The sequence below is a fragment of the Intrasporangium sp. genome (assembly GCF_039812505.1).
In the GTDB taxonomy this organism is placed as follows: Bacteria; Actinomycetota; Actinomycetes; order Actinomycetales; family Dermatophilaceae; genus Intrasporangium_A.
Genome location: NZ_JBDIAQ010000004.1, coordinates 1 through 57024, shown reverse-complemented (window position 1 = coordinate 57024; position 57024 = coordinate 1). Strand labels below are relative to the sequence as shown.

Sequence of the window (57024 nt, the reverse complement as noted above, 5' to 3'; positions counted from 1 at the left end):
CCCTCGCCGCGGCCGAGCGGCTCGGCGCGCGTCGCGTGGTCTTCATGGTCCGGGCGCGACCCCGCCCCGAGACGCTGCGACATGCCGACGCCGCCGGCCTCGAGGTGGCGGTGACACCGATGGGGACCTGGGTGGCCGCCGACGTGATCGTCAGCACCGTCCCGCCGGAGTCGCTGTCCGGGCTCACCGGTCTTGGGGACAGCCCGGCGACCGTCCTCGACGTCGTCTACGGCTCCGGGGCCACCGCCCTGCAGCAGGCGGCGCGCGAGCGGGGCTGGACCGTCGTGGCGGGCACCGAGCTGCTGCTGCACCAGGCCGCCGAGCAGGTCCGGCTCATGACCGGGCATCCCGCGCCGGTCGGCGCGATGCGCCGCGCGCTGGCCGACGCGCTGGCCGCGCGCCGATGAGCGAGGCGGCGACGGGCCGGGCGTGGTGAACGCACTGGCCGGCGGGCCGGCGCCGGCCGGGGTCGTGCTGTGGCTGGCGACGGCGGCCGGCGTCGCCGGTCTCGGCACCGGACACCTGCTCGGGACGCGGCTGCAGACCTACGGCTACCGGCTCGACGAGGAGCAGTCCCGGCCCCGCAGGCTGCCCGGGTGGGTGGCCACCGCGATCCTCGGGCCGCTCTGGGCCGCCCTCGCGTGGCGGTTCGCGACCTCGTCCGGGTGGCCGCTGCTGCCCGCCCTGCTCACCTTCGCGACGCTGGGGACCGCCCTGACGTGGGTGGACCTCGACGTGCACCGTCTACCCGAAGGGCTGACGCTGCCCGGCTTCCCGGTCCTGCTGGGCCAGCTCGCGTTCGCGGCCTGGGCGGCCGGCGACTTGGGCCCGATCGTGCGGGCGCTCGTCAGTGCCGCGGTACTGGGAGTCCTCGGACTGGTCCTCGCCCTGCTGGCAGCCGTGCTCCGCAGCGGCTTCGGGCTCGGCGACGTGGTCCTGCTCGGGCTGGTCGGCCTGGTCACCGGCTCGGTCGGGTGGGCCGCTCCGGTCGTCGCCCTGTATGCCGCGTTCCTGCTGGGCGGGGCGTACGCCGTGGTCCACGTCGTCGTGCGGCGGCGCTCCCGGCACGACGCCGTGCCGTTCGGGCCGTTCCTGGTGGCGGGGGCGATCGTGGCGCTCCTCGTCGAGGTGCCCCCGCTGTTCTGACGGTAGGACGCGCCGCCCTGACGCCGGGATGGGCGCGCCGGGCGACGGGCCCCCGGTCTGGGGATGCAGGCGCGCGTGACAGGATCGGCCCCATGCTGCGTTGGTTGACCTCCGGAGAGTCCCACGGTCCTGCCCTGGTCGCCGTGCTCGAGGGCCTGCCCGCGGGGGTCGAGGTCCGGGCCGACGACCTGCGGCGGGCGCTGGCCCGGCGGCGGCTGGGCCACGGCCGCGGAGCGCGGATGAAGTTCGAGCAGGACGAGGTCGAGTTCCTCGGCGGGGTACGGCACGGCGTCACCCTCGGCAGCCCGGTCGCGCTGCGGATCGGCAACACCGAGTGGCCCAAGTGGCAGACCGTGATGAGCCCCGAGCCGGTGTCGGCCACGGCGTACGCCGCAGCCGACGACGTCAACGCCGAGAAGGAGCTGGCTCGCAACAAGCCGCTGACCCGGCCACGCCCCGGCCACGCTGACCTCGTCGGCATGCAGAAGTACGGCCACGCCGACGCGCGGCCCGTCCTGGAGCGTGCCTCGGCCCGCGAGACCGCCGCCCGGGTCGCGCTCGGCGAGGTCGCGGCCCGGTTCCTGCAACAGGCCTACGGCATCCGGCTGCTGTCCCACACCGTCGCGATCGGCACGGCGGCCACCACACCCGGTGCGTCCCTGCCGACCCCCGACGACGTGCCGGCCATCGATGCCGACCCCGTCCGGGCGTTCGAGGCCACCGGGTCGGCCGCCATGGTGGCCGAGGTCGACGCGGCCAAGAAGGACGGCGACACCCTCGGCGGCGTGGTCGAGGTGCTCGCCTACGGCCTGCCTCCGGGGCTCGGCTCGCACGTGCACTGGGACCGCAGGCTCGACGGCCGGTTGGCCCAGGCGCTGATGAGCATCCAGGCGATCAAGGGGGTCGCCCTGGGCGACGGCTTCGAGACCGCGCGGCGGCGCGGGTCACAGGCGCACGACGAGATGGAGGTCGTCGGCGGCACGATCCACCGCCGCACCGGCCGCGCCGGAGGCACCGAGGGCGGCATGTCGACCGGTGACGTGCTGCGGGTGCGCGCCGCGATGAAGCCGATCAGCACCGTGCCGCGCGCGCTGTCCACGGTCGACGTCGCGACCGGGCAGGAGGCGACCGCGATCCACCAGCGCTCCGACGTCTGCGCGGTCCCCGCGGCGGGCGTGGTCGCCGAGGCCATGGTCGCGCTCGTGCTGGCCGACGCGTGCCTCGAGAAGTTCGGCGGCGACTCCGTCGCCGAGACGCGGCGCAACCATGCGGCATACCTCGCGGCCGTCCCGGAGGGGATGCGCACATGGTGACCGGCTCCACCCGCCCGGTCGCCGTCCTCGTCGGGCCGCCGGGATCGGGCAAGACGACCGTCGGGCTCGCGCTGGCCCGGCTGCTGCACGCCGACCTGCACGACACCGACGCCGCCGTCGAGGCGGCCACCGGCAGGACGATCCCCGACATCTTCATCGAGGACGGCGAGCCCGCCTTCCGCGAGCTCGAGCGCGCCGAAGTGGCCCGCTCCCTGACCGGGGCGACCGGGGTGCTCGCCCTCGGCGGTGGAGCGGTCATGGACCCGGCGACCCGGGTACTGCTCGTCGGACACACGGTCGTCTTCCTCGACGTCGGCATCGCCGACGCGAGCAGACGGATCGGCTTCGACCGGTCGCGGCCGCTGCTCGCGGTGAACCCCCGCGCCACGTGGGTCGCGTTGATGAAGAAGCGCCGGCCGGTGTACGAGGGCGTGGCCACCTACCGGGTCGACACGGCCGGGCGGACCCCGGACGAGATCGCCCGCGAGATCGCGGGCCTGTTGACCGGAGGGCCCGCGTGAGACCAGTGAGCGAACCGACCCGGATCCGGGTCGGCGGCGACTACGAGGTCGTGGTCGGGCGCGGCCTGCTCGACCAGGTCGGCGCGGTGCTCGGCGACGCCGTCGAGCAGGTGCTCGTCGTGCACTCGGTCGCCCTGGGCGCGATCGCCGGGTCCGTCGCGGGCGCCCTGTCGCGCCACGGGTATGCCGTCCACCTCGCGCCGGTGCCCGACGCCGAGGCCGCCAAGACGGCGCAGGTCGCCGCCGGGCTCTGGGCGCGGCTGGGGCAGGCCGGTTTCACCCGTACCGACGCCGTCGTCGGCGTCGGCGGTGGTGCCGTGACCGACCTGGCCGGGTTCGTCGCGGCGACCTGGCTGCGCGGAGTGCCTGTCGCGCACGTGCCGACCACACTGCTCGGCATGGTCGACGCGGCCGTCGGCGGCAAGACCGGGATCAACACGGCCGAGGGCAAGAACCTCGTCGGGTCCTTCCACCCGCCCACGGGCGTGCTGTGCGACCTCGATGTGCTGCGCACGCTTCCCGAGGCGGACTTCGCGGCCGGGCTCGCCGAGGTCATCAAGGCCGGTTTCATCGCCGATCCGGCGATCCTCGGGCTGGTCGAGGCAGACCCGCTCGCCGCTCGCCGGGCCGACAACCCGCGCCTGCGCGAGCTGGTCGAGCGGGCGGTCCGGGTCAAGGCCGACGTGGTCGCGGCCGACCTGCGAGAAGCCGCGCTGCGCGAGATCCTCAACTACGGGCACACCTTCGGCCACGCGGTCGAACAGGTCGAGCATTTCACCTGGCGTCACGGCGAGGCGGTCAGCGTCGGCATGGTCTACGCCGCCGAGCTGGCTCGGCTGGCCGGGCATCTGGACGACGGGCTGGTGACCCGCCACCGCGACCTGCTCGGCTCGGTCGGGCTGCCGACGAGCTACCGCGGCGACCGCTGGGAGGAGCTGATCGTGGCGATGCACCGGGACAAGAAGTCGCGCGGCTCGACGTTGCGGTTCGTCGTCCTCGACGCTCTCGCGCGGCCGACCCGCCTCGCCGGCCCGAGCGAGGCGGTGCTGCGTGAGGCGTACGCTCGCACCGCCGCGCATCCCGGCGCCTGAGCACGGTGCCGGGAGCGCTGCGTAGGATCGCGCCATGACGCCCACGGTCTTCGTCCTGTCCGGGCCCAACCTGAACCGGCTCGGCACGCGAGAGCCGGAGATCTACGGCTCTGACAGCCTCGATGACGTCCACGACGCCGTGCGTCGCGAGGCCGAGCAGCTCGGCCTGCTCGCCGACTGCCGGCAGACCAACCACGAGGGCGTGCTGGTCGACTGGCTGCACGAGGCGGTCGACGCGGGCGCCGACGTCGTGCTGAACCCGGGCGCGTTCACCCACTACTCGTACGCCGTGCGCGACGCCTGCGCCATCGTCACGACGAGCGGGCGCTCCCTGGTCGAGGTCCACCTGTCCAACCCGGCGGCGCGCGAAGGCTTCCGGCACGTCTCCGTGGTCGCCCCCGTCGCAACCGGGACCGTGGCCGGGTTCGGTCTGCAGAGCTACCTGCTGGCCCTGCATGCGTTGGTCTGAGGCGTGACCCGAGGCATCGTCCGGGCGCCGAGATCCTCGGCCGATAGACTGTCGCGGCACACTCCCCACGCCCGCGACCGCGCCGTGTCCGCGCGAGCCGGCGACAACGGCATACGAAAGAGATCCATCCGTGGCAACGACGAACGACCTGAAGAACGGCACCGTGCTCAACATCGACGGTCAGCTCTGGTCCGTCGTGGAGTTCCAGCACGTCAAGCCGGGCAAGGGCCCGGCCTTCGTGCGGACCAAGCTGAAGAACGTCGTGTCGGGCAAGACCGTCGACCGGACGTTCAACGCCGGCGTCAAGGTCGAGACCAGCAACGTCGACAAGCGCACGATGCAGTACCTGTACAAGGACGGCGCGGACTTCGTCTTCATGGACACCGACACCTACGACCAGCTCACGGTCCCCGAGGCGACCCTCGGCGACGCGGCCAGCTACCTGCTGGAGAACCAGAACGCCATCGTCGCCACCCACGAGGGCACCCCGCTGTACGTCGAGCTGCCCGCCTCGGTCGTGCTCGAGATCACCCACACCGACCCCGGCCTGCAGGGCGACCGCTCCACCGGCGGCACCAAGCCGGCGACCCTCGAGACCGGCGCGCAGATCCAGGTGCCGCTCTTCCTCGAGACCGGCACCAAGGTCAAGGTCGACACCCGCGACGGGTCCTACCTCGGCCGCGTCAACGACTGAATGGCCGCTCGCAGCAAGGCCCGGGCCCGGGCCCTCGACATCCTCTTCGAGGCCGACCAGCGCGGGCTCAACGCGCTCACCCTGCTCGAGGCGCGCCTCACCGACAGCGAGTCGCGGGCCGGCAACAACCCCTACACGGCGCAGGCCGTCCGGGGGGTCGTCGAGCGGTGGACCGATGTCAACGCGGCGCTGACCGACTACAGCCAGGGCTGGACGCTCGAGCGGATGCCCGCGGTCGACCGCGCGATCCTGCGGCTCGGCGCGTGGGAGGTGCTCTTCAACGACGAGATCCCCGACCCGGTCGCGATCTCCGAGGCGGTCGCGCTGGCGACGCAGCTGTCGACCGACGAGTCGCCCGCCTTCGTCAACGGCCTGCTCGCCCGGCTCGCCGAGGTCAAGGACACCATCGTCTGAGGGTCCGGCGGCCCGTCGGGTGCGGCTCTCCCGCCTCGGCCCCTTGCCCCGCGGGGGACCGGCCCGCTCCAATGGGGGGTATGCCGCTGGCCCCCCTGCCCGACGAGGACGTCCCCTTCGTGCTCGTCGCCCGCCGCTGGTGCACGCCCGTCGTCGCCGAGCTCACCCTCGACCCGGTCGGCGACCAGGTCGGCTTCGTCGCGGGCCAGTACGTGCTGGCCCAGGACGCCGGGCGCACGGTACCGGTGCGCTCCTACTCGGTCGCGAACGCGCCCCGGCCCGACGGGCGCCTGACCCTGCTCGTCACGGCCGTGCCCGACGGGCCGACGAGCACCTGGCTCGCGCGCGGGTCACGCGTCGGTGACCGGCTGCTCGTCTCTGGGCCGTACGGCACGTTCGTGGCCGACCCCGGCCACCACGGCCCGACCCTCTACCTCGCGGGCGGGTCGGGGCTGGCTCCGGTGCGCGCCCTGCTGCAGGCGGCCGTGGCCCGGCTGGAGGCGGGCGACGCCGACGCGGCCGAGCGGCACACGGTCCTGTTCTCGGGGCGGACCCCGGCCGACGTCATCGACGAGGCGCAGCTGGCCGAGCTGGCCGGCAGCCACCCCTGGCTCGACTACCTGCGCACCCTGACCCGGGTGGCCCCCGGGTCGGCCCCGCCCCCGCTGGGGAGGGTGCCCGAGGTGCTGCCCGGGCTGCTGCCCGACCTCGGCCCGCATGCGGTGTACATCGCCGGCTCGCCGGGCTTCGTGGACGCGTGCACCCGCACCGCGCAGCGGCTCGGTGTCCATGCCGGGCGGCTGCACACCGAGGAGTTCTACGCCGAGCCCGTACCGTGGCACGGTGCCGGTGTCGCCGTGACCCCGGCGATCGAGGTGGAGGAGCCCTGATGAGCAGCAACGCGTCCCGCATCTACACCAAGACCGGCGACGACGGCACCACCGGTCGCCTGTTCGGCGGCCGGGTCGGCAAGGACGACGCGCTCGTGGAGGCCTGCGGCGACATCGACGAGGCCGTCGGGGCGCTCGGCGTGGCCCGGGCCGAGCTGCTGCTCGACCCGGCGGCGGCCGAGCTGGCCGCCCTGGTCCTGACCACCCAGCGGCAGCTGTTCGTGCTGGCCGCCGACCTGATGGCCAACCCGCACGCCCGCGACCGGCTCGAGCCCGGCATCTCGCTGGCCACCGCGCAGCTGACCACCGACGTCGAGCAGGCGATCGACGAGCTGACCGAGCGGCATCCGCTGCGCCCGGTGTTCATCGTGCCCGGGGCCTCGCGGGCCTCGGCGGCGCTGGACCTGGCCCGCGGCGTGGTGCGCCGGGCCGAGCGCCACGCGGTCGCCGCCGCCCGCGCCGGGCACGACGTCTCCGACCCGGTGCTGCTGACCCTGAACCGGATGAGCGACCTGTTCTACGTGCTGGCCCGCGCCGCGGCCGGAGTGGCCGAGACCCCGAGCCACGACTGACCGGTCGGGAGGGTTCGCTCGCCGGTCGCCGTCCGTGGGCGGCAACACACCGAGCAGCGGCGAAGGTCGCTGGTTGCAACCGTCCGAGCTGGCAGCTGTTCGGCGTGTCGGCCGGGCGGCGGGTCGGCGTGTCGGCCGGGCGGCGGGTCGGGGCCGGGTGAGCAGTCTGCTCAGGGCAGCAGGCCGGCCGCCCGCATCAGGTCCTGGCCGAGTGGCCCGGGGTTGTGCGCCACCTCCCAGCGGTAGCCGTCCGGGTCGGCGAAGTAGCCGGACCGGCCGCCCCAGTCGCGGTCCTGCGCCGGTGCGACGAGCCGGGCGCCCGCGGCCACCGCGGCGGCGAGCACCGCGTCGACCTGCTCGGGTGCCGGGACGTTGTGCGACAGGGTGACCGGGGCGGTGCCCGGCACCCGGTTGAGCGGCCCGGCCTCGGCCTCGAAGTCGTCGGCTCGCCACAGTGACAGCACGATCGTCGGTGCCATCCGGAAGAAGACGACCTCTCCGGGTGCCTCGAAGGCCGGCTCCCAGCCCAGTCCGTCCGCGTAGAACTGCCGTGACGCCGTCGGGTCTGCGACGGCGAGCGTGATGAAGTTGAGTCGTTGCTCCACGCCACGACGTTAGCCTGATGCCGCCCACCCGGCTCCCGTCGCGGCGCCACCGCGGGGCCGGGGCCCGGCCGGGCGGCAGACGGCATAGGTTGGGGCGGTGAGCGCACACCTGCTCGTGGTCCACCACACGCCCTCGCCCGCGGTGCAGGAGATCCTCGAGGCGGTGCTCGCCGGGACCCACGCCGAGGGGATCGAGGGCGTCGAGGTGCAGGTGCGGCCCGCGCTGTCGACCAGCGCGAGCGACCTGCTCGCGGCGGACGGCGTGCTGCTCGGCACCCCGGCGAACATCGGCTACATGTCCGGGGCACTCAAGCACTTCTTCGACACGGTCTACTACCCGACCCTGCAGGCGAAGACCGGGATGCCGTACGGCTACTGGGTGCACGGCAACAACGACACCGAGGGCGCCCGCCGCGCCATCGAGTCGATCGCGGGCGCGCTCGGCTGGGTCAAGGCGGCCGAGCCGCTGCTGGTGACCGGCCCGGTCGACAAGGGCGTGCGCGAGGCGGCCTTCGAGCTGGGCGGGACGCTGGCGGCGACACTCATGGAGGGGTGACCCGCCCCGCCCCACCCCCACATCGAGAGTGCAGCAATCGGGTTCGAGAGTCCACCAATCCCGTTCGAGAGTGCAGCAATCCCGTTCGAGTGTGCACGAGTCCGGTTCGAGTGGCCCACCCGAGTGCACTGTCGATGGCGAAAGGTGCACCGTCGATGGCGAAAGGTGCACTGTCGATCGGGATCTGGCGGGCGCGATGTGGACGCCGTCGGGGGTGCGCTACCCGGGCAGGTACACTCGCTCGCGATCGACATCCTTTAACCACCGTCCCGTGAGGCGGGGAAGGAGGTCAGGCCGCCGTGACCTGCCCTGAGCCAACCGCACCGGCCACCGTTGCGCAGATCCCTCCGGATGCGCGCGACGTCATGAGCGCCGAGGACATCTCCCGGGCGCTGCGGCGCATCGGCCACGAGATCCTCGAGCGCAACAAGGGCGCGGCCGACCTCGTCGTGCTCGGTATACCCACGCGTGGCGTCGCCCTCGCCGACCGGCTCGCGGCCGCCATCGGCGCGGTCGAGGGCGTGCCGGTGCCCGTCGGCCGGCTCGACGTGACGCTCTACCGCGACGACCTGCGCCGCCAGCCGGTGCGACCCGCCGGCCGCACGAGCATCCCGGCCGGGGGGATCGACGAGAAGGTCGTGGTCCTCGTCGACGACGTGCTCTACTCCGGCCGCACCATCCGGGCTGCCCTCGACTCGCTCGCCGAGCTCGGCCGGCCCCGCGCGGTGCGGCTCGCGGTGCTCGTCGACCGCGGCCACCGCGAGCTGCCGATCCGCGCCGACCACGTGGGCAAGAACCTGCCGACCGCCCGCAACGAGCGGGTCCACGTGCGGGTCCGGGAGGTCGACGGCATCGACGTGGTGCGGATCAGCGGCGGTGACCGCCGGTGAGCCGCCACCTCGTCTCGGCCGCCGACCTGACCCGACCGGACGTCGAGGCGATCCTGGCCACCGCCGAGTCGATGCACGACGTGCAGCGCCGCGAGGTCAAGAAGGTCCCGACCCTGCGCGGCCGGACCGTCGTGAACTTCTTCTTCGAGGACTCGACCCGCACCCGGTCCTCCTTCGAGATCGCCGGCAAGTGGATGTCGGCAGACACCATCAACCTGTCGGCCAAGGGGTCCTCCACCTCGAAGGGCGAGAGCCTGCGCGACACCGCGCTGACCGTCGACGCGATGGCGGTCGACGCCCTCGTCATCCGGCACAACGCCTCCGGCGCGGCCCGGCAGGTCTCCGAGTGGGTCCGCTGCAGTGTGGTCAACGCCGGCGACGGCACCCACGAGCACCCGACCCAGGCCCTGCTCGACGCCTACACACTGCGCAGCCGGATGGGCGCCCTCGACGGCCGGCACGTGGCCATCGTCGGCGACCTGACCCACTCGCGGGTCTTCCGGAGCAACGTGATCACCCTGCGCACCCTGGGTGCCCGGGTCACCGTCGTGGCCCCCCCGACGCTCATGCCGGCCGGCATCGAGGCCTGGAGCAGGTCGGACGGCTTCGCGACGAGCTGGGACCTGGATGCCGTCGTCGACGGCGAGCTGCCCGTCGACGCGATGATGATGCTGCGGGTCCAGCGCGAGCGGATGACCGGCGGCTACTTCCCGACCCCGCGCGAGTACACCATCGAGTACGGCCTGACCCGCGAGCGGCTCGGCCGCCTCGTGGACCGCAACCCGGACGTCCTCGTCATGCACCCCGGCCCGATGAACCGTGGGCTCGAGATCGCCGCCGAGGTAGCCGACGCCCCGCAGTCCGTGGTCCTCGACCAGGTCTCCGCCGGGGTCGCGGTGCGCATGGCCGTGCTCTACCACCTGCTCGCCGGGCAGGCCGCCGAGCCCACCGCGACGGCGGACGACACGAGGAAGGCGGTCCAGTGAGCACCATTCTGGTCACCGGGGCGCGGCTGCTCGGGCGCGAGGTCGCCGACCTGCTGGTCCGGGACGGGCGCATCGCCGAGGTCGGACGGGTCACCCCGGCCAGGGGCGTGCCGACGCTCGACGCGGACGGACTGGTCGCCCTGCCCGGCCTGGTCGACCTGCACACCCACCTGCGCGAGCCGGGCCGCGAGGACGCCGAGACGATCGAGAGCGGGTCCGCGGCCGCCGCCGCCGGCGGGTTCACGGCTGTGTTCGCGATGGCCAACACCGACCCGGTCACCGACACCGCCGAGGCCGCCGAGCACGTCCTCGACCTCGGGCGCACCTGCGGCGTGGTCGACGTCGTCCCGGTCGGGGCCGTCACCAAGGGCCTGCAGGGGGAGCAGCTGGCCGAGCTCGGTCTCATGGCGCGCTCGCGCGCCCGGGTGCGGGTCTTCTCCGACGACGGTCGGTGCGTCGCCGATGGGCGGATCATGCGCCGGGCGCTGGAGTACCTGCGGCCGTTCGACGGCGTGGTCTCCCAGCATGCCCAGGACCCGCGGCTGGCCGACTCGTCGGCGTGCTGCCACGAGGGCGAGGTCTCGGGGCGGCTCGGGCTGCCGAGCTGGCCCGGCGTCGCCGAGGAGGCGATCGTCGCCCGTGACGTCATGCTCGCCCGGCACACCGGCTCGCGCGTGCACGTCGCGCACGTCTCGAGCGCCGGCACGGTCGAGGTGATCCGCTGGGCGAAGGCGCAGGGCATCGCGGTAACCGCCGAGGTGGCCCCCCACCACCTGGCCCTGACCACCGACCTGCTGGTCGGCTACGACCCGGTCTACAAGGTCAACCCGCCGCTGCGACCGGGCGAGGACGTCGAGGCGCTGCGCGCGGGCCTGGTCGATGGGACGCTCGACGCGGTCGCCACCGACCACGCCCCGCACGCGCGACACGACAAGGAGCACGCCTTCCCCGACGCGGCCTTCGGGATGCTCGGCCTGGAGACCGCGCTGGCCGTGGTGAGCGAGGTGCTCGTGCGCCCCGGTCGCCTCGACTGGGCCGACGTGGCCCGCGTGCTGTCGGTGGCCCCGGCCCGGATCGGCCGGCTCGCCGGGCACGGTCGCCCGCTCGCCGTAGGGGAGCCGGCCAACCTGACCCTGGTCGACCCGGACCGCGTGGTGACGGTGGATGCCGCCGCGAGCCGGAGCCGCTCGCGCAACAACCCGTGGCACGGGCGCACCCTCACCGGCGCCGTCCACACCACGATCCTGCGCGGCCGGGTGACCCACAGCCTCGACCCGGCTGCGCGCTCCCACCGGACGGAGGTCGCCCAGTGACCCTCGACGTCGCGACCCTCGAGCTGCCCGGCCGGCAGCGCGGGCCGGCCGTCCTGGTGCTCGAGGACGGCCGCGCCTTCCACGGGTCCTCGTACGGCGCGACCGGTGAGACCGTCGGCGAGGCGGTCTTCTCGACCGGCATGACCGGGTACCAGGAGACGCTGACCGACCCGAGCTACCACCGGCAGGTCGTGGTCATGACCGCACCGCACATCGGCAACACGGGCGTCAACACCGAGGACCCCGAGTCGCTGCGGTTCCAGGTGGCCGGCTTCGTGGTGCGCGACCCCGCGGTGCGTCCGTCCAGCTGGCGGGCCACCGGCGACCTCGAGGACGAGCTGTGCGCCCAGCAGGTCGTGGGCATCTGCGGGATCGACACGCGCGCGCTGACCCGGCACCTGCGGGAGCGGGGGGCGATGCGCACCGGCATCTTCAGCGGCCCGGCCGCGGGCCGGCCACTGCCCGAGCTGGTCGAGCTGGTGCGCCGGGCCCCGCAGATGACCGGCGCCGCCCTCGCGCAGGAGGTGACCACGCCGCGGCCGTACGTCGTGCCCGCAGTGGGCGAGCAGCGCTTCACGGTCGCCGCCATCGACCTCGGGATCAAGGCGATGACGCCCCAGCGGATGACCCAGCGGGGGATCGAGGTGCACGTCCTGCCGTGCACCGCGACGATCGAGGACGTCCTCGCCGTCGGGGCGCACGGCCCCGACGGCGTGTTCTTCTCCAACGGCCCCGGCGACCCGGCGACGGCCGACCGCGAGGTGGCGCTGCTGCGCGAGGTGCTGGACCGGCGCATCCCGTTCTTCGGCATCTGCTTCGGCAACCAGCTGCTCGGCCGGGCGCTCGGCTTCGGCACCTACAAGCTCAAGTACGGCCACCGCGGCATCAACCAGCCGGTCCTGGACCGGGCCACCGGCAAGGTCGAGGTCACCGCGCACAACCACGGCTTCGCCGTGGCAGCTCCCCTCGACGCGGAGACCCGGACACCGTACGGCCGGGTGCGCGTCTCGCACATCTGTCTCAACGACGACGTCGTGGAGGGGCTCGAGTGCCTCGACGTGCCGGCCTACTCGGTGCAGTACCACCCGGAGGCGGCCGCCGGGCCGCACGACGCGGCATACCTGTTCGACCGGTTCGTCACCCTGATGCAGCAGCACGACCACCACGAGCGGGAGGCGGGCGCCTGATGCCCAAACGCGACGACATCAGCAGCGTCCTGGTCATCGGGTCCGGCCCGATCGTGATCGGGCAGGCCTGCGAGTTCGACTACTCCGGCACCCAGGCCTGCCGCGTCCTGCGCGAGGAGGGCATCCGCGTCGTCCTCGTCAACAGCAACCCGGCGACGATCATGACCGACCCGGAGATGGCCGACGCGACGTACGTCGAGCCGATCATCCCCGAGGTCGTCGAGACCATCATCGCCAAGGAACGCCCGGACGCGGTCCTGGCCACGCTCGGCGGGCAGACCGCCCTGAACTGTGCCGTGTCGCTGCACGAGGCCGGCATCCTCGACAAGTACGACTGCCCCCTGATCGGGGCCAACATCGAGGCGATCCGGCTCGGCGAGGACCGCGAGGCGTTCAAGGGCGTCGTCGACCGGTGCGGCGCCGAGTCGGCCCGCTCGCTCATCTGCCACACCATGGACGAATGCCTCGCCGCGGCCGCGCAGCTGCACTACCCGGTCGTCGTGCGCCCCTCCTTCACCATGGGCGGTCTCGGCTCCGGACTGGCCTACGACGAGGAGGACCTGCGCCGCATCGCCGGGCAGGGGCTGCAGTACTCGCCGACGACCGAGGTGCTGCTCGAGGAGTCGGTCCTGGGCTGGAAGGAGTACGAGCTCGAGCTGATGCGCGACCACGCCGACAACGTCGTGGTCGTCTGCTCGATCGAGAACCTCGACCCGATGGGGGTGCACACCGGCGACTCGATCACCGTCGCGCCCGCCCTGACGCTCACCGACCGCGAGTACCAGCGGATGCGCGACATCGGCATCGCCGTGATCCGCGAGGTCGGCGTGGACACCGGCGGCTGCAACATCCAGTTCGCCGTCGACCCGGCCACCGGCCGGATCATCGTGATCGAGATGAACCCGCGCGTCTCCCGGTCCAGCGCGCTGGCGTCCAAGGCCACCGGGTTCCCGATCGCGAAGATCGCGGCCAAGCTGGCGATCGGCTACTCCCTCGACGAGGTGCCCAACGACATCACCACACACGGGGGGACACCCCCCGTGGCCCCCCCGGACAGCGCTTCGCGCGGTGCGGCCTGGTACCCAGCCGCGTTCGAGCCGACCCTCGACTACGTCGTCGTCAAGGCCCCCCGCTTCGCCTTCGAGAAGTTCCCGGCCGCCGACCCGACGCTGACCACGACGATGAAGTCCGTCGGCGAGGCGATGGCGATCGGGCGCAACTTCACCGAGGCGATGCAGAAGGCGCTGCGTTCCCTGGAGAAGCAGGGCTCCTCGTTCCACTGGGACGGCGAGCCGACCCCAGCCGCGGCCCGCCGGGCGCTGGCCGAGTCGAGGGTGCCCACCGACGGGCGGATCGTGCACGTCCAGCAGGCCCTGCGCGGCGGCTGCACCGTCGCGGAGGTGCACGACGCCACCGGCATCGACCCGTGGTTCCTCGACCAGATCGTGCTGCTGAACGACGTGGCCGAGGTCCTGCGGCGCGCGGACCAGCTCTCGCCCGACCTGATCCGGCTGGTCAAGCGGCACGGCTTCTCCGACGCCCAGGTCGCCGCGATCCGCCGGATGCCGGAGAGCGTCGTGCGCGGCGTGCGCCAGGCCCTCGGGGTGCGGCCGGTCTTCAAGACCGTCGACACCTGCGCGGCCGAGTTCGCCGCGCTGACGCCGTACCACTACTCCTCCTACGACGAGGAGACCGAGGTCGCGCCGCGCGAGCGGCCCGCGGTGATCATCCTCGGCTCCGGCCCGAACCGGATCGGGCAGGGCCTCGAGTTCGACTACTCGTGCGTGCACGCCTCCTTCGCGCTTCGCGCCGAGGGCTACGACACGGTGATGGTCAACTGCAACCCCGAGACGGTCTCGACCGACTACGACACCAGCAGCCGGCTGTACTTCGAGCCGCTCACCCTCGAGGACGTCCTCGAGGTGATCCACGCCGAGGCGCAGGCCGGGCCGATCGCCGGGGTCGTCGTCCAGCTCGGTGGCCAGACGCCGCTCGGGCTGGCCCAGGCCCTGGCCGACGAGGGGGTGCCGATCGTCGGCACCTCACCGGCCGCGATCAACCTTGCGGAGGACCGGGGCGCGTTCGGCCAGGTGCTGCACCGGGCCGGGCTCGTCGCCCCCAAGCACGGCACCGCGTTCAGCCCGGACGAGGCCCTGGAGGCTGCGCGGCAGATCGGCTACCCGGTGCTCGTGCGCCCGTCCTACGTCCTGGGCGGCCGGGGGATGGTGATCGTCTACGACGACGACGCGCTGGTGACCTATGTCGAGAAGGCGGTCCACGCCTCGTCGGAGCACCCGATCCTGATCGACCGGTTCCTGGACGACGCGATCGAGATCGACGTCGACGCGATCTTCGACGGGACCGACCTCTACCTCGGCGGCATCATGGAGCACGTCGAGGAGGCCGGCATCCACTCCGGCGACAGCGCGTGCACCCTGCCGCCGGCCACCCTCGCCGACGCCGAGCTGGACCGGGTGCGCGAGGCCACCCGCCGGCTCGCCAAGGGGATCGGGGTGCGCGGCCTGATGAACGTGCAGTTCGCCCTGGCCCAGGACGTCCTGTACGTCATCGAGGCCAACCCTCGGGCGTCCCGGACGGTGCCATTCGTGTCCAAGGCGACCGGCGTCCCGCTCGCGCGGGCCGCCTCCCGCGTCATGCTCGGCGCCACCGTCCGGCAGCTGCGCGACGAGGGAGTCCTGCCGGCGTCGGCCGACGGTGGCCGGCTGCCCGAGGGGGCGCCGATCTCCTGCAAGGAGGTGGTGCTGCCGTTCAAGCGGTTCCGCACCAAGGAAGGGCTCGCAGTCGACTCGGTGCTCGGGCCGGAGATGCGCTCGACCGGCGAGGTGATGGGCATCGACCGCGACTTCGGGTCGGCGTTCTCCAAGTCCCAGCGCGGCATCGGCGGGGGGCTGCCGAGCTCCGGCGCGGTCTTCGTCTCGGTCTCCAACCGGGACAAGCGCGCCATGCTCTTCCCGGTCAAGCGCCTGGTCGACCTCGGCTTCACCATCCTGGCGACCCGGGGCACCGCGGCGGTGCTGCACCGCAACGGCATCCCGGCCACCGTCGTGCGCAAGCTCTCCGAGCGGCCGCGCGGCGGCGACCCCGGCGAGCGGAGCATCGTCGAGCTCATCCAGGACGGCACGGTGCAGATGGTGGTCAACACCCCGTCCGGGCAGGACGCCCGGGCCGACGGGTACGCGATCCGCGCCGCCACGACGAGCTCGGACAAGCCGATCATCACCACCATCGCGACGCTGGCGGCGGCGGTGCTCGGCATCGAGGCACAGCTGAGCGAGCCGATCCGGGTCACCTCCCTGCAGGACCACGCCCGCGCCCTCGACCTCTACCGGGTCGGCGCGGCGGGGTGAGCGCGGTGGCCCCGCTCCCGCAGGAGGGCCCGTGACGACCGGGTTCGGCGTCCGGCTGCGCCACGCCATGGACCACCTCGGACCGCTCTGCGTCGGGATCGACCCGCACCGGTCGCTGCTGCAGGCCTGGGACCTGACCTACGACGTCGCCGGCCTCGAGCGCTTCGCGCTCACCTGCGTCGAGGCGTTCGCCGGGAGTGTGGCGGCGGTCAAGCCGCAGTCCGCCTTCTTCGAGGTCTTCGGCAGCCGCGGCGTCGCGGTCCAGGAACGGGTGCTCGCCGACCTGCGGGCGGCGGGCACCCTGACGATCCTCGACGCCAAGCGCGGCGACATCGGCTCGACCATGGCCGGGTATGCCGCCGCCTACCTCGGGCCCGACGCGGTGTCCCCGGCGGACGCCCTCACCGTCAGCCCCTACCTCGGCTACGAGTCGCTGCGCCCGGCCATCGACCTCGCGCAGCAGCAGGCCCGTGGCCTGTTCGTGCTCGCGCTGACCTCCAACCCCGAGGGCGCCGCGGTGCAGCACGCTGTCCGGAACGGCCGCACCGTCGCCGCCACGGTCGTGGAGGGGGCCACGGTCGACAACAGCCTCGCGCGCGAGCGCGGCGAGCTCGGCGGCATCGGCCTGGTCGTCGGCGCCACGGTCGGGGATGCCGTCCACCGCCTCGGTCTCGACCTGGTCACCGCTGCCGCGCCGGTCCTCGCGCCCGGCTACGGGGCCCAGGGGGGCACCGTCGCCGACCTCGACCAGGTGTTCGGGGTGGCCCGCCGGCAGGTCCTCGTCGCCTCCAGCCGGGCGGTCCTGGGGGCCGGTCCCGACGTCGCCCGGCTGGCCGAGGCGGCCCGCCGCGTCGCCGACGGCCTGCGTGGCTGAGGAGCCGGCCCGACGGCATACCGCTGCGGCAGGGCGCGCGTCGGACCGCCCCGCGTTGCCACTCGCTCGACCGAATCGCTAGGTTCGGCAGCAACGTCCGTCGACCTCGAGGAGAGAACCGCTGTGGCCCTTCCCCCGCTCACGCCCGAGCAACGGGCAGCCGCCCTCGAGAAGGCCGCTGCCGCCCGCCGGGAGCGTGCGGTGGTGAAGAACCGGCTCAAGTACTCGAGCGGGTCGCTGGCCGAGGTGCTGCAGGACGGCCGGACCGACCCGGTGATCGGCAAGATGAAGGTCACGGAGCTGCTCGAGTCGATGCCCGGGGTGGGCCGGGTGCGGTCCCGGGCGATCATGGCGGAGGTCGGCATCGCCGAGTCGCGCCGGGTCCGCGGGCTCGGCGCCAACCAGGTGGCGGCCCTGCTGCGCCGGTTCGACCGGTCATGACCGGCGCGCGCGGGCGGCTCGTCGTCCTGGCCGGCCCCACCGCCGCCGGCAAGGGGACGATCGCCGCCTACGTCCGCACCCACTTCCCCGACGTCTTCTTCTCCGTGTCCATGACCACGCGGCCCCCACGGCCCGGCGAGGTCGACGGGGTCCAGTACCACTTCGTCGACGACCGCGAGTTCGACCGGCTCGTGGCGGCCGGGCAGTTCCTCGAGCATGCGGTCGTGCACGGCCTGGCCAAGTACGGCACGCCGCGCGGGCCGGTCGAGCGCGCCCTGGCCGAGGACCGCGACGCCCTGCTCGAGATCGACCTGCAGGGCGCCCGGCAGGTCAGGGCCACCATGCCGGACGCCTTCTTCGTCTTCCTCGAGCCGCCGAGCTGGGACGAGCTGGTGCGTCGGCTCGTCGGCCGCGGGACCGAGGACCGGGGCGAGCGCCAGCGCCGCCTCGAGACGGCGCGGCGGGAGCTGGCGGCCAGGTCCGAGTTCGACGCCGTCATCGTCAACGACGACGTGCGGCGGGCCAGCGAGGAACTCGTATCATTGATGAGATCAGGGCGCACCGACCGGTGAGTCCTGCCTGCGCATGCCGTGTCCTCGACAATGCGGTGACAATGCGGCGTGCCGCGTAGAAGTCCACCCCGAGCGAACGAAACGAGCCACCCCGTGTCCGGTACCAAGGCCGATCCCATCGGCATCACCAACCCGCCGATCGACGACCTGCTGACGGCCGCCGACTCCAAGTACGCCCTGGTCATCTACGCCGCCAAGCGCGCGCGCCAGATCAACGCGTACTACTCGCAGCTGCAGGAGGGCCTGCTCGACTACGTCGGCCCGCTCGTCGAGGCCGAGGTCCACGAGAAGCCCCTCTCGATCGCGCTGCGCGAGATCAACGCCGGGCTGCTGACCGCGACGCCGACCGAGGCCTGAGCCGTCCCGATGCGCGTCGTGCTCGGCGTGAGCGGCGGCATCGCCGCCTACAAGGCCTGCTCGCTGCTGCGCCGGTTCACCGAGACCGGGCACGAGGTCACCGTCGTGCCCACCGCCGCGGCGCTGCGCTTCGTCGGGGAGCCGACCTGGGCGGCGCTCTCGGGCCGGCCCGTGCACACCGACGTGTGGGCCGAGGTCCACCAGGTGCCGCACGTGCGGCTGGGCCAGCACGCCGACCTCGTCGTGGTCGCCCCGGCCACCGCCGACGTGCTGGCCAAGGCCGTCGCCGGCATCGCCGACGACCTGCTGACCAGCACCCTGCTGACCGCGAGGTGCCCGGTCGTCTTCGCCCCGGCCATGCACACGGAGATGTGGGAGCACCCCGCGACCCGGGCCAATGTCGCCACCCTGCGCCGTCGCGGGGCCCACGTCGTCGAGCCGGCCGAGGGCCGGCTGACCGGGGCCGACTCGGGCAAGGGCCGCTTCCCGGAGCCCGAGGTGGTGTATGCCGCTGCCCTCGCTGCCGTGGCCGCGTCCGCTCCCGAGGGGGCCGGGTCGCCCGACTCCGCGGACCCCGCGCCGGGTGCCGGCGCCCCCGCGGGGAGCTCGGCGGCATACGGACCGGGCAGCCTGCGCGGCCGCACCGTGGTGGTCTCCGCCGGCGGGACGCGCGAGCCGATCGACCCCGTGCGCTACCTGGGCAACCGGTCCTCGGGCAAGCAGGGCCTGGCCATCGCACAGGTCGCGGCACTACGGGGCGCGCGGGTCGTGCTGGTGGCGGCCAACGTCGTCCTGCCGGCACCGGCCGGGGTGACCGTCGTCCCCGTCGAGACCACCCTCGAGCTGAAGCACGCGGTCGACGCCGCCGCCCGCGAGGCGGACGTGGTGGTCATGGCCGCGGCCCCGGCCGACTTCCGCCCGGCCGAGGCCAGCGCGAGCAAGATCAAGAAGAGCGAGCACCCCGGTGCCGGGTTGCGGCTCGAGCTGGTCGAGAACCCCGACATCGTCAAGGGCCTGGTCGCCGCACGGGACGGGGCACGCCACCCGCTCATCGTCAGCTTCGCCGCGGAGACCGGCGATGCCACCGGCTCGGTCATGGACCACGCCCGCGCCAAGTTCGCCAGGAAGGGCAGCGACCTGCAGGTGGTCAACGAGGTCGGCCCCGGCCTGGCGTTCGGGCGCGACGAGAACACGGTGCACCTGCTGCGCCGAGACGTGCCCGAGGTCGCCACGGTCGGCCCGGCCGGCAAGGACGTCGTCGCCGCCGCGGTGCTGGACGTCGTCGAGGAGCTGCTGGCCGGGGCGGCTACACTCGCGCGGTAGCGTCCGCGGGAAACCGGCGAGACCGCCCGATTCGAGGAGAAGCATTGTCAGCACGGCTGTTCACGTCCGAGTCCGTCACCGAGGGCCACCCGGACAAGATCTGCGACCAGATCAGTGACTCGATCCTCGATGCCATGCTCACCGAGGACGCGCAGGCGCGCGTCGCCGTCGAGACACTGGTCACCACCGGCCTGGTCCACGTGGCCGGCGAGGTCTCGACCACCGGGTACGTCGAGATCCCCAAGATCGTGCGCGACACGATCCTCGACGTCGGCTACGACGGGTCCGAGAAGGGCTTCGACGGGCGCACCTGCGGGGTCTCGATCTCGATCGGCGCACAGTCGCCCGACATCGCCCAGGGCGTCGACACGGCCCACGAGACGCGGCACGGCGGGGTCGACCCGCTCGACAAGCAGGGGGCCGGCGACCAGGGCCTGATGTTCGGCTACGCCTGCGACGACACCGCCGAGCTGATGCCGCTGCCGATCCACCTCGCGCACCGCCTCGCGGAGCGGCTGACCCAGGTGCGCAAGAACGAGAAGCTGGCCTACCTGCGCCCCGACGGCAAGACGCAGGTGACGATCGCCTACGAGGGCGACAAGGCCGTGCGGCTCGACACGATCGTGCTGTCGACCCAGCACGCCCCCGACGTCTCGCTGGAGGGGATGCTCGAGCCCGACATCACGGCCTACGTGATCGACCCGGTGCTGGCCGAGCTGCGCGACGAGGGCAGCGACCTCGACGTCTCGTCCTACCGGTCGCTGATCAACCCGACCGGACGCTTCGAGATCGGCGGCCCGATGGGCGACGCGGGGCTGACCGGGCGCAAGATCATCGTCGACACCTACGGCGGCATGGCGCGGCACGGGGGCGGGGCCTTCTCCGGCAAGGACCCGAGCAAGGTCGACCGGTCCGGCGCCTACGCGATGCGGTGGGTCGCCAAGAACGTCGTCGCGGCCGGCCTGGCCCGGCGTTGCGAGGTGCAGGTCGCCTACGCCATCGGCAAGGCCCAGCCGGTCGGGCTCTACGTGGAGACCTTCGGCACCGAGACCGTGCCGGTCGACAAGGTCCAGGACGCCATCGGGATGGTCTTCGACCTGCGCCCGCGCGCCATCGTCGACGCGCTCGACCTGCTCCGCCCGATCTACCGGCCGACCTCGGCCTACGGCCACTTCGGGCGCACCAAGGCCGACGGCGTGGAGAACGCCTTCCCGTGGGAGCGCACCGACCGGGTCGAGGAGCTGCTGGAGGCCGTCGCCCGGGCATGAGGGCTGTCCGCGGGCGGGGCTAGGTTTCCTCGCGTGGGCGAGCTGGAGCAGGACGAGCGGCGGCAGGTCGCGCCGGCCGACGGCGGTGCGGACCGGCCCGTGGCGGCCGTCGTGGTCGACACGCCGCTCGCCCACCTCGACCGGGTCTTCGAGTACCTCGTCCCGCCGGACCTGCTCGGGTCGGCCCGGCCCGGCGTCCGGGTCCGGGTGCGCTTCGCGGGGCGTGACCTGGACGGGTTCGTCGTCGCGCGCCGCGTCGAGCCGACGCACGGTGGCCGCCTGGCGCCGTTGCGCCGGGTGGTCAGCCCGGAGCCGGTGCTGACCCCGGAGCTGCTCGCGCTGTGCCGGGCCGTCGCCGACCGGTACGCCGGCACGTTGCGCGACGTGCTGCGCCTGGCCATCCCCAAGCGGCATGCCGCCGCCGAGCGCGCCCTCCCGGCCGACCCGCCGCCCCGGCCGCCCGGGGAGCGGCAGGACGCCGCCGGTGAGCCGGGACCGGGGCCGTGGGCGGCATACCCGGCCGGTCCGGCCTGGTTGCGCCGGGTGGCCACGGGGGAGGGGCCGGCCGCGGCCTGGACCGCGCTGCCGGGCCGCCTCGACGGGCAGGACTGGCCGCACGCCCTCGCGTGGGCCGCCGCCGCGGCCGTGGCCGGTGACCGCGGAGCCGTGCTCGTCGTGCCCGACCACCGCGACGTCGTGCGCCTGGATGCCGCGGTCGCCGAGGTCCTCGGCCCGGGCCGGCACGTCAGGCTCACCGCCGACCAGGGACCGCAGGCCCGCTACACGGCATGGCTGAAGGCGCTGCGGGGGCACGTGCCGGTCGTCATCGGCACCCGGGCGGCCGCCTTCGCACCGGTGCGCCGCCTCGGGCTGGTCGCCTGGTGGGACGACGGCGACGACCTGCTCGTGGAGCCGCGGGCGCCCTACCACCACGTCGGCGTCGTGCTGCAGCTGCGGGCCCGCCAGACCGGCGCCGCGCTGCTGGCCGGTGGCTTCGCCCGCAGCCTGCCGACCCAGGCCCGCATCGAGGCGGGCGGGCTGGTCGCCGTCACGGCCGCCCCGGCCGTCGTGCGGGCGGCCACCCCGCGGGTCGCCGTCGCCGGCGAGGGCCGCGACCAGCAGGACGACGGCGCGGCGACCCGGGCGCACCTGCCCTCACACGCCTGGCGGGTCGCCAAGGACGCGCTGCGGGACGGACCGGTGCTGGTCCAGGTGCCGCGCCGCGGCTACCTGCCGGCGCTGACGTGCGCCGAGTGTCGCACCCCGGTGCGGTGCGCGCGCTGCCACGGCCCCGTGGCGGTCGGCGGCCCGGGGCAGCCACCGGCCTGCCGATGGTGCGGCCGGGCCCTGCCGTCGGGCCGGTTCGAGTGTCGCGAGTGCGGGTCCGGGCGGGTCCGGTCGAGCGTCACGGGGGCGCGCCGCACCGCCGAGGAGATCGGCCGGGCCTTCCCCGGCGCGCCCGTGGCCACGTCGGGGTCGGGCGAGGTCCTCGACACGGTGCCCGACCAGCCGGCCCTGGTCATCGCGACCCCGGGCGCCGAGCCGGTCGCCCGCGCGGGATATGCCGCGGTGCTGCTGCTGGACGCCTGGGCGAGCCTGGACCTGCCGGTCCTCGATGCCGCGACCGAGTCGTTCCGGCGCTGGGCGGCGGCGGCGGCGCAGGTCCGACCTGGCCGGACCGTCGTGCTGTGCGGCGTTCCCGAGGGCGTGACCCTGCCGGCGGTCGAGGCCCTCGTCCGGTGGGACCCCGGTTGGCTCGCGGCCCGGGAGCTGGCCGACCGTCGCGAGCTCGGCCTGCCCCCGGCCGTCCGGATGGCCCGCCTGTCGGGCACCCGGCGGGCCCTGGGCGAGGCGCTGGGCCAGCTCGAGCTCCCCGCCGGGGCGCAGCTGCTCGGGCCGATGCCCGCCCGCCCGGTGTCCCGGGCCTCGAACGAGGGGGCGGGCGACGAGTGGCACGCGCTCGTGCGTGCGCCCCTGACCGGAACGGCGGAGCTGGCTCGGGCCCTCGTCGCGCTGCGGGGCCTTCGGTCCGCGCGCAAGGAGTCCGACACGGTCAGCGTGCGCCTCGACCCCGTCGACTGGTAGCCGGCGCCCGCTACGGCACGATGGGCGCATGACGCGGGAGTTCGACATCGTGCTGTTCGGCGCCACCGGGTTCGTCGGCGCGATCACCGCCGGGCACCTTTCCCACCAGGCCCGGGCCGACGGGACGGGCCCCAGGATCGCGCTCGCGGGCCGGAGCCCGGCCGGGCTCGAGGCGGTGCGCGCCGGTCTCGGCCGAGCGGCCGCTGCCTGGCCGCTGGTCACGGTGGACGCGGAGGACCCCGCCGGCCTGCGGGCGCTCGCGGCCCGTACCCGGGTGCTCGTGTCGACCGTCGGGCCGTATGCCGTCCACGGCCGTGACGTCGTCGCCGCCTGCGCCGAGACGGGCACCCACTACGCCGACCTGACCGGCGAGGTGCTCTTCGTCCGGTGGTCGCTCGACCACGTCGCGGCCCGGGCCGCGCGCACCGGTGCCCGCATCGTGCACGCGTGCGGCTTCGACTCGATCCCGTCCGACCTCGGGGTGCTCGTCACGGCGCAGCGCGCCGCCGCCGACGGGGCCGGGACCCTGACCGACACCGTCCTGGCGGTCCGGTCCCTGCGCGGGGGGCTGTCCGGGGGCACGATCGCGTCCGGACGGGCGCAGGCGGTCACCGCACGGTCCGACCCGGCGGCCCGGCGGACCATCGAGGACCCGTACGGCCTGAGCCCTCGACGGGGCGAGGAGCCGGCCCGCGGCGAGCGACGTGCCCGCGGGTTCGCAGGCACGCTGCACCGGCTCCTGCCGGTGCGGCGCGACCCGGCGACCGGGCGGTGGGCCGGCCCCTTCGTGATGGCTCCGTTCAACACCAGGATCGTGCGGCTGTCCAACACCCTCACCGACTGGTCCTACGGCCGGGACCTCCGTTACCGGGAGGTCGTCGACTTCGGCTCGGGCCCGGCGGCCCCGCTGCTGGCGACGGGCCTGGCGGTCGGGCTCGGGGTGGCGCTGGCCGGCCTGTCCCATGGACCCGATGCGGTCCTGGACCGCGTCCTGCCCAGGCCCGGCAGCGGTCCGGGTGCCGCGCGGCGGGCAGCCGGGCACTTCCGGATGGAGATCCGGGCCACCACCACGACCGGCGCGCGCTACCGCACGACCTTCGCCGCGCCCCTCGACCCCGGCTACGACGGGACCGCCGTCATGCTGGGCCAGAGCGCGCTGTGCCTGGCCCTGGACGCGGGACTGCCGGACCGTGCCGGAGTCCTGACGCCGGCGACCGCGATGGGCGGGCCCCTCGTCGACCGGCTGCGGCGCTGCGGGTTCACCATCCAGGTCGACCGCCTGGCCGACTGAGCCACCCGGCCCGCCGGGGCCCGCCGGGTGGGGGCCTGCCGGGTCGACCGGCGTGCCCGTCGGACCGCACGGATCCCATCACCCCCAAAGAGATGTTTGACGCCTCGTCGAGTGGGCGGCATACTGTCAAACATGTCTTTGGAGGATGAGCACCGGCGGAACCTGCTCCGGGCCACCGCGCACCCGCTGCGGCTGCAGATGCTCTCGCTGCTGACCGGTGCTCAGCTGAGCGCCGCCGAGGTGGCCCGCGAGCTGGGGATCACCCAGGCGAACGCGTCGTACCACCTGCGCTTCCTGCTCGACGCCGGACTGCTGGTCGTCGCCGGTGAGGAGCAGGTCCGGGGCGGCCGCGCGAAGAAGTACCGCCACCTGTGGGACAGCGCGGTCGACGCTCAGGCGGGAGTCGCGAGCGAGGCCGACCGGCAGGCCTACGTGTCGACGCTCGCGGCGGCGATCCCCGCCCGGTACGCCGACCGGGAGCCGGGGCCACAGCTGTTCACCGACGCCGACCTGTGGCTGCGGCCCGAGGTCTGGCTGGAGGCGTTCGAGCTGCTCGAGCGGGCCAGCCGGCTCGTCCACGAGCAGGCCCAGCCGCCGCGGACCACCGGCACGGTGCGGGCGAACCTGTCCGTCGCCGCCTTCCCGATGCAGCCCGGCAGCAGGGGGACCCGATGAGACCCACCGCCTCCCTCGGGGTCCTGGCCGACCGCCGGTTCGCCTGGTTCTTCGTCGCCCGCAGCGTCTCGATGGCGGGCTCGGCCATGGCCCCGGTCGCGCTCGCCTTCGCGGTGCTGCACATCGACCGGTCCGCGCTGGCGCTCGGCCAGGTGCTCGGCGTGCGCACCATCGCGATGATCGCCTGCCTGCTGCTCGGCGGCGTCGTCTCCGACCGGTTCTCGCGGATCGCGGTCCTGCAGGTCGCCCACCTGCTCACCTGTGCGACCCAGGCGACTGCCGCGGCACTGATCATCTCCGGGCACGCGACGCTGGCGCAGATCACGGTCATCGAGGGCCTCAACGGCGCGGTCTCGGCCTTCACCATGCCCGCGATGACGGGCATCGTCCCGCTCGTGGTCGACCGGCCACGGCTGCAGCAGGCGAACGCGCTGCTGTCCTTCAGCCGCAGCAGCCTCGGCATCGTCGGGCCCGCCGTCGCCGGGCTGCTCGTCGTCGGGGTCGGACCCGGCTGGGCGCTGGCCGCCGACGCGCTCACCTACCTGGTCGCGGTGCTCGCCCTGGCCCGGGTCCGGCTGCGCCGGGAGGAGCCCGGACGCCAGCGAAGCTCGATGATCCGCGAGCTGCGCGACGGGTGGCGCGAGTTCACCTCCCGGCAGTGGCTCTGGGTGATCGTGCTCACCTTCGGCGTCACCAACGCCATCCACGTCGGTGTCATCGGCGTCATGGGCCCGCTCGTGGCCACCACGACCCCCGCGATCGGCGAGGCCGGCTGGGGGGCCGTGCTGTCCGCCGAGGCGGCCGGCACCGTGCTGATGACGCTCGTGCTGATGCGGCTGCGCCTCACGCGTCCGCTGCGCGCCGGGATGGTCGCGACCGCCGTCGTCGCGGTGCCGCTCGCCATGCTCGGCCTGGCTCCCGCGGTCCTCCCGCTCGCGCTCGCGTTCTTCGTCGGCGGCGCGGCCATCGAGCTGTTCGGGGTCGGCTGGAGCACCGCACTGCACGAGCACGTGCCCGTCGCCGTGCTGTCCCGGGTGTCGAGCTACGACGCGCTCGGCTCGTTCGTCGCGATCCCGGTCGGCACCTTCCTCTACGGGGGGCTCGCGGCCGCCCTCGACCACGAGATGCTCCTGCTGGTCAGCGCCCTGGTGTATGCCGCCGTCTCCCTCCTCGCGCTCGCCTCCCCGGCGGTGCGCGGGCTGCGACACCGGGTCGACGAGCCCGAGAGCGTCGGTGCCGGCGCGATCTAGACTGGCGGCGAGCCGCGGGCCAGGCGGCTCGCGCGCCCCGCCACCCACGGACAAGGACTGCCTGCGTGTCGATCAAGGAGATCCGCCTGTTCGGCGATCCGGTGCTGCGCACCCCTGCGACCGAGGTGGTCGACTTCGACAAGGAGCTGCGCACGCTCGTGGCCGACCTGCAGGACACCATGCTCGACGCTCCCGGGGTGGGTCTCGCGGCGCCGCAGCTGGGGGTCTCGCTGCGGGTCTTCACCTACTGGGTCGACGACATCCTCGGACACCTGGTCAACCCCGTGCTCGACCTGTCCACCGAGGAGCAGGACGGGCCGGAGGGCTGCCTCAGCTTCCCCGGCCTGCGCTACGACACGAAGCGCGCCCTCAGCGTGGTGGCCCGGGGCCAGAACATGTGGGGGGAGCCGGTCTTCCTCGAGGGCACCGAGCTGCTCGCCCGGTGCGTCCAGCACGAGACCGACCACCTCGACGGGGTGCTGTTCATCGACCGGCTCGACCGCGAGACCCGCCGCCTCGCGATGCGCGAGATCCGCGAGGCGCAGTGGGCCGGAGCGCCGGCACCCACCGTCAAGGTCAGCCCGCACTCGACCTTCGGGCTGGGAATGTGACGTGAGGGTCGTCTTCGCCGGTACCCCCGAGGCCGCCCTGCCGAGCCTCGAGGCCCTCGTCGGGTCCGCACACGAGGTCGTCGCGGTGCTGACCCGGCCCGACGCGCCGGCGGGTCGCGGGCGCCGGCTCGAGGCGTCACCGGTCCGGCGGCGCGCCGAGCAGCTCGGGCTCCCGGTGCTGACCCCGGCCTCGGTCGAGGATCCCGCGTTCCTGGCCGAGCTGGCCCGTATCGGGCCGGACCTGGTCGCCGTCGTCGCCTACGGCAACCTCGTCGGCCCCGCCGCCCTCGACATACCAGTCCACGGCTGGGTCAACCTGCACTTCTCGATCCTGCCGGCCTGGCGCGGCGCCGCCCCCGTCCAGCACGCCATCATCGCCGGCGACGAGCTGACCGGGGCGAGCACCTTCCGCCTCGAGCGTGGCCTGGACACCGGCCCCGTCTACGGGGTGCTGACCGAGCCCGTCCGGCCGGGCGACACCGCCGGCGATCTGCTGGGCCGGCTCGCCACGGCGGGCGCCGCTCTGCTCGTGGCCACCGTCGACGGGATCGAGTCCGGTGCCCTCGTGCCGAAACCGCAACCGGGAGAAGGCGTCTCACTGGCGCCGAAGATCCGGGCAGAGGACGCGCGCGTCCGCTGGGACCGTCCAGCCTTCGCGGTCGACCGCCAGGTCCGCGGCTGCACCCCCACCCCGGGGGCGTGGACCACCTTCCGTGGCGAGCGCCTGCGGGTCGGGCCGCTGACGCCCGTGGAGCCCGGCGACGGCCCCGCGGCCGGGCCACCGGCGCCGGGAGAGCTGGTCGTGACCAAGCGCAAGGTCCTCGTCGGCACCGGGGCCGGGGTGGTCCGCCTCGGCACGGTGCAGGCGCAGGGCAGGCGCCCCATGCCGGCCGTCGACTGGGCCCGCGGGTCCCGGATCGAGGCGGGGGAGCGGCTGGGCGATGAGTGAGGGCGGTGCGGGCGAGCGGCGCCGGGGGTCCCGACAGCGGCCGCCTGCCCGGGAGAGGTCGGCCCGGCACCGGTCGGGCCAGCGGCCCTCCGAGCGGGCCCGCCGCACCGATCCCGCGCGCCTGACGGCGTACACCGCGATGCGCGAGATCGCCGCCGGCGGTTACGCCAACCTCGTCGTGCCCGGGCTGGTTCGCGAGAAGAGGCTCCACGGCCGGGACGCCGGCTTCACGACCGAGCTCGTCTACGGCGCCACCCGGATGCGCGGCCTGTACGACGCCGTCGTCGCCGTCGCGGCGGACCGTCCCGTCGAGCGGGTCGACCCGCGCGTCCTCGACACCCTCCGACTGGGCATCCACCAGCTGCTCGCGATGCGCGTGCCCACGCATGCCGCCGTCGACGAGACCGTCGCCCTGGCGCGCCAGGTCAACGGTGCCGGTGCGGCCGGTTTCGTCAACGCCGTGATGCGCCGGGTCAGCGAGCACTCGCTGGACGACTGGGTGCAGCTGGTCACCGCCGGTCGCGAGCCCCGCGACGCCCTGGCCCTGCGCAGCTCCCACCCGGCGTGGGTGGTCGGCGCCCTGCGCGCCGCGTTGATCGGCCACGGCGCGGCCACGCCCGACACCGCCGACGAGCAGCTCGCCGCGCTGCTGGAGGCCGACAACACCCCGGCCCGGGTCTGCCTGGTGGCCCGACCCGGCCTGGCCACGGTCGACGAGCTCGTCGAGGCCGGCGCGACGCCGTCGGTCACGAGCCCCCACGGAGCCGTGCTGCCCGGGGGCGACCCCGGCGCGATCCCGGCGGTCCGCGAGGGCCGCGCCGCCGTGCAGGACGAGGGCTCCCAGCTCGTGGCCCTCGCCCTGGCCCGGGCCGAGATGACCGGTGCGGCAACCGAGCGCGAGCGGTGGCTGGACCTGTGCGCCGGACCGGGCGGCAAGGCCGGGCTACTCGCCGCCATCGCCGTCGAGCGACGAATCCCGTTCGTGGCCAACGAGGTCAGCGCCCACCGCTCCGAGCTCGTGCGGCACACCCTTGGGGCGGCGATGGCCCGGGCCGAGCAGGTCGGCACGACGGTCGAGCTCAGCCGGCTCGACGGGCGAGAGCTGGGGCAGGCCGGCCCAGCGGCATACAGCAGGGTCCTCGTCGACGCACCGTGCACCGGCCTCGGTGCCCTGCGCCGTCGCCCCGAGGCGCGCTGGCGCCGCCGGCCCGGAGACGTCACGACGCTCGCCGGCCTGCAGCGCGAGCTGCTCGCCTCGGCCATCGCGGCGACCGCACCCGGTGGGCTGGTCGGCTACGCGACGTGCTCGCCACACCTGAACGAGACACGCTTCGTGGTCCGGGACGTCACCCGCAAGCGGGCCGACGTCGAGGTGCTCGACGCGCGCGGTCTGTTCACCGATGCCGCGGGCAGGCGGTTGGAGCGGCTCGGCGACGGCCCGTTCGTCCAGCTCTGGCCGCACCTGCACGGCACCGACGCGATGTTCTTCGCGCTGCTGCGCCGGGGCTGAGCCACGTGGAAGGGCGTCTTCCACAAAAAAGCGATGTCGGTCTCTTGACAGGTGAGTCCGGTCTTCCCTACCGTCGATGCTGGTCCACCGCAAACGGTCGGCCTGCCAATGACGGAAAGCGATCAGGTGATGGACTGCACCCCTCACAAGACGAGTCGAACCCCGGACCGCCCCCGTCTTCTCGCGCTGGTGCTCGCCATGGTGATGGCTCTCGCGCTCACCTCGTGCGCCTCGGGCACCGGCGCCGGTGACGACTCGGGACCGATCAAGATCGGGATCCTGTGGCCCTTCAACGGGGCGTACTCCAACTACGGCCCGGACGGCCTGGCCGGCACGCAGCTGGCCCTGCAGGAGGCCGGCATGAAGGTGGCCGGTCGCCCCGTCGAGCTGGTCAAGGCCAGCGAGGACGTGCTCGACCCGGCGAACACGCTGCGGGAGGCCAAGCGCCTGGTCCAGCAGGAGGGCGTCACGGTCGTGATCGGCCCGGTGTTCGGGTCCAGCCAGCAGGCGGTGGCGGCGTACTTCAAGACCACCAACGTGATGGCCTTCGTCCCGTTCGGCAACACCAAGGAGCTGGCGGGCCGCGGGAACTTCATCGGCTGGTCGACCCTGGACACGAGCTTCTCCACGCCGCTGGGCGGCTACCTGGCCGACGAGCTGCACTACCAGAGCATCGCGACCCTGGCGCCCGACTACGTCTACGGGCACAACGTGCTGGTCGGCGCGACCCAGACGTTCACCAAGGCCGGCGGCAAGGTGGTGCAGCAGCAGTGGGTACCACTCGGCACGACGGACCTGTTGCCGTACGCCTCGAACCTGGACCGTGACGCGGATGCGCTGGTGATGTGGCTGGTCCCGCAGGACGCGGCATCGTTCGTCAAGAGCTTCCGGTCCCTCGGGATCAAGATGCCGATCATCTTCGTCAACGGCGTGTTCGACCCGACCTTCCAGAGCATGGGGGCCAACATCGTCGGCTCGCTCGGGATCGTCGACTGGTCGGCGGGGCTGACCAACAAGGCCAACAAGGCCTTCGTGGCCGACTTCGCCAAGGCCAACAAGGGGCAGGTCCCGAACAACCAGAACGCGGCCGCCTACGTCGACACCAAGCTGGCCCTGGCCACGATCGAGAAGGCCGGCGGAGCCGCCGACTTCGAACGGCTCAAGAAGGCCGTCGTCCAGGTCCGGCTGGACACCCCTTACGGGCCCGGCCACATCGACGCCAACTTCCTCGGAGTCACCTCGCGCACGATCGTCAAGGCCGTGCACCAGGACGGCCGGTACGTGTGGGAGCCGGTAAAGACCTTCGACAACGTACCCAACGAGCTGTAGGAGTCCGCCGTGTTGGCTGTACTGAACGGGATCTCGCTCGGGTTCGTGCTGTTCCTGATCGGCAGCGGCCTGTCGCTGATCATCGGGTCGATGGGCATCATCAACCTCGCCCACGGCGCCCTCTACATGGTGGGTGCGTACGTCGGCTGGTCGGTCGCGATGGACGCGGGCCTGCCGTTCTGGCTGGCCATCGGCTGCGGCGCCCTGGCGGCCGCGGTCGTCGGCATGCTGGTCCACCAGGCCTTCTTCCGGCACCTCAGCGGCCTGCTGGACGAGCAGATCCTGATCTCCTTCGGGGTCGTCTACATCCTCGCCGACGTGGTCCAGTGGATCTGGGGAACCAACGCGAAGGCGCCCTTCTCGGTGCCGGGGCTGGACGGCTCGGTCAACCTGCTGGGTCTGACCTACCCCACGGCGCGGGTCTTCATCATCGTGGTCGGGATCGTCTTCCTGGTGCTGCTCTGGTGGCTGCAGCAGCGGACCAGGATCGGGGCCATCGTCCGCGCCGGCATGGACGACCCGCAGATGGTCCGCACGATGGGGATCCGGCTGGACCTGGTCTCCGCCGGCCTGTTCGTGATCGGCTCGGCAGTGGCCGGCGCCGCCGGCGTCATCGGCGGGCTCGTGATGGGGGCACAGCCCAGCTTCGGCATCGACATCATGTTGCTGGCGCTGGTCGTCGTCGTCCTCGGGGGGGTCGGGAGCATCCCCGGGGCCCTGATCGGTGCTCTCATCGTGGGCCTGAGCCAGGCAGTGAGCGTGGTGCTGTTCCCGTCCTTCTCCGGCTTCAGCCTCTACGTCGTGATGGCCGTGATCCTGGTGGTGCGACCGGCTGGGATCAGTGGCCGGGTGGTCAGCCAATGAGCAGGAAACCGACAACCGAGGACCAGCCCATGCAGTCATCCGGCCCGAGCGGCACAGCCCCGACCGACCGCGCCGGAAGGGGGCGGAACGGCGCGCCCCGAGGAAACCCGGAGGGTCAGGCACGGTTGAGACGACTGCTGGTGACGGCGGCGTTCGCCGCAGTGCTGGTCCTGCTGCCGTTGGTGCTGACCCCGTTCCACCAGGACCTCGCCACCCGCATCGTGATCCTCGCGCTGCTCGCCATGAGCCTGGACCTGATCTACGGCTATGCCGGGATGATCTCGCTGGGACACGCCGCCTTCTTCGGCGCCGGCGGCTACACCGTCGGGATGCTGATGGTGGACGGCGGAGTGACCAACTTCTGGATCGGGATGGCCATCTCCGTGCTGGTCGCCTCGGTCGTGGCTGCCGTCGTGGGTTTCGTCGCGCTGCGGACCCGGGGCATCTACTTCATCCTGGTCACCTTCGCGATGGGGCAGATGATCTACAGCCTCGCCCAGCAGTGGGACGTGCTGCAGACCAGCGGCGCCGAGGCCGTGGTGGGTATCGCGCCACCCGAGGTCGCCCCGCTGGTCATCCGCTGGACCAGCCTGAACATGTACTACTTCACGCTGGTCGTGAGCGCGGTGGCCGCGCTGGTGCTGTACCTGCTGGTCAGCTCGCGGTACGGGCTGGTCCTGCGCGGCATCCGGGAGAACCAGCAGCGCATGTCGGCGCTCGGCTACAACACGTGGCTCTACCAGTACAGCGCGTTCATCGCCGCCGGTGCCATCGCGGGGGTGGCCGGCGTCCTGTTCGCCTACTACAGCGGGATCATGGCGCCGGCCAACGTGGGGATCGCCCAGTCCGGGCTGATCGTGCTGATGATCATCATCGGGGGGATCGGCCGCCTCTGGGGTGGCGTCATCGGCGCGGTCGTGGTCGAGCTCGCCGGGTTCTTCGCGGACCAGTACGCACCGGACCACAAGAACCTGGTCCTGGGGGTCCTGTTCGTCATCGCGCTCGTCGTGCTGCGCGGTATCGCGATCACCCGCAGGAAGCGGGCATCCCGCCGACGCGAGGAGGAGGTCGCCCGTGTTCAGTCTTGAGGGAGTGTCCCTGCGGTACGGCGGCGTGCGAGCAGTCAGCGACGTCAGCCTGACGTTCGAGCCGGGCGCGCGGGTCGCGATCATCGGCCCGAACGGCGCAGGCAAGAGCAGCCTGCTCTCGCTGATGGGAGGCCAGACCCGGTCGACGTCCGGTCGCATCCGGCTGGGGGAGGTCGACATCACCAGGCTGGGCCCGTACCGCCGAGCGAACCTGGGCATCACCCGGTCCTTCCAGATCACGAACCTGATGGAGGGTCTGACGGCCCGCGAGCAGGCGGAGCTCGCCTGCCTGACCCCGGGTCGACGAGGCTGGGTGCGAGCACGTGGCAACCAGGACTCGAAGCAGCGGGCGGAGTCGCTCCTGGCCGACTGGGGAGTGCCGCAACGAGCCTGGGACGTGCGTCCGGAGAGCCTGTCCTACGGCCAGCAGCGCTCTTTGGAGCTGGCGCTCGCGATGGCCCGCTCGCCGAAGGTGCTGTTGCTGGACGAGCCGAACGTGGGTCTGACCGGTGCGGAGAACACCGCCCTGGTGGAGCGCATCGCGCAGCTCGACCCGAAGATCACCGTGGTGCTGGTCGCCCACGACATGGACATGGTCTTCGGCTTCGCCCAGCGCGTGATCGTGATGGCACGTGGCAAGGTGGCGGTCGACGGAACACCCGACGAGGTACGGAAGAACCAGCTGGTGGCCGACATCTACTTCGGCACCGGTGGAGAGGCGTCGAAGTGAGTGTGCTGACGTTGGAGGCGGTCGCCTCCGGGTACGGTGCGACCCCGGTCCTTCACGGCGTCGACTTCGGCATCGAGGCGGGCTCCGTGGTGGCCCTGCTCGGGCGCAACGGCATGGGCAAGACCACCTGCCTGTCGACGATCGCGGGCGTGGTGCCGGTCACCTCCGGGAAGATCTCGTTCAACGGAGCCGACATCACGGGCGAGTCCGCCATCCAACGCTCCCGCCGGGGCATCGGCCTGGTCCCGGAGACCAGGCAGGTGTTCGCCTCGTGCACCGTCCGAGAGCACCTGACCATGGCCGCCCGGAAGGGCCCTCGCGGCGAGGGGCGCTGGACCCTGGACCGGCTCTTCGACACCTTCCGGGTGCTCGGGGACAGGTCGGCCGCGCTGGGCACCCAGCTCAGCGGGGGAGAGCAGCAGATGCTCGCCATCGCGCGCGCCCTGAGCAGCAACCCCGACCTGCTGCTGCTGGACGAACCGTCCGAGGGGCTGGCCCCCTCGGTCGTCCTCGAGATCGCCGAGGTGCTGCGCGAGCTGGTGCGCAGCAACGAACACGGTGCGATCGTGCTGGTGGAGCAGAACGTCGAGCTGGCCCTGTCGGTCGCCACCCGGGTGCTCGTGATGTCCGCCGGCCGGATCGTCTTCGACGGCACCCGCGAGCAGTTCGGGGCGGCCCGGGACGTACAGGAGAAGTACATTGGTGTCGGCTGAGTGGCACCGCTGGTCCCTGGTCGAGCTGGCCGGTCGGCTGCGGGCCCGGGAGGTCGGTGCGGTCGAGGTCGTCGAAGCCGTTCTGGCCCGGATCGAGCAGGTGGAGCCCCAGGTCAGGGCCTTCGTCACCGTGACGGCGGAGTCGGCCCGCGAACAGGCCCGCAGCGCCCAGGCCACGCTCGACCGCGACCGCGAGGAGGCTCCGGTGCTGACCGGGGTGCCGGTCGCCGTGAAGGACCTGTTCGACGTGCAGGGGATGGTCACCGCGGCAGGCAGCCGGGCACTTGCGGACAACGTGGCCCGCCGGGACAGCGTCGCCTGGCGCCGGCTCCGCGACGCCGGCGCGGTGCTGGTCGGAAAGGCCAACACCCACGAGTTCGCCTACGGCGGCACGACCGAGCCGACGCGCAACCCCTGGAACCTCGACCGCATGGTGGGTGGCTCCTCGGGTGGCAGCGCGGCCGCGCTGGCATCGGGTACCTGCTTCGGCGCCCTGGGGACCGACACCGCGGGATCGGTGCGCATCCCGGCCGGGCTGTGCGGGGTCGTGGGGCTGAAGCCGACCAAGGGCGAGATCAGCACTCGCGGCGTCTTCCCGCTGTCGCAGACCCTCGACTGCGTCGGGCCGCTGGCCCGTACCCCCGAGGACGCGAGGCTGCTGCACGCCGTGCTGCGGTCCGGGTCCGACCGGCTGCCCCTGCCAGGGCCGCCCGGATCGGTGCGGGGTCTGCGCGTGGGTGTGGTGCTTCCCCAGGATGTCGTCGAAGGGCCCGTCCGGCAGGCGCAGTCGGACGCATCGCGAGCGCTCGAGGACGCCGGCGCCGTGGTCGAGATCGTCGAAGGCGGCCCGTCGCTCGCCGATGCCGCTCGGGTCAACTTCACCATCATGGCGGCCGAGGCCGGTCAGGTGCATCGCTCCTTGCTGGCCGAGCGCGGCGACGACTACTCCCCGTACGTCCGGCAGCGCCTCGAGGATGCCCTGCGCACCACGGCGTGCGACTACCTCGACGCGCTCGAGTCCCGTAGGGCCGTCGTCCGGGAGTGGAACCGGCTGCTCGGCTCGTTCCAGGTGGTGCTGCTCAACGGCATACCCTGCACCGCGCCTCGGGCCTACGTCGAACAGGTGGTGCTGGGCGGCGTCGCCCAGGATCGCGACTGGGTGCTGTGCCGGGACACTGCGTTCGCCAACGTCACGGGTAACCCTGCTCTCGCGGTACCCGCCGGCCTCGCGGACGGCCTGCCCGTGGGTGTCCAGCTGGTCGGCCCCCGACACGGCGAGGCTCTCCTGTTCGCCGCCGGGCAGGCCGTGTTCGACCGGCTGGGCGCCCCGATCCCGTGAGGGCCGCGACATGAAGCCGAGGCATGTCAGGTGCGCGGGCCGGACCCCGGGCCGGCGGGGCAGCCCGGCGTCAGCCGACCGGACAGCGCTGCGGACCCGGGCCGGGAGGGACCTGGGCCGGAGGTCAGGCCGGTCGCGGCCGCGTCTGGGTCAGTCGCACGCCTCCGGGGGCGGGCTCATCGACCGGCGGACTGAAGAAGGTCGCGTACCAGGCGTGGGCGACGACCCGGGTGGCATCCTCCAGGTCGACCTCGGCGCCGTGCAGGCTCTGCTGGGCGAACCACACGTAGGCCGACTGCTCGACCATGCAGGCAACCGACTCGGCGGCCAGGGCGGCGTCGACCCCGTTGACCCGCGTGATCCCGTGCACGCGTTCCAGCGCCGCGACGAACCGCTTGACGTGACGAGTGCGCATCTGCCACCAGTAGTCGCGGAACCGGTCCACCACGTGCGCGGCCTGGATGAAGGCGCGCATCACGTCACGCCGCTCCCGGTACAGCGCCAGGTACCCGCGGTTGGCCTCGACCAGCGCTTCGTAGGGCTCGGTCGCGAAGTCGTGCTCGCGTGCGGTGCTGGCCTGGTAGAACTGCTCGTGCAGGTCCGCGATCACCTGCGCGAACAGCTCCTCCTTGTTGGCGAAGTACCGGTACAGGCCGCCCATCGAGATCTCGGCCACTTCCGCGACGTCGCTCATCCGCGCGTCCACGTAGCCGTCGCGCGCGAAGACCTCTCGACCGCAGTCCAGCAGGTGGGCCCGCGTGCGCAGACCCTTCGAGGTCGTCGGTCGTGCAGTCAAGTGCGGAGCCCGTTCTCGATGGATGCAGTCACCCCGATGGTAACAGAAGCGACATCGGACTTTGGAAAAAGCGATGTCACTCTCTTGACAACAGCCGCCGAACCCAAGAGGATCTAGACGTGACCAGCACCAGCGGCCCAACGCCGACCGACTCAGGGCAGACCGACCCGGGGCAGGCCACCGCCGCGCGGCTGGCCGAGGCGTACCGCGCCGCGGGCTGGTGGACCGGCGAGCGGCTGTCCGACCGCTTCGCCCGACTCGTCGACGCCGGCCCGGACCGTCCGGCACTCGTGGACGACCGAGGGGTCGTGCTGACCCGGGCGCAGCTGTGGCACGCAGCCGGAGCATTCGCCGCCGACCTGCGCGACTCCGGCGTCCGGGAGCGCGACAGGGTGCTGATCTACCTGCCCAACACGGCGGCGTGGCAGGTCGCCTTCCTGGGCGCCCTCCGGCTCGGCGCGATCCCGGCGACACTTCCGCTGACCACCGACGCGACAACCCTGTCGTACGTCGTCGGCCTGGTCGGTGCTCGTGCGATCGTGGCCCCACGGACCTCGCGCGGCCGGACCACCGGCGAGTGGGCGCTGGCGGCGGCCCGCGCCACCGGCCGTTCGGTGGCTCTGGCCCTCGTCGACGCGGACGGGCCGCCGAGCTGGAGCCACGTCGACGGGGCCGGCGAGCCGCCGGAGATCCCCGACGGGGTGGCGCATCTGATGTTCACCTCGAGCACGACCGGCATGCCCAAGGCGGTGATGCACACCGAGGACACCCTGGCGACGGTCAACCGGGCCTTCGCCGACCGGTTCGGCGTCGACGAGGACACCCCGATCTTCATGCCCTCGCCCCTCGGGCACAGCGTGGGCGCCTGGCACGGGGGTCGGCTCGCGCTGTGGACCGGTGCCACGCTGGTCCTGCAGGAGCACTGGGACCCGGCGCACGGCCTCGAGCTGGTCGAGCGGCACCGGTGCGCGTTCACCGCAGCGGCCACGCCCTTCCTCAAGGACATCATGGACGTCCCCTGGGAGCGGGAAGGGCCGAAGCTGGCCTCGCTGCGGATCTTCCTCTGCGGTGGCGCCCCTGTGCCGCCGAGCCTGCTCGAGGACGCGACCCGGCAGGCACCGGACACCTTCGTCACGGTGCTGTGGGGCATGACCGAGGGGGCCGGGACGACCTGCCTCCCCGGGGGCGACCTCGCCAAGGTCACCTCCTCGGCGGGTATGCCGTTGCCGGACCTGGAGCTGACGGTCCTGGATCCGGACCCCGACGGGTCCGGTGAGCTGGCGATCCGGGGACCACAGGTGTTCGTCGGCTACCTCGGCCAGGAGGAGCTGTACCGGTCGCTGGTCACCCCGGACGGGTTCTTCCGGACCGGCGACCTCGCCACGATCGACGACGAGGGCTACCTGCACCTGACCGGGCGGCTGAAGGACCTGATCATCCGCGGCGGGGTGAACATCTCACCGGTCCCGATCGAGGACGCGATCGCGGCGCACCCGGCGGTGCGTCGGGTCGCCGTGATCGGCGCTCCCGACGAGCGGCTCGGCGAGCGGATCTGCGCCGTCATCGTGCCCAACGGTACGGCCCCCACGCTCAAGGAGCTCAACGACTGGCTCAGCGCGCGCGGGCTGTCTCCGCGGAAGCTGCCCGAGGCGCTCGTCTGCGTCGCGGAGATGCCGGTCACCGCGGCCGGCAAGATCCGCAAGATCGACCTGCAACGTCAGCTGGAGGCACGATGAGCACAGCCCGGATCGGCGACATCGACGTGGCCTACACGGAGGTGGGCACCGGTGAGCCGGTGGTCATGATCCACGGTCTCGCCGAGGACCGGCACACCTGGTCGAACCAACAGGCCGCGCTGGGCGAGCGCCACACCTTCGCCTACGACCTGCGCGGTCACGGCGACACGACCATCGGTGCCGCGGCGGCCACCCTGGCCCAGCTCGGCGGCGACCTGGTCGGCTTCCTCGAGCAGGTGAGCGGTCCCGCCGTCGTGGTGGGGTTCTCACTCGGTGGCACCGTCGCGCTCTGGGCCGCGGCCCGGCGCCCGGACCTGGTACGGCAGGCCGTCGTGCTGGGCACCTCCTCGGTGGTCGGCCGTGCCGCGGTGGGCTTTTACCACACGCGCATGGACCTGGCCGCCGACACCGGCTCACCGGAGTTCGCGGCCGCGCTGCGCGACGACACGGCGGCCGGGCTCGCCGTGGCACACGAGCAGCTCGACCACGTCGTCGCGGCCCGGCTCGCTGCCGTGGGCGACGGTGCCGGCTACCGCAACGCGGCCGCCGCCATGGCCGCCCTCCGCGACGACCCGCTGACGCCGTCGCTGGCCGGGGTCGGCGTCCACGTCGACGTGGTCGGGGCCACGCAGGACACCTTCTGCCCGCTCAAGGCAGCGCAGATCATCCTCGACGCGCTTCCGGACGCTCACTACCACGAGATCCCGGACGCCGGGCACCTGGTGAACATCGACAACCCACAGGGCGTGACCGAGGTGTTGCGCGCCACGCTCGACGAAAGGAACTGACCATGGACCGCTGGGGACTCTCGATGGGCGTCAGCCCTCGTGAACCGCTTGCCAACGTCACCGAGCTGGCCGCCGCCGCGGAGGCCAAGGGCTTCGAGGCGATGTGGTTCATCGACTTCCAGCTGGGCATGAAGGACGTCTACGCCGCGATGAACCTCGCGGCGCTGGCCACCGAGAAGATGTACGTGGGCTCGGCCGTGACCAACCTGCTCACCCGGCACCCCACGGTCACCGCCAACGCGACGATCGCCCTCGACGAGCTCTCGAACGGGCACGCCATGCTCGGTCTGGGAGCCGGCTGGTCCGCGGTCTACGGCGCCGGCGGCAAGCCCTCGAAGCTCTCCGAGCTGTCCGACGGGATCGACGAGTTCCGGGCCCTGTTCACCGGCGAAGAGCAGGAGCTGTACGGCACGAAGGTGAAGCTGGCCACCGCGACCCGGCAGATCCCGATCTACCTGGCGGTGTCCCAGCCCGGGATGCTGCGCCTGTGCGGCCGCAAGTGCGACGGCGCCGTCCTGATGGGGGCGGCCGACCCCGAGTTCGTCGACTGGCAGCTGAAGTACATCTACGAGGGCCTGGACAAGGCCGGCCGCGACCGCTCCGAGCTGACCATCGACCTGGTCGTCACCATGGCCGTCGACGACGACGAGGAGAAGGCGATGTCCGGGGTGCGGGCCTGGGCGACCAGCCAGGCCGCCACCTTCGACGTGTGGAAGACGATGCCGGCGGCCTGGGAGAAGTTCCGTCCCGAGTTCGCGGCCGCCAACTCCCAGTACCACCTCGTGGACCACCTGTCCCGGCACGCGGGTCACAAGCAGGTGGTCAGCGACGAGTTCGTCAAGTCGGTGGCCCTCGCCGGCACCGCCGAGCACTGCGTCGCACGGCTCAAGCAGCTGTGCGCCCTGGACATCGACCGGATCACGTTCGCCCTGCTGTCCGGCGGCCGCATGAGGCACATGGAGCAGCTGGCCGACGAGATCATCCCCGCCGTGCGGGCCTGAACCCGACCAAGACCTCGAAGGAGAGACCCATGACAGAGCGAAAGGTGGCCGTGGTCACCGCTGCGGCGGGTGCCGGCATCGGCGCCGCGATCAGCAGGCGGCTGGCCGCAGACGGGTTCGACGTCGTGGTGACCGACACCCACGAGCGGCGCAGCGGGGAACTGGCCCGAGCCCTCTCGGAGCAGCACGGCCGGGACTTCACCTCGTTCGTCCTCGACGTCAGCGACCCTGACGCGGTGGCGGCCGCGATGGACCGTGTCGTGTCCGAGCGCGGCCGGCTGGACGTGCTGGTCAACAACGCCGGCTGGTCGAAGATCGAGCCGGTGGCCGAGATGTCCCTGCAGACCTGGCAGCGCTGTCTCGACGTCGACCTGACCGGGACCTTCCTGGGCATGCGGCACGCCCTGCCGCACATGATCCGGGCCGGGTCCGGGTCGATCGTGAACATCAGCTCCATCGCGGCGTACGAGACCTCGACCGAGCACGGCGCGGCCTACTCGGCCGCCAAGGCCGGCGTCCTGGCCCTGACGAGGGTCGCGGCGGCGGAGAACGGCAGGCACGGCGTTCGGGTGAACGCCATCACCCCGGGCCTGATCTACAACGACTTCCTGCGCAAGATCTACCCGGACGAGTTCTTCAGCGGGTACGCCGAGAAGCGCTCGCTGGTGGGCCGGATCGGCCAGCCGGACGACGTCGCCAACCTGACCTCGTTCCTCGTCTCCGACCAGGCCGGCTACGTCACGGGTGAGGTGTACGGGATCAGCGGGGGAGTGTACCCGCATGGGTGACGACCAGCCGGCGGGGGACGACCTGCCGTGGCGTTCGATCGCCCGGCTGGTGGCGAGCTACCGCAGCCGGGAGCTGAGCCCGGTCGAGGTCACCGAGACCTTCCTCACCCGGATCGAGCAGCTGGACCCGCAGCTGCACTCCTTCGTCCGGGTCACCCCGGAGCTGGCGCTGGGACAGGCCCGTGCGGCGGAGCGGGCCTACGCCGAAGGCGGGCAGGTCGGCCCGCTGGCCGGAGTGCCGGTGTCGGTGAAGGACGCGTTCCACGTGAGCGGCGTGGTGACCACCCTGGGCTCACTGGTCTACCGAGACCAGGTCGCCAAGCACGACTCCGGCGTCGTCCGGCGGCTGCGCGCCGCCGGTGGCGTGTTCCTCGGCAAGACCAACACCGCCGAGTTCGGCCAGTCCGCGACGACGGACAACCTGCTGGGGCCCGACACCGGCAACCCGTGGGACCCGACCCGGACACCCGGCGGGTCCAGCGGGGGCGCCGCCGCCTCGGTCGCGGCTGGGCTGGCCACGGTCGCGGTCGGTTCCGACGGCGGCGGGTCCATCCGGATCCCCGCCGCCTTCACCGGGCTCTACGGTCTCAAGCCCTCACCCGGTGTCGTGCCGGACGAGAAGGGGTTCCGCGCGATGACCGACTTCGTCAGCGGGGGCCCGCTGGCCTCTCGCGTGGCCGACGCCCGGGTGATGCTGGGGGTGCTCGCCGACCGGGACCTCGCGCGGCGCACGGTGACCGGACCCCTTCGCGTTGCCTACTGTCCCCGGCCCGAAGGGCGGCCCGTCGACCCGGGGGTCGCCGCCGCGGTCGAGCAGGCCTCCCGGGCAATGTCCTTGCTGGGTCACGTCGTCACCCAGACCGACCTGCCGGTGCAGGGCTGGGAGGAGATCTTCGGACCCCTCGTGCTCGAGGACGAGCACCGCGAGCGCGGTCACCTGCTCGAACGCTTCGCCGACGAGCTGACCCGCTACGAGCGGTCGTCGCTGCGCGCCGCCCTGAGACTCGACCCGTCCGACGTGGCGCGCGCCCACGACGCGCTGCCGGAGTACCGGCAGCGCATCGACCGGCTGTTCGACGACTACGACATCCTGCTCACTCCGACGAACGCGGTGCCGGCCTTCCCGCTCGGGCAGCGGCCGACGCAGATCGCCGGCCGGGACGTCGACGCGCTGTGGGGCGCCTTCCCGTTCGCCGTCCCGTTCAACACCGCCGGGGTCACCGCAGCCTCGGTGCCGTGTGGCCTGGCGGACGGGCTTCCCGTGGGCGCCCAGCTGGTGGCCCGTGCGGGCCGCGAGCACTTCCTGCTCGACGTCTCCGAGGACCTCGAGGAGGTGCTCGGCTTCGACCGCACCGCGATGGCGCAGCGCTGGTCGCCGGCGCAGGGGTCCGTCCCATGACGGCGGGCCTGGCCACGGAGCGACACGGCGGCGTCCTGCACCTGGTGCTCGACGCGCCGCGACGGCGCAACGCCCTGACCCGCGACATGCTTCGTGGGCTGGCCGACGCACTGGCCGACATCCCCGACGACGTGACCGGCCTGGTGCTGCGCGGCGCGGGAACCACCTTCTCGGCCGGCGCCGACTTCGCCGAGCTGACCGGGACGCGGGCAGACCTGGCGTACGACGACGACGTCACCCGGGTCCGCGCCGCGATCCTGCAGTGCCCGCGCGTCGTCGTGGCCGCCGTCGAGGGGCCGTGCCTCGGGGCGGCGGCCGACCTCGCGCTGGCCTGCGACCTGCGCGTCATCGCCGAGGACGGCTACGTCCAGGTGCCGGCGATCCGCCTGGGGCTGCTCTACAGCCCCGACGCACTGGACCGGCACGCCCGTACCTACCCGATCGACGCGGTCCGCCGGCTGTTCCTGCTCGGTGAGCGGTTCGGCGGTCCGGCCGCCGTGGCCGCCGGACTGGCCAGCGCCGTGGTCCCCGGCGGCGCGACGGCCGGGCACGCCACCGAGCTGCTCGCGCGGATCGCGGCGACCGAGCTGGCGGCGGTGGCCGCCACCAAGGGCTTCCTCGACGCCGTCGTCAGCGACGACATCGACGCCGCGCACTGGCAGCAACGCCGGATCGAACTGCTCGACTCACCGGCCAGGCACCGGGCGATCCAGGCGGCCCACGACCGCCACGTGGGCCGTGAGCCGACCACCACGAGATGAAGGAGCCACGATGAGCAAAGCCCTGGACCCGCGCCGGGCCAACGACCCACGCGACTTCCTGGCCGTCGACGGCCTGCTGGACGAGGACGAACGCGCGATCAAGCAGACCGTGCGACGTTTCGTCGTCGACCGTGTCCTGCCCGACATAGCCGGGTGGTACGAGGAAGGCGTCTTCCCTCGCGACCTCGCCACCGAGATGGGCAGCCTGGGGCTGCTCGGTATGCACCTGGACGGTTACGGCTGCGCCGGCACCAACGCGGTCAGCTACGGCTTGGCCTGCCTCGAGCTCGAGGCGGGTGACTCCGGGTTCCGCAGCTTCGTGTCCGTGCAGGGCTCGCTGGCCATGTTCCCCATCCACGCGTTCGGCTCCGAGGAGCAGAAGCAGGAGTGGCTGCCCCAGATGGCCGCAGGCGAGGCGATCGGCTGCTTCGGCCTCACCGAGCCCGACTCCGGGTCGGACCCGGGCAGCATGCGCACCGTCGCCCGACGGGACGGCTCCGACTGGGTGCTCAACGGCACCAAGATGTGGATCACCAACGGCGGCATCGCCGATGTCGCCGTCGTCTGGGCGCGGACCGACGAGGGCATCCGCGGCTTCGTCGTCCCCACGACGACGCCCGGGTTCGCCGCCAGCAACATCCATGCCAAGGCCTCGCTCCGGGCGTCGGTCACCTCCGAGCTGGTGCTGCAGGACGTCCGGCTGCCGGAGTCTGCCGTGCTGCCCGGCGTCGTCGGTCTGCGCGGCCCGCTGTCGTGCCTGAACGAGGCGCGGTTCGGCATCCTGTTCGGCGCGGTCGGGGCCGCTCGGGCCTGCTACGAGGCAGCCCTGGACTACAGCCTGAGCCGCGAGCAGTTCGGCAGGCCCATCGCCGGGTTCCAGCTGGTGCAGCGCAAGCTCGTCGAGATGATGGTCAGCGTCAACCGGTCCACCCTGGTGGCACTGCACCTCGGCCGGCTCAAGGACGCCGGGAGGCTGACTCCTGCCCAGGTGAGCTTCGGCAAGATGGACAACGTCCGTCAGGCCGTCGAGGTCGCCCGGGAGGCGCGCAACAGCCTCGGCGCCAACGGGATCACCCTGGAGTACCCGGTCATCAGGCACATGACCAACCTCGAGTCGGTCTACACCTACGAGGGCACCAACGAGATCCATACCCTCACCCTCGGTCAGGCGATCACCGGGCTGGCGGCGTTCCGATGAGCGAGATGACACGCGCGCTCGCCGACCTGACCGGCACCGACCTGGGCAGCCACACCGCGTCGTACGACGAGGCCGCTGCGATCCTCTACGCGCTGGCGGTCGGCGCGCCGGAGGACCGGCTGGACCTGGTCTACGAACGAGACCTGCGCGTCCTGCCCACCTACGCCTGCGCACTGGGGCTGTGGGCGGTCGAGGCCGCGGGCCGGCTGGGAGCCTACGACCCGACCCGCTCGCTGCACGCCGCCCAGGGACTCGTCGTGCACCATCCGCTGCCCCCCGCCGGAGCGCTCGAGATGAGCGGACGGGTCGCGGCCGTCCTGGACAAGGGCAAGGCCGCGCTGGTGCAGATCGAGGTGACCGCGCGGGAGTTCTCGGCGACCTATGACATCTTCCTGCCGGGCCTGGGCGGCTTCGGTGGCGAACGCGGCCCAGCCAGGCCGGTGACCGAGCCGGTCGAGCTGGACCACAGCGACCGCTACGCCACCAGCAGGGGGCAGGCGGTGCTGTACCGGCTGACCGGCGACCGGCACCCGGTGCACGTCGACCCCGAGGTCGCGTCGGCCAACGGGTTCGAGCGGCCGATCCTGCACGGACTGTGCACCCTCGGTATCGCCACCCGGATCGTCGCGGACCAGACCGGGGAGCACCCCGCGGACCTCACCGAGCTGAACGTCCGGCTCAGCGCCCCGGTGCTGCCCGGCGACGAGATCGAGGTCCGGTCGGGGGTCCGGGACGGTATGGCGCACTTCGAGGCCAACGTCGGCGAGCTGACCGTGCTCAAGGCCGGCACGGCCCGGTTCGGTTCCTGAGCGATGACCACGGAGCCCAACCCCCGAGAGGTCAGCCGTGCCCTGCACCGGGCGGCGCTCGGTCGCACCCTGTCGGCGAACGAGCTCGTCCCGCTCCTGGCGGTACGAGCAGAAGCGCTGGCCGAGCTGTGCGGGATCGCCGCCGGGATCCGCGACCGGGCGCTGGCCGACCAGGGACGGGCCGCCACGATCACCTACTCGCGCAACGTGTTCGTCCCCGTCACCCGGCTCTGCCGGGACCGCTGTCACTACTGCACGTTCGTCCAGCCGCCCGCCAAGGTAGCGCAACCGTACCTGTCCCCGGACGAGGTGCTCGAGATCTGCCGCGCGGGGGCCGACGCCGGGTGCAAGGAGGCGCTGTTCACCCTGGGCGACCGGCCGGAGGGCAGGTGGTCCGAGGCGGCGCAGTGGCTGCAGAGCAAGGGGTATGCCTCGACGGTCGACTACCTGCGCGCGCTCGCGATCAGGGTGCTCGAGGAGACCGGCCTGTTGCCGCATCTGAACCCCGGCGTGCTCTCGTGGGAGGAGCTGCAGCGGCTCAAGCCCGTCGCGGCCTCGATGGGGATGATGCTGGAGACCACGTCGGAGCGGCTGTGGTCGGAGCCGGGCGGCTGCCACCACGGCTCGCCCGACAAGCAGCCGGCGGTCCGGTTGCGCACGCTGCACGACGCCGGACGGGTCAACGTCCCGTTCACGACCGGGCTGCTGGTGGGCATCGGGGAGAACCTGCCGGAGCGGGCCGACGCGCTGCTCCAGCTGCGCACGATCGCCCGGCTCTACTCGGGGATCCAGGAGGTGATCGTCCAGAACTTCCGGGCCAAGCCGGACACTGCCATGCGGGCCGTTCCCGACCTGGCGCACGAGGAGTACCTCGCCACGATCGCCGTCGCCCGGATCGTGCTCGGTCCCGGCGTGTCGCTCCAGGCACCGCCCAACCTGACCGAGCCGGAGTCGCTTGCCGACCTGCTCGCGGCCGGCATCGACGACTGGGGTGGGGTGTCTCCCGTCACCGTGGACCACGTCAACCCGGAGCGGGCGTGGCCGCAGGTGCAGGCGCTGCAGGACGCCACCCGGGCGGCCGGGTTCACGCTGGCGGAACGGCTGGCGGTCCGGCCCGAGTTCGTGCTCCGCGGCGAGCCGTGGGTCCACCCGAGGCTGGCCGAGCACGTGGCTGCGCTCGCCGACCCCGGGACCGGGCTGGCCCGGGTGGGCGGGGTGGTCACCGGGCGGCCGTGGCAGGACCCGGTCTCCGTGGCAGCCGACGTGGCGGGTGCAGCGGGACCGGGGGTGCAGGCCTCCGGCCGGACCGACCTGCACGTGGCGATCGACCGGGAGGGGCGCCGGTCGGCCGGACGCAGCGACCGGGACGCAGCCGGCGGAGCCTTCGGGAGCTGGGCGGCGGTGCGAGCCGAGGCGGGGCGCGTCGCTGCGCCGGAGCGGCTGCCCGCCGACGTGAAGACGGCGCTCCGGGCCGCCGAGAGCCGTCCCGGTGCGCTCTCCGACGAGGAGGCCCTGGCCCTGGCGTCCTGCGACGGCGAGGCGCTGGCGCGGCTGTGCTCACTGGCCGACGCGCTGCGCGCCGACACCGTCGGCGACGAGGTCACCTTCGTGGTCAACCGGAACATCAACTTCACCAACGTCTGCTACACCGGATGCCGCTTCTGTGCCTTCGCGCAACGCCGTGACGACGCCGACTCCTACACGCTGTCCCTGGAGCAGGTCTCCGGACGGACCAGGGAGGCGTGGGAGGTCGGCGCCACGGAGGTCTGCATGCAGGGCGGGATCGACCCCCGGCTGCCGGACACCTTCTACTTCGACCTCGCGCGGGCGGTCAAGTCCGCGGCGCCGGACCTGCACCTGCACGCCTTCTCGCCGATGGAGGTCCTGAACGGCGCGACCCGGATGGGGATCCCGGTCAGGGAGTGGCTGCAACGTGCTCGCGAGGCCGGGGTGGACTCGCTGCCCGGTACGGCGGCGGAGATCCTGGACGACGAGGTCAGGTGGGTGCTCACCAAGGGCAAGCTGCCGACCTCGGCCTGGGTCGAGGTCGTCACGACCGCGCACCGGCTCGGCATCCCCACCACCGCGACCATGATGTACGGACACGTCGACCACCCCGGTCACTGGGTCGGGCACCTGCGCCTGCTGGCGCGGATCCAGGCCGAGACCGGCGGCTTCACCGAGTTCGTGCCGCTGCCCTTCATCCACCACAACGCGCCGATCTACCTGGCCGGCCTGGCCCGGCCGGGACCCAGCCCACGGGAGAACCTCGCCGTGCACGCGCTGGCCCGGGTCATGCTGCACGGACTCGTGGACCACGTGCAGTGCTCGTGGGTCAAGCTCGGTCCGAGCGGCTGCGCCACGATGCTGGGCTCCGGGGCGGACGATCTGGGCGGGACCCTGATGGAGGAGACGATCAGCCGGATGGCCGGCTCGTCCTTCGGGTCGCTGAAGTCCATCGCCGAGATGCGCTCCATCGCCGACCTCGCCGGACGGCCGGTGCGCCAGCGCACCACGACATACGGCCGGGTGCCGGACGAGGCCACCGCACGGGCGGCGGGGTTCGACGTCTTCGTGGAGCGCAGCCGCCGGTCCCTGCCCCTGGTCGGGAGCGCGCCGTGCTCGTGAGGACGGGCGTGGTCGCGACGCAGGCCGGCCGGACCGCGGCAGGACCCATCGACCCGTCGGCCGGCCGTTCCCGGGCCCGCAAGGGGCGCCGGCCAGGTGCGAGCAGCACGTCACGAGAGGGAGAGGAAGGCACATGAAGATCGGTTACAAGGCGTCGGCCGAGCAGTTCGGCCCCAAGGAGCTCGGCGAGTACGCGGTGCTGGCCGAACGGCTCGGCCTCGACTCGGTGATGATCTCCGACCACTTCCAGCCGTGGCGCCTCACCGGCGGGCACGCGCCCAGCGCGCTGGGCTGGATGCCCTGGGTCCTGGCTCGTACCGAACGCGTCGTCGTCGGCACCTCGGTTCTGACTCCGACGTTCCGCTACAACCCGCCCGTCATCGCCCAGGCGTTCGCCACGATGGGGTGCCTGGCTCCCGGTCGGGTGATGCTCGGGGTCGGTACGGGAGAGGCGCTCAACGAGATCGCCGTCGGGTCCGTGGCGGAAGGGGAGTGGCCGGCCTTCAAGGAGCGCTTCGGCAGGCTCCGTGAGGCGGTGCGCCTGATCCGCGCCCTGTGGACCGAGGACGAGGTGACGTTCGAGGGCGACTACTACCGGACCGTCGGGGCCCGGATCTACGACCGTCCGGACCCGCTGCCCGCGGTCTACGTCGCCGCCGGCGGACCGCTGGTCGCACGGTACGCCGGGCGGGTGGGCGACGGGTTCATCTGCACCTCCGGCAAGGGGGCCGCCCTCTACTCGGACGCGCTGCTGCCCGCGGTCGCCGAGGGCCGGCAGAAGGCCGGTCGCAGTGCGGCGGGGATCGACCGGATGATCGAGCTGAAGATCTCCTACGACCGGGACGCCGACCAGGCGGCCGAGAACTGCCGGTTCTGGGCGCCGCTGTCGCTCAGCGCGGAGCAGAAGCACTCGATCGCCAGCCCCCAGGAGATGGAGGCGGCCGCCGACCGGCTGCCCCTGGCGACGGTGACGAAGCGCTGGATAGCCACCGCGGACCCCGCCGAGGTCGTGGCCCGGGTCAAGGAGTACACCGACCTCGGCTTCGACCACCTGGTCGTGCACGGACCGGGCCACGACCAGGAACGCTTCCTCACCAGCTTCGTCGAGGACGTGGTCCCGGGGCTGCGCGAGCTCGTCCCCGGGAAGCCGTGAGGGCGGCGGGCGGCCGGCCCGGCGCGCCTAGGCTGGGCCCGTGCTGATCTCACCGAGCATCCTGTCCGCCGACTTCGCCAACCTCGAGGCGGAGCTGAAGCGGATCGCCAACGCCGACTGGGCGCACGTGGACGTGATGGACAACCACTTCGTGCCCAACCTCACGCTCGGGCTGCCCGTCGTCGAGGCGCTGCTGCAGGTCAGCCCGGTCCCGATCGACGCGCACCTGATGATCGAGGACCCGGACCGCTGGGCGCCCGGGTACGCCGAGGCGGGGTGCGGCTCGGTGACCTTCCACGTCGAGGCGGCCCGCGACCCGCGGACCCTCGCCCGGGCGATCCGCGCCGCCGGCGCCCGGGCGGCGATGGCGCTGAAGCCGGGCACGCCGTTCGCGCCCTACGCGGACCTGCTGCCCGAGCTCGACATGGTCCTGGTGATGACCGTCGAGCCCGGCTTCGGCGGCCAGTCCTTCCTGGCCGACCAGCTGCCCAAGGTGCGCGAGGTGCGCGAGGCGGTCCGGCGCCACGGCGGCGAGATCTGGGTGCAGGTCGACGGGGGGGTCGGCAGCGACACGCTCGAACGATGCGCCGACGCCGGTGCCGACGTCTTCGTCGCCGGGTCCGCCGTGTACGGCGCGCCGGACGCCGCCGCCGCCGTGGAGCGGCTGCGCGCCCTCGCGCAACGCCACGCGCACTGAGGCCGCCGAGCCGTCCTGCCCACCGGGCCACCCCCGGGTGGTGGGTATGCCGCTCGGCCGGCTCGGCGGCATACCCGTGCCTCTCGTCAGGTGACCGGCGGTTGGGGCGCGGGCGCGGGTCGGTGCCATAATGCGAGTACGTGCTCCGGGGTCGGTGCAATTCCGAGCCGGCGGTGACAGTCCGCGACCCGGCCGCAGCCAGCGGCCGGTTGACCTGGTGGAACTCCGGGACCGACGGTGAAAGTCCGGATGGGAGGCAGCACGAGGTGGCGTCAGCCCCGGTCCGGCGGACCGGCGCGGGCGTCGTCACCATGGTGCCTCCCCCGGATCTCGGCCCAGCATTCGACCGGACACCGAGGAGGACCAGATGGACGTGCTGCGCTGGCTCTACGAGGCCAGCATCCCGATCGGCGGCTACCAGCTGCACTGGCTCGAGCTGGTCGGGGTGCTCTTCGGCCTCGGCTCGGCGGTCGGCGGCCTGCTCCGGCGGGTCTGGGCCTGGCCGGTCGGGATCATCGGCAACGTCCTGCTCTTCTTCGTCTACATCACGGTGACCTTCGACATCCCGGACGGGCGCGCACCGTTGTTCGGGCAGTCCGGGCGACAGATCTTCTTCATCCTGACCAGCGTCTACGGCTGGTGGCGCTGGCGACAGGTCCAGCGCGAGGACGGACGGGACCGGTCCAGACCAGCGATCACGCCCCGGTGGGCGACCGCTCGGGAACGGCTCGGCATGGCGCTCGTATGGGTCGTCGGCGTCGCCGTGGTGCAGTGGGTGTTCGCCACCATCGGCGCCGGCTGGCCGGCCCCGCGGTGGTACTACTGGTGCGACGCGTGGATCTTCATCGGCTCGATGGTCGCGACCTATGCGATGGCGCGCGGCTGGAACGAGTTCTGGCTCTGCTGGATCGCCGTCGACCTCGTCGGCGTGCCGCTGCTCGTGCACTCCGGCTACCTGCCGACGGCCGTGCTGTACGCCGTCTACTCGGTCTTCGTGATCTACGGCTTCGTGGTCTGGCTGCGCGCCTCCCGGGCCGAGCGTCCGAGCCGCGAACCGGAAGCCGCGCGGTTGGCGTGACCACGATGCCCGACACCCGGTGGATGCAGCGTGCGCTCGAGCTCGCGGAGCGAGGACGCTGGCCGGACCCGAACCCGCGGGTCGGCTGCGTGCTGGTCGACCGGGCCGGCCAGGTCGTCGCGGAGGGGGTCCACGCCGGAGCCGGCACCCCCCACGCCGAGGTGGCCGCCCTGACCCGGGCCGGCGAGCGCGCCCGCGGCTGCACCGCCTACGTGACGCTGGAGCCGTGTGCCCACACCGGCCGCACCGGCCCGTGCGCCGACGCGCTCGTGGCCGCCGGCGTGGAGGCGGTCGTCTACGCGCAGTCCGACCCCAACCCGGCGGCGGCCGGCGGGACCCGGGTGTTGCGACGCGCCGGGGTGCGCGTCCTCGGCGGCTGTTGCGCGGCCGCCGCGGAGGCCCTGAACGAGCGGTGGGCCCGCACCGTCCGGCTCGGCCGGCCGCTGGTGACCTGGAAGTTCGCGGCGACCCTCGACGGTCGCAGTGCCGCCGCCGACGGCACCAGCCGGTGGGTCACCGGCGAGCAGGCGCGGGCCGACGTGCACCGGCTGCGGGCGGCCCGCGACGCCGTGCTGGTCGGCACCGGCACGGTGCTGGCCGACGACCCGCGACTGACCGTGCGCGACCTCGACGACCGGCCGCTGCCCCGCCAGCCGCTGCGCGCTGTGATGGGGCTGCGGCCGGTGCCGGCCGGCGCCCGCGTCGCGGACGGGCCCGGTGCGCTGCAGGTGCTGCCGACCCACGATCCGGCCGCGGCACTGGCGGCGCTGTGGGACAAGGGGATCCGCGACGTCTGGCTCGAGGGCGGGCCGACGCTGGCGGCGGCGTTCGTGCGCAGCGAGCTGGTCGACGAGGTCTATGCCTACCTGGCACCCGCGCTGCTCGGCGCGGGCACGCCCGCCGTGGGAGACCTCGGCATCACCACCATGGCCGGGATCCGCCGGCTGCGGATCAATGACGTGCGCGTGATCGGGTATGACGTGCGCATCCACGCTGTCGCGAAGGAGTAGCGATGTTCACCGGAATCGTCGAGGAGCTCGGCACGGTCACCCGGGTCGACCGGGGGCACGACTCCGCGGTCGTGCGGATCGAGGGACCGGGTGTCGTCCCCGATGCCGTGCGGGGGTCCTCGATCGCCGTCAACGGGGTGTGCCTGACCGTGACCGACCACGACACGTCGGGTTTCACGGTCGACGTCATGGCCGAGACCCTGCGGCGCAGCTCGCTCGGCGCCCTCGCCCCGGGCGACCGGGTCAACCTGGAGCGCGCCATGCCGGCCGACGGCCGGTTCGGGGGCCACGTCGTGCAGGGCCACGTCGACGGCACCGCGGTCGTCACCGCGCGGACCGCGGGGGAGCGTTGGGAGGACGTCGCGTTCGGCCTCGACCCGGGGCTCGCCAGGTATGTGGCGGAGAAGGGCTCGGTCACGGTCGACGGGGTGAGCCTGACGGTGACCGGGGTGCGCGACGACGGTTTCTCGGTCTCCCTGATCCCGACGACGCTGGAGCTGACGACCCTGGGCCGCAAGCAGGTCGGTGACCTCGTCAACATCGAGGTCGACGTCCTGGCCAAGTACGTCGAGCGGCTGCTGTCCGCGCGAGAGCCGGCCGGCACCGCGACGGGGGTGCGGTCATGACCGGGGAGCTGGCCACCGTCGAGGACGCCCTGCAGGCCCTGCGGCAGGGACGCCCGGTCCTGGTCCTCGACTCGGCCGACCGGGAGAACGAGGGCGACGTCGTGCTGGCCGCCGCCACCGCCACCGGCAACTGGCTGGCCTGGACGATCCGGCACTCGTCGGGCTACCTGTGCGCGCCGATGACCGCCGCGGTCGCCGACCGGCTCGAGCTGCCGCTGATGGTCGCCGACAACCGGGACCCGCTGCGCACCGCCTACACCGTCTCGGTCGACGCGGCCCAAGGCGTGACCACCGGCATCAGCGCGGCGGACCGCACCCGTACCGTCCAGGTGCTGGCCGACCCGGCGAGCGAGCCGGCCGACCTGGTGCGGCCCGGCCACGTGCTCCCGCTGCGGGCCCGGGCCGGCGGGGTCTTCGCCCGGCCGGGACACACCGAGGCGGCCACCGACCTGGCCCGGCTGGCCGGCCTGCCGCCGGTCGGCGTCATCGGCGAGCTCGTGCACGACGACGGCGCGATGATGCGCTACGACGCGGTGCTCGACCTCGGCCGCGCACACGGTCTGCCCGTGCTGACCATCGAGGCGCTGATCGAGTGGCGCCGCCGCCACGACCGCGTCGAGCGGCTGGCGACCACCCGCATCCCGACCCGGCACGGCACCTTCACCGTCCACGGGTACCGGGACACCTTCACCGGCGAGGAGCACGTCGCCCTGGTCAGCCCCCGAGGGCTGGGACGCGGGCCGGTGCTGACCCGGCTGCACTCCGAGTGCCTGACCGGTGACGCGTTCGGCTCCCTGCGCTGCGACTGCGGCCCGCAGCTGCAGGCCTCGCTCGCGCGGGTGGGACGAGAGGGCGGCGTGGTGGTCTACGTCGGCGGCCACGAGGGCCGTGGCGTCGGGCTGGTCGACAAGCTGCGCGCGTACGCCGAGCAGGACCGCGGCGCCGACACGGTCGACGCCCAGACCGCGCTCGGGCTGCCCGTCGACGCCCGCGAGTACATCGCGCCCATCGCGATCCTGCACGACCTCGGGGTGCGCCACGTCGTGCTGCTGACCAACAACCCCCGCAAGGTGGCGGCGCTGCGGGCGCACGGCGTCGACGTCGTGGCCGTCGAGCGGCTCCAGACCGGGGTCAGCGCCGAGAACGAGCGCTACCTCGAGACGAAACGCGACCGGATGGGCCACGACCTGGTCCTCGACCACAGCGACGAGGAGACGGCATGAAGGCCGGCGCCCCCGAGATCTCGGCGGACGGCCGCGGGCTGCGCGTCGCGGTCGTCGCCGCCCGGTGGCACGAGCGGGTCATGGCCGGGCTGCTCGACGGGGCCCGCCGGGGCCTGGCCGACGCCGGGGTCACGGACGTCGACGTGGTCCGGGTACCCGGCACCTTCGAGCTGCCCGTGGCCTGCGCCACCCTCGCACCCCGCTACGACGCGCTCGTCGCGCTCGGCGTCGTCATCCGCGGCGGCACGCCGCACTTCGAGTACGTCTGCCAGGCCGCCACCGTCGGCCTCACGCAGGTGGCGACCGGCACCGGCACCCCGGTCGGCTTCGGCGTGCTGACCTGCGACGACGAGCAGCAGGCCCTCGACCGGGCGGGCCTGCCCGGCTCGGTGGAGGACAAGGGGCACGAGGCCGCCACCGCCGCGGTCGCGACCGTCGCCGCGCTGCGCGGGGCGCGCACCCGGCCCGCGGCGCCGGTCACGGCGTGAACCGACGGTCGTGAGCGGCATACGCCTCGTTAGGCTGTGACCCCGTGAAGAGCTTTGAGCAGCTGTACGCGCAGCTGGCCGACCGGGCCGCCACCCGACCGGAGGGCTCCGCCACGGCGCGCGCCCTCGACGCGGGCGTCCACGCGATCGGCAAGAAGATCGTCGAGGAGGCGGCCGAGGTCTGGATGGCCGCGGAGTACCAGTCCCACACCGAGACGGCTGCGGAGATCAGCCAGCTGCTCTACCACGTCCAGGTCCTCATGATCGCCAAGGGCATCACCTTGGACGACGTCTACACCCACCTCTGAGGTCGACCGATGCTACGAATTGCCGTGCCCAACAAGGGCTCCCTGTCCGAGTCGAGCATCGAGATGCTGCGCGAGGCGGGCTACCGGACCCGCCGCGAGCCCAAGGAGCTGTTCGTCACCGACCCGGACAACGAGGTCGAGTTCTTCTACCTGCGCCCGCGCGACATCGCCGTCTACGTCGGCGCCGGGACCGTCGATGCCGGCATCACCGGCCGCGACCTGCTGCTCGACGCGGGGGTCGACGCCATCGAGCTGATGACCCTGGGCTTCGGCGTCTCGACCTTCCGGTATGCCGCCAAGCCGGGACTGGCCGCGTCGGTGGGCGACATCGAGGGCAAGCGGGTCGCGACGTCCTTCCCCGGGCTGGTGTCCAAGGACCTGGCCGACCGGGGGATCAACGCCGACGTGGTACGGCTCGACGGCGCCGTGGAGAACGCGATCACCCTCGGCGTGGCCGACGTCATCGCCGACGTGGTCGAGACCGGCACGACCCTGCGCGCCCAGGGCCTGGCGGCCTTCGGCGACCCGATCCTGCACTCCGAGGCGGTGCTGATCAAGGGCAACCGGCCCGGGCGCGAGGTCGCCGTCGACGTGCTGGAACGACGGCTGACCGGGGTGCGCACGGCGCGGACCTACGTGATGCTCGACTACGACTGCCCCAGGGAGCTGATCGACCGGGCCACCGGGCTGACCCCCGGGCTCGAGTCGCCGACGGTCTCGCCGTTGCAGGACGAGGACTGGGTCGCGGTGCGGGCGATGGTGCCGCGGTACGGCCGCAACCGGGTCATGGACCAGCTCTACGAGCTGGGCGCGCGGGCGATCCTGGTCACCGACATCGCCGCCTGCCGGCTCTGAGCCGTGACCGACCCGGCGAGTGGGCCCGGCGCGTCCGGCTCCGCGGAGGCGTTCGCGCTGTTCCGCCCGCGTCGGGGGCGGCTGGTCGCCCTCGGGATCGTGTGGGGCTCGCTCGTGCTCTTCGGCGTGCTCGCGGTGCTGCTGCCGACCGTGGCGGGCAACGCGATCTGGAGCACGGTGGACCGGCTGATGTTCTTCGCGATCGGCGTGCTGATCGCGCTGCTCGCCTGGCGTTACGCGTCGCTTCGCGCGGTGCCGAGCCGCGCCGGCCTGGTCGTGCGCAACCTGGTGGTCACCCGGCACCTGGAGTGGGCCCAGATCGTGTCGGTCCAGTTCGGCGGCGGAGCCCCCTGGGTCACCCTCGATCTCGACGACCTCGACACCGTGGCGGTGATGGCGATCCAGAAGGCCGACGGGGCCTTCGCCGAGCACGAGGCGTCCCGGCTCGCCGCGCTGGTGGAGGCGCTCGGTGAGCCGTCCGGTCCCGAGGTCGACGGGGGCGCCCGGTGAGCCGCGGCGAGGCCGACCGCGACCACGCCGCGTCCGAACCACCGGCCCCGGGAACCCGTCCCGATCCCGACCGGATGCGCCACGTCCTGGGCCATTTCGCGACCGGGGTCACCGTCGTGACGGGCCTGGACGGCGATCGCCGGCCGGTCGGGTTCGCCTGCCAGTCCTTCACCTCGGTCTCGCTCGATCCCCCGCTCGTGCTCTTCTGCGCCGACCACCGGGGGCGGTCGTGGCCGCGGATCCGCGACACAGGCACGTTCTGCGTCAACATCCTGCGCCACGACCAGCAGGACATCGTCGACCGCTTCGGGTCCCCGACCGGGGCCCGTTTCGAGAACCTCGACTGGCGCCTGTCCGCGTACCACGCCCCCGCCCTGCCGGACGTCCTGGCCCGGGTGCACTGCGCCGTGGACGCGGTGCACGCCGGCGGTGACCACGACGTCGTCGTCGGACGGGTCCAAGGTCTCGAGCTGGTGCAGCCGGGCCGCCCGCTGCTGTTCTACCGGGGACGGTTCGCGGTCACCGAGCGGGTGCGCTCCTCCGCCCGGGTCGAGGTGACCGGCGGCTGGGACGACTTCTGGGGGTGAGCCCGACCGGTACCCAACCGGCCTGCCCGCATCGGCGTCTCAAGGGTTGGGGCGAAGCCTTCGCCCACGTTCCTCGGGAGGTCGACATGAAGACCAGCACACCGTCCCTCGTCCTCGCCGGCGCCACCGCGCTCCTCTGCGGTGCCACACTGAGCGGGGCCGCACTAACCGGGGCCACACCGACCGCTGGCGGGTACGCCGCCGCTCCGGCGGCACCCGCCAGCGCCGTCGCGAGCGCAGCGACGCCCTCCGCGGTGCCGACGCGGAACCCGGTCGCCTACGCCGACATCCTGGTGCGGGCCTGGGGTCGCGGGGACCGGGGACAGACCGACCTGCTCGCGACCGGGTCGGTCGCGCGGGCCCTGTTCGCCTACTCCACCCCCGGCGGGGTCAGCTGGCGACGGACCTCCTGGCAGGGCGCGGCCGGCACGATCTACGTCACCTACCACGACGATGCCCGCGGCGGCACGGTCACGATCGGCGTCAGCGACGTCCTGCTCGGCGAGGGCCGCAACCACGCCGCCTACGCGGTGCGCTTCTCGCAGGCGCACCCGATCGGGCCGGTGACCTACGCCGACCGTCTCGTGCGCGCCTGGGGACGCGGGGACCACCGGGCCGCGGCGACCTACGCGACCGTGCAGGTGGCCGGCATCCTGTTCGGTCATGCCGACCCGGGTGGCGGCCACTGGCGCAGGGTCGCCTCGAGCGGGGCGGCCGGGACGACGTACGTCACCTACCACGACGACCTGCACGGCGGTCGCCTGGTCCTGGCGGTCGGCAACGCGGCCGAGCAGGACGGGCAGCGGCACGCCGTCTACGAGGCCCGGTTCACGCGCTGACGTGCCCGTCGCGTCCGGTCGCCGGTCGGCCCGTGGAGCGACAATGGTCCACGGGCCGATCGCCGACGCGACCCACCACCCCCACGGAGGTCGGATGCGCAGCGGCGATCGCGACAGGGAACGCGCGGTACGGGAGATCTACGACGCGCACTACGGTGCCCTCGCGGGGTGGGCCGGGCGGCTGGTCGGTGACCGCGAGCTCGGCCACGACCTCGCCACCGAGGCGTTCGTGCGGCTGCTACGGGACCACGCCGCGGTGCACGACCCGCACGCCTGGCTCTACGCCGTGACCGCCAACCTCGTGCGGGACCACTGGCGCAGGCTGGGCCGGGAGAGATCGGCCTACGGGCGGGTCGTGGCGACGGTCGGGCCGCGGGGGGCGAGCAGGCGGGCCGGGGGCGGCGTCGGCACCGGGCGCGGCGGCCGGGCGGGCCGGTCCGGTGGGGAGCGCTGGTCCGGTGG

General features: G+C 73.2%; 59 protein-coding genes and 1 riboswitch (1 of these 60 only partly in view). Of the genes, 57 read left to right on the top strand and 2 right to left on the bottom strand.

The window, feature by feature from the left end:
* From WMI84_RS01440 to WMI84_RS01395, 10 genes are all read left to right on the top strand, one after another.
* Positions 1–407: the 3' portion of a shikimate dehydrogenase gene (locus WMI84_RS01440; protein ID WP_347350212.1), read on the top strand. Its footprint begins 394 nt before the window's first position; the window shows 407 of its 801 coding nt (coding positions 395–801); the start codon falls outside the window, past its left edge; it ends in the stop codon at positions 405–407.
* 22 nt (positions 408–429) lie between these two features.
* On the top strand, positions 430–1146 hold the full coding sequence (locus WMI84_RS01435) for a prepilin peptidase (RefSeq protein ID WP_347350211.1): 717 nt from the start codon (positions 430–432) through the stop codon (positions 1144–1146).
* A gap of 92 nt (positions 1147–1238) precedes the next feature.
* A complete protein-coding gene (gene aroC / locus WMI84_RS01430; RefSeq protein ID WP_347350210.1) occupies positions 1239–2459 on the top strand; it encodes a chorismate synthase in 1221 nt (406 codons plus the stop codon).
* The gene (locus WMI84_RS01425) at positions 2453–2980 is read left to right on the top strand and encodes a shikimate kinase (protein WP_347350209.1); all 528 of its coding nucleotides are present in this window, start codon (positions 2453–2455) and stop codon (positions 2978–2980) included. The genes aroC and WMI84_RS01425 overlap by 7 nt, the downstream gene beginning before the upstream one ends.
* A 5-nt stretch (positions 2981–2985) precedes the next feature.
* Positions 2986–4071, top strand: a complete 1086-nt coding sequence (gene aroB, locus WMI84_RS01420) for a 3-dehydroquinate synthase (RefSeq protein ID WP_347350208.1) — start codon at positions 2986–2988, stop codon at positions 4069–4071.
* A gap of 34 nt (positions 4072–4105) precedes the next feature.
* The gene (aroQ, locus tag WMI84_RS01415; protein ID WP_347350207.1) at positions 4106–4540 is read left to right on the top strand and encodes a type II 3-dehydroquinate dehydratase; all 435 of its coding nucleotides are present in this window, start codon (positions 4106–4108) and stop codon (positions 4538–4540) included.
* A gap of 130 nt (positions 4541–4670) precedes the next feature.
* Entirely contained in the window at positions 4671–5234 is a 564-nt protein-coding gene (gene efp, locus WMI84_RS01410; RefSeq protein ID WP_347350206.1) for an elongation factor P, read from the top strand.
* Entirely contained in the window at positions 5235–5648 is a 414-nt protein-coding gene (gene nusB / locus WMI84_RS01405) for a transcription antitermination factor NusB (protein ID WP_347350205.1), read from the top strand. It abuts the gene before it with no gap.
* 80 nt (positions 5649–5728) lie between these two features.
* On the top strand, positions 5729–6538 hold the full coding sequence (locus WMI84_RS01400) for an FAD-binding oxidoreductase (RefSeq protein WP_347350204.1): 810 nt from the start codon (positions 5729–5731) through the stop codon (positions 6536–6538).
* Positions 6538–7110: a cob(I)yrinic acid a,c-diamide adenosyltransferase gene (locus tag WMI84_RS01395; protein ID WP_347350203.1), complete on the top strand. Its 573-nt coding sequence runs from the start codon at positions 6538–6540 to the stop codon at positions 7108–7110. The genes WMI84_RS01400 and WMI84_RS01395 overlap by 1 nt, the downstream gene beginning before the upstream one ends.
* A gap of 170 nt (positions 7111–7280) precedes the next feature.
* Here the strand turns inward: WMI84_RS01395 and WMI84_RS01390 are convergent, their stop codons facing one another.
* The gene (locus tag WMI84_RS01390; RefSeq protein WP_347350202.1) at positions 7281–7715 is read right to left on the bottom strand and encodes a VOC family protein; all 435 of its coding nucleotides are present in this window, start codon (positions 7713–7715) and stop codon (positions 7281–7283) included.
* 97 nt (positions 7716–7812) lie between these two features.
* On the opposite strand from WMI84_RS01390, the gene WMI84_RS01385 reads away from it, so the two are divergent.
* From WMI84_RS01385 to WMI84_RS01265, 25 genes are all read left to right on the top strand, one after another.
* A complete protein-coding gene (locus WMI84_RS01385; protein WP_347350201.1) occupies positions 7813–8271 on the top strand; it encodes an NAD(P)H-dependent oxidoreductase in 459 nt (152 codons plus the stop codon).
* A 341-nt stretch (positions 8272–8612) separates the two neighbouring features.
* Positions 8613–9161, top strand: a complete 549-nt coding sequence (pyrR, locus tag WMI84_RS01380) for a bifunctional pyr operon transcriptional regulator/uracil phosphoribosyltransferase PyrR (RefSeq protein ID WP_347350224.1) — start codon at positions 8613–8615, stop codon at positions 9159–9161.
* Positions 9158–10147: an aspartate carbamoyltransferase catalytic subunit gene (locus tag WMI84_RS01375; protein ID WP_347350200.1), complete on the top strand. Its 990-nt coding sequence runs from the start codon at positions 9158–9160 to the stop codon at positions 10145–10147. Before pyrR ends, WMI84_RS01375 begins: the two co-directional genes overlap by 4 nt.
* A complete protein-coding gene (locus WMI84_RS01370) occupies positions 10144–11460 on the top strand; it encodes a dihydroorotase (RefSeq protein WP_347350199.1) in 1317 nt (438 codons plus the stop codon). Before WMI84_RS01375 ends, WMI84_RS01370 begins: the two co-directional genes overlap by 4 nt.
* Positions 11457–12647, top strand: coding sequence for a glutamine-hydrolyzing carbamoyl-phosphate synthase small subunit (gene carA, locus WMI84_RS01365; RefSeq protein WP_347350198.1), 1191 nt, complete (start codon positions 11457–11459; stop codon positions 12645–12647). Before WMI84_RS01370 ends, carA begins: the two co-directional genes overlap by 4 nt.
* The gene (carB, locus tag WMI84_RS01360; RefSeq protein ID WP_347350197.1) at positions 12647–16015 is read left to right on the top strand and encodes a carbamoyl-phosphate synthase large subunit; all 3369 of its coding nucleotides are present in this window, start codon (positions 12647–12649) and stop codon (positions 16013–16015) included. Before carA ends, carB begins: the two co-directional genes overlap by 1 nt.
* Positions 16016–16046: 31 nt before the next feature.
* Positions 16047–16889, top strand: coding sequence for an orotidine-5'-phosphate decarboxylase (gene pyrF, locus WMI84_RS01355; protein WP_347350196.1), 843 nt, complete (start codon positions 16047–16049; stop codon positions 16887–16889).
* A 123-nt stretch (positions 16890–17012) separates the two neighbouring features.
* Positions 17013–17330: an integration host factor, actinobacterial type gene (gene mihF / locus WMI84_RS01350; RefSeq protein WP_347350195.1), complete on the top strand. Its 318-nt coding sequence runs from the start codon at positions 17013–17015 to the stop codon at positions 17328–17330.
* Positions 17327–17902 (top strand): guanylate kinase, encoded by a 576-nt coding sequence (gene gmk, locus WMI84_RS01345; protein ID WP_347350194.1) that lies wholly within the window; start codon positions 17327–17329, stop codon positions 17900–17902. The genes mihF and gmk overlap by 4 nt, the downstream gene beginning before the upstream one ends.
* A 93-nt stretch (positions 17903–17995) precedes the next feature.
* Complete coding sequence (gene rpoZ / locus WMI84_RS01340) at positions 17996–18259, top strand: DNA-directed RNA polymerase subunit omega (protein ID WP_347350193.1); 264 nt, start codon at positions 17996–17998, stop codon at positions 18257–18259.
* Positions 18260–18268: 9 nt separating this feature from the next.
* Positions 18269–19582, top strand: coding sequence for a bifunctional phosphopantothenoylcysteine decarboxylase/phosphopantothenate synthase (locus WMI84_RS01335; protein ID WP_347350192.1), 1314 nt, complete (start codon positions 18269–18271; stop codon positions 19580–19582).
* 44 nt (positions 19583–19626) lie between these two features.
* Positions 19627–20850, top strand: a complete 1224-nt coding sequence (gene metK, locus WMI84_RS01330) for a methionine adenosyltransferase (RefSeq protein WP_347350191.1) — start codon at positions 19627–19629, stop codon at positions 20848–20850.
* A gap of 33 nt (positions 20851–20883) precedes the next feature.
* Positions 20884–22935, top strand: coding sequence for a primosomal protein N' (locus WMI84_RS01325; RefSeq protein WP_347350190.1), 2052 nt, complete (start codon positions 20884–20886; stop codon positions 22933–22935).
* Between the two features lie 28 nt (positions 22936–22963).
* Entirely contained in the window at positions 22964–24226 is a 1263-nt protein-coding gene (locus tag WMI84_RS01320) for a saccharopine dehydrogenase NADP-binding domain-containing protein (RefSeq protein WP_347350189.1), read from the top strand.
* Between the two features lie 132 nt (positions 24227–24358).
* Entirely contained in the window at positions 24359–24901 is a 543-nt protein-coding gene (locus WMI84_RS01315; protein ID WP_347350188.1) for a winged helix-turn-helix domain-containing protein, read from the top strand.
* Positions 24898–26151 carry an MFS transporter gene (locus tag WMI84_RS01310; protein ID WP_347350187.1) on the top strand — a complete coding sequence of 418 codons (1254 nt, stop codon included), beginning with the start codon at positions 24898–24900 and terminating at the stop codon, positions 26149–26151. The genes WMI84_RS01315 and WMI84_RS01310 overlap by 4 nt, the downstream gene beginning before the upstream one ends.
* A 65-nt stretch (positions 26152–26216) precedes the next feature.
* Positions 26217–26762 (top strand): peptide deformylase, encoded by a 546-nt coding sequence (def, locus tag WMI84_RS01305; RefSeq protein WP_347350186.1) that lies wholly within the window; start codon positions 26217–26219, stop codon positions 26760–26762.
* A 1-nt stretch (position 26763) separates the two neighbouring features.
* Entirely contained in the window at positions 26764–27711 is a 948-nt protein-coding gene (gene fmt / locus WMI84_RS01300) for a methionyl-tRNA formyltransferase (protein ID WP_347350185.1), read from the top strand.
* The gene (locus tag WMI84_RS01295; protein WP_347350184.1) at positions 27704–29221 is read left to right on the top strand and encodes an RsmB/NOP family class I SAM-dependent RNA methyltransferase; all 1518 of its coding nucleotides are present in this window, start codon (positions 27704–27706) and stop codon (positions 29219–29221) included. Before fmt ends, WMI84_RS01295 begins: the two co-directional genes overlap by 8 nt.
* Positions 29222–29350: 129 nt before the next feature.
* Positions 29351–30550, top strand: coding sequence for an ABC transporter substrate-binding protein (locus WMI84_RS01290; RefSeq protein WP_347350183.1), 1200 nt, complete (start codon positions 29351–29353; stop codon positions 30548–30550).
* A 9-nt stretch (positions 30551–30559) separates the two neighbouring features.
* Positions 30560–31414, top strand: a complete 855-nt coding sequence (locus WMI84_RS01285) for a branched-chain amino acid ABC transporter permease (RefSeq protein WP_347350182.1) — start codon at positions 30560–30562, stop codon at positions 31412–31414.
* 125 nt (positions 31415–31539) lie between these two features.
* A complete protein-coding gene (locus WMI84_RS01280; protein WP_347350181.1) occupies positions 31540–32502 on the top strand; it encodes a branched-chain amino acid ABC transporter permease in 963 nt (320 codons plus the stop codon).
* Positions 32489–33232: an ATP-binding cassette domain-containing protein gene (locus tag WMI84_RS01275; protein WP_347350180.1), complete on the top strand. Its 744-nt coding sequence runs from the start codon at positions 32489–32491 to the stop codon at positions 33230–33232. Before WMI84_RS01280 ends, WMI84_RS01275 begins: the two co-directional genes overlap by 14 nt.
* The gene (locus tag WMI84_RS01270; protein ID WP_347350179.1) at positions 33229–33945 is read left to right on the top strand and encodes an ABC transporter ATP-binding protein; all 717 of its coding nucleotides are present in this window, start codon (positions 33229–33231) and stop codon (positions 33943–33945) included. Before WMI84_RS01275 ends, WMI84_RS01270 begins: the two co-directional genes overlap by 4 nt.
* A complete protein-coding gene (locus WMI84_RS01265; protein WP_347350178.1) occupies positions 33935–35284 on the top strand; it encodes an amidase in 1350 nt (449 codons plus the stop codon). The genes WMI84_RS01270 and WMI84_RS01265 overlap by 11 nt, the downstream gene beginning before the upstream one ends.
* Before the next feature lie 124 nt (positions 35285–35408).
* Here WMI84_RS01265 and WMI84_RS01260 read toward each other — a convergent pair whose 3' ends face one another.
* The gene (locus tag WMI84_RS01260) at positions 35409–36080 is read right to left on the bottom strand and encodes a TetR/AcrR family transcriptional regulator (RefSeq protein WP_347350177.1); all 672 of its coding nucleotides are present in this window, start codon (positions 36078–36080) and stop codon (positions 35409–35411) included.
* A gap of 119 nt (positions 36081–36199) precedes the next feature.
* Here WMI84_RS01260 and WMI84_RS01255 point away from each other — a divergent pair, with 119 nt between their 5' ends.
* From WMI84_RS01255 to WMI84_RS01150, 22 genes are all read left to right on the top strand, one after another.
* Positions 36200–37816 carry an AMP-binding protein gene (locus WMI84_RS01255; RefSeq protein WP_347350176.1) on the top strand — a complete coding sequence of 539 codons (1617 nt, stop codon included), beginning with the start codon at positions 36200–36202 and terminating at the stop codon, positions 37814–37816.
* On the top strand, positions 37813–38604 hold the full coding sequence (locus tag WMI84_RS01250) for an alpha/beta hydrolase (protein ID WP_347350175.1): 792 nt from the start codon (positions 37813–37815) through the stop codon (positions 38602–38604). The genes WMI84_RS01255 and WMI84_RS01250 overlap by 4 nt, the downstream gene beginning before the upstream one ends.
* 2 nt (positions 38605–38606) lie before the next feature.
* Positions 38607–39605, top strand: a complete 999-nt coding sequence (locus tag WMI84_RS01245) for an LLM class flavin-dependent oxidoreductase (RefSeq protein WP_347350174.1) — start codon at positions 38607–38609, stop codon at positions 39603–39605.
* 29 nt (positions 39606–39634) lie between these two features.
* Entirely contained in the window at positions 39635–40393 is a 759-nt protein-coding gene (locus WMI84_RS01240; RefSeq protein ID WP_347350173.1) for an SDR family NAD(P)-dependent oxidoreductase, read from the top strand.
* Entirely contained in the window at positions 40386–41792 is a 1407-nt protein-coding gene (locus WMI84_RS01235; protein ID WP_347350172.1) for an amidase, read from the top strand. The genes WMI84_RS01240 and WMI84_RS01235 overlap by 8 nt, the downstream gene beginning before the upstream one ends.
* A complete protein-coding gene (locus WMI84_RS01230) occupies positions 41789–42553 on the top strand; it encodes an enoyl-CoA hydratase/isomerase family protein (protein ID WP_347350171.1) in 765 nt (254 codons plus the stop codon). The genes WMI84_RS01235 and WMI84_RS01230 overlap by 4 nt, the downstream gene beginning before the upstream one ends.
* Positions 42554–42563: 10 nt before the next feature.
* Positions 42564–43751, top strand: a complete 1188-nt coding sequence (locus WMI84_RS01225; protein ID WP_347350170.1) for an acyl-CoA dehydrogenase family protein — start codon at positions 42564–42566, stop codon at positions 43749–43751.
* Complete coding sequence (locus tag WMI84_RS01220) at positions 43748–44560, top strand: MaoC/PaaZ C-terminal domain-containing protein (RefSeq protein ID WP_347350169.1); 813 nt, start codon at positions 43748–43750, stop codon at positions 44558–44560. Before WMI84_RS01225 ends, WMI84_RS01220 begins: the two co-directional genes overlap by 4 nt.
* Before the next feature lie 3 nt (positions 44561–44563).
* Positions 44564–47188 carry a bifunctional FO biosynthesis protein CofGH gene (locus WMI84_RS01215; RefSeq protein WP_347350168.1) on the top strand — a complete coding sequence of 875 codons (2625 nt, stop codon included), beginning with the start codon at positions 44564–44566 and terminating at the stop codon, positions 47186–47188.
* Positions 47189–47321: 133 nt separating this feature from the next.
* Positions 47322–48341 (top strand): glucose-6-phosphate dehydrogenase (coenzyme-F420), encoded by a 1020-nt coding sequence (gene fgd / locus WMI84_RS01210; protein WP_347350167.1) that lies wholly within the window; start codon positions 47322–47324, stop codon positions 48339–48341.
* Positions 48342–48381: 40 nt separating this feature from the next.
* The gene (gene rpe, locus WMI84_RS01205) at positions 48382–49038 is read left to right on the top strand and encodes a ribulose-phosphate 3-epimerase (protein WP_347350166.1); all 657 of its coding nucleotides are present in this window, start codon (positions 48382–48384) and stop codon (positions 49036–49038) included.
* A 137-nt stretch (positions 49039–49175) separates the two neighbouring features.
* Positions 49176–49304: riboswitch (FMN riboswitch) on the top strand.
* A gap of 101 nt (positions 49305–49405) precedes the next feature.
* Positions 49406–50116 carry a nicotinamide riboside transporter PnuC gene (gene pnuC, locus WMI84_RS01200; RefSeq protein WP_347350165.1) on the top strand — a complete coding sequence of 237 codons (711 nt, stop codon included), beginning with the start codon at positions 49406–49408 and terminating at the stop codon, positions 50114–50116.
* A gap of 5 nt (positions 50117–50121) precedes the next feature.
* Entirely contained in the window at positions 50122–51126 is a 1005-nt protein-coding gene (ribD, locus tag WMI84_RS01195) for a bifunctional diaminohydroxyphosphoribosylaminopyrimidine deaminase/5-amino-6-(5-phosphoribosylamino)uracil reductase RibD (protein ID WP_347350164.1), read from the top strand.
* Between the two features lie 2 nt (positions 51127–51128).
* Positions 51129–51752, top strand: a complete 624-nt coding sequence (locus WMI84_RS01190) for a riboflavin synthase (RefSeq protein ID WP_347350163.1) — start codon at positions 51129–51131, stop codon at positions 51750–51752.
* Entirely contained in the window at positions 51749–52975 is a 1227-nt protein-coding gene (gene ribB, locus WMI84_RS01185) for a 3,4-dihydroxy-2-butanone-4-phosphate synthase (protein WP_347350162.1), read from the top strand. The genes WMI84_RS01190 and ribB overlap by 4 nt, the downstream gene beginning before the upstream one ends.
* Positions 52972–53463, top strand: a complete 492-nt coding sequence (gene ribH, locus WMI84_RS01180; RefSeq protein WP_347350161.1) for a 6,7-dimethyl-8-ribityllumazine synthase — start codon at positions 52972–52974, stop codon at positions 53461–53463. Before ribB ends, ribH begins: the two co-directional genes overlap by 4 nt.
* A gap of 44 nt (positions 53464–53507) precedes the next feature.
* Positions 53508–53771 (top strand): phosphoribosyl-ATP diphosphatase, encoded by a 264-nt coding sequence (locus tag WMI84_RS01175; RefSeq protein WP_347350160.1) that lies wholly within the window; start codon positions 53508–53510, stop codon positions 53769–53771.
* A gap of 9 nt (positions 53772–53780) precedes the next feature.
* Positions 53781–54626, top strand: a complete 846-nt coding sequence (gene hisG, locus WMI84_RS01170; protein ID WP_347350159.1) for an ATP phosphoribosyltransferase — start codon at positions 53781–53783, stop codon at positions 54624–54626.
* 3 nt (positions 54627–54629) lie between these two features.
* Complete coding sequence (locus tag WMI84_RS01165) at positions 54630–55136, top strand: PH domain-containing protein (protein ID WP_347350158.1); 507 nt, start codon at positions 54630–54632, stop codon at positions 55134–55136.
* Positions 55133–55723 carry a flavin reductase family protein gene (locus WMI84_RS01160; RefSeq protein ID WP_347350157.1) on the top strand — a complete coding sequence of 197 codons (591 nt, stop codon included), beginning with the start codon at positions 55133–55135 and terminating at the stop codon, positions 55721–55723. The genes WMI84_RS01165 and WMI84_RS01160 overlap by 4 nt, the downstream gene beginning before the upstream one ends.
* An 86-nt stretch (positions 55724–55809) precedes the next feature.
* Positions 55810–56562, top strand: coding sequence for a hypothetical protein (locus WMI84_RS01155; protein ID WP_347350156.1), 753 nt, complete (start codon positions 55810–55812; stop codon positions 56560–56562).
* Between the two features lie 94 nt (positions 56563–56656).
* On the top strand, positions 56657–57024 hold a 368-nt coding region (locus WMI84_RS01150), incomplete at its 3' end, for a sigma factor (RefSeq protein WP_347350155.1).

Excerpts from the sequence above, each read along its gene's own strand:
- aroC (WP_347350210.1), top strand. The coding sequence starts at position 1,239 with ATGCTGCGTTGGTTGACCTCCGGAGAGTCCCACGGTCCTGCCCTGGTC.
- WMI84_RS01425 (WP_347350209.1), top strand. The coding sequence starts at position 2,453 with ATGGTGACCGGCTCCACCCGCCCGGTCGCCGTCCTCGTCGGGCCGCCG.
- aroQ (WP_347350207.1), top strand. The coding sequence starts at position 4,106 with ATGACGCCCACGGTCTTCGTCCTGTCCGGGCCCAACCTGAACCGGCTC.
- nusB (WP_347350205.1), top strand. The coding sequence starts at position 5,235 with ATGGCCGCTCGCAGCAAGGCCCGGGCCCGGGCCCTCGACATCCTCTTC.
- WMI84_RS01400 (WP_347350204.1), top strand. The coding sequence starts at position 5,729 with ATGCCGCTGGCCCCCCTGCCCGACGAGGACGTCCCCTTCGTGCTCGTC.
- WMI84_RS01395 (WP_347350203.1), top strand. The coding sequence starts at position 6,538 with ATGAGCAGCAACGCGTCCCGCATCTACACCAAGACCGGCGACGACGGC.
- carB (WP_347350197.1), top strand. The coding sequence starts at position 12,647 with ATGCCCAAACGCGACGACATCAGCAGCGTCCTGGTCATCGGGTCCGGC.
- gmk (WP_347350194.1), top strand. The coding sequence starts at position 17,327 with ATGACCGGCGCGCGCGGGCGGCTCGTCGTCCTGGCCGGCCCCACCGCC.
- WMI84_RS01335 (WP_347350192.1), top strand. The coding sequence starts at position 18,269 with ATGCGCGTCGTGCTCGGCGTGAGCGGCGGCATCGCCGCCTACAAGGCC.
- WMI84_RS01320 (WP_347350189.1), top strand. The coding sequence starts at position 22,964 with ATGACGCGGGAGTTCGACATCGTGCTGTTCGGCGCCACCGGGTTCGTC.
- WMI84_RS01315 (WP_347350188.1), top strand. The coding sequence starts at position 24,359 with ATGTCTTTGGAGGATGAGCACCGGCGGAACCTGCTCCGGGCCACCGCG.
- WMI84_RS01310 (WP_347350187.1), top strand. The coding sequence starts at position 24,898 with ATGAGACCCACCGCCTCCCTCGGGGTCCTGGCCGACCGCCGGTTCGCC.
- WMI84_RS01295 (WP_347350184.1), top strand. The coding sequence starts at position 27,704 with ATGAGTGAGGGCGGTGCGGGCGAGCGGCGCCGGGGGTCCCGACAGCGG.
- WMI84_RS01290 (WP_347350183.1), top strand. The coding sequence starts at position 29,351 with ATGGACTGCACCCCTCACAAGACGAGTCGAACCCCGGACCGCCCCCGT.
- WMI84_RS01250 (WP_347350175.1), top strand. The coding sequence starts at position 37,813 with ATGAGCACAGCCCGGATCGGCGACATCGACGTGGCCTACACGGAGGTG.
- WMI84_RS01245 (WP_347350174.1), top strand. The coding sequence starts at position 38,607 with ATGGACCGCTGGGGACTCTCGATGGGCGTCAGCCCTCGTGAACCGCTT.
- WMI84_RS01240 (WP_347350173.1), top strand. The coding sequence starts at position 39,635 with ATGACAGAGCGAAAGGTGGCCGTGGTCACCGCTGCGGCGGGTGCCGGC.
- WMI84_RS01235 (WP_347350172.1), top strand. The coding sequence starts at position 40,386 with ATGGGTGACGACCAGCCGGCGGGGGACGACCTGCCGTGGCGTTCGATC.
- WMI84_RS01230 (WP_347350171.1), top strand. The coding sequence starts at position 41,789 with ATGACGGCGGGCCTGGCCACGGAGCGACACGGCGGCGTCCTGCACCTG.
- WMI84_RS01225 (WP_347350170.1), top strand. The coding sequence starts at position 42,564 with ATGAGCAAAGCCCTGGACCCGCGCCGGGCCAACGACCCACGCGACTTC.
- WMI84_RS01220 (WP_347350169.1), top strand. The coding sequence starts at position 43,748 with ATGAGCGAGATGACACGCGCGCTCGCCGACCTGACCGGCACCGACCTG.
- WMI84_RS01215 (WP_347350168.1), top strand. The coding sequence starts at position 44,564 with ATGACCACGGAGCCCAACCCCCGAGAGGTCAGCCGTGCCCTGCACCGG.
- fgd (WP_347350167.1), top strand. The coding sequence starts at position 47,322 with ATGAAGATCGGTTACAAGGCGTCGGCCGAGCAGTTCGGCCCCAAGGAG.
- pnuC (WP_347350165.1), top strand. The coding sequence starts at position 49,406 with ATGGACGTGCTGCGCTGGCTCTACGAGGCCAGCATCCCGATCGGCGGC.
- ribD (WP_347350164.1), top strand. The coding sequence starts at position 50,122 with ATGCCCGACACCCGGTGGATGCAGCGTGCGCTCGAGCTCGCGGAGCGA.
- WMI84_RS01190 (WP_347350163.1), top strand. The coding sequence starts at position 51,129 with ATGTTCACCGGAATCGTCGAGGAGCTCGGCACGGTCACCCGGGTCGAC.
- ribB (WP_347350162.1), top strand. The coding sequence starts at position 51,749 with ATGACCGGGGAGCTGGCCACCGTCGAGGACGCCCTGCAGGCCCTGCGG.
- ribH (WP_347350161.1), top strand. The coding sequence starts at position 52,972 with ATGAAGGCCGGCGCCCCCGAGATCTCGGCGGACGGCCGCGGGCTGCGC.
- hisG (WP_347350159.1), top strand. The coding sequence starts at position 53,781 with ATGCTACGAATTGCCGTGCCCAACAAGGGCTCCCTGTCCGAGTCGAGC.
- WMI84_RS01155 (WP_347350156.1), top strand. The coding sequence starts at position 55,810 with ATGAAGACCAGCACACCGTCCCTCGTCCTCGCCGGCGCCACCGCGCTC.